This is a genomic window from Kribbella sp. NPDC055110 (genome assembly GCF_053607525.1).
In genome coordinates this window covers 1-52,659 of record NZ_JBSGTS010000036.1, presented here as the reverse complement: position 1 = coordinate 52,659, position 52,659 = coordinate 1, and the positions used below count along the sequence as shown (strand labels likewise).

49 protein-coding genes are annotated in these 52,659 nt (G+C 68.5%); 25 read left to right on the top strand and 24 right to left on the bottom strand.

Annotated elements, in window-relative coordinates; all coding sequences use genetic code 11:
* Window positions 1-198 precede the first annotated feature (198 nt).
* The 7 genes from trpS to ACWF0M_RS34940 form a co-directional block, all read right to left on the bottom strand.
* The gene (gene trpS / locus ACWF0M_RS34970) at window positions 199-1,254 is read right to left on the bottom strand and encodes a tryptophan--tRNA ligase (protein WP_452240037.1); all 1,056 of its coding nucleotides are present in this window, start codon (window positions 1,252-1,254) and stop codon (window positions 199-201) included.
* Between the two features lie 78 nt (window positions 1,255-1,332).
* Window positions 1,333-1,737, bottom strand: a complete 405-nt coding sequence (locus tag ACWF0M_RS34965; protein WP_452240036.1) for a hypothetical protein — start codon at window positions 1,735-1,737, stop codon at window positions 1,333-1,335.
* 121 nt (window positions 1,738-1,858) lie between these two features.
* Window positions 1,859-3,202, bottom strand: coding sequence for an N-acetylglucosamine/diacetylchitobiose ABC transporter substrate-binding protein (ngcE, locus tag ACWF0M_RS34960; RefSeq protein ID WP_452240035.1), 1,344 nt, complete (start codon window positions 3,200-3,202; stop codon window positions 1,859-1,861).
* A gap of 12 nt (window positions 3,203-3,214) precedes the next feature.
* On the bottom strand, window positions 3,215-4,108 hold the full coding sequence (locus tag ACWF0M_RS34955; protein WP_452240034.1) for a carbohydrate ABC transporter permease: 894 nt from the start codon (window positions 4,106-4,108) through the stop codon (window positions 3,215-3,217).
* Window positions 4,105-5,118, bottom strand: coding sequence for a carbohydrate ABC transporter permease (locus ACWF0M_RS34950; protein ID WP_452240033.1), 1,014 nt, complete (start codon window positions 5,116-5,118; stop codon window positions 4,105-4,107). Before ACWF0M_RS34950 ends, ACWF0M_RS34955 begins: the two co-directional genes overlap by 4 nt.
* Window positions 5,115-6,533, bottom strand: coding sequence for an N-acetylglucosamine/diacetylchitobiose ABC transporter substrate-binding protein (ngcE, locus tag ACWF0M_RS34945; RefSeq protein ID WP_452240032.1), 1,419 nt, complete (start codon window positions 6,531-6,533; stop codon window positions 5,115-5,117). Before ngcE (ACWF0M_RS34945) ends, ACWF0M_RS34950 begins: the two co-directional genes overlap by 4 nt.
* Window positions 6,534-6,557: 24 nt before the next feature.
* A complete protein-coding gene (locus ACWF0M_RS34940; RefSeq protein ID WP_452240031.1) occupies window positions 6,558-7,337 on the bottom strand; it encodes a sugar isomerase domain-containing protein in 780 nt (259 codons plus the stop codon).
* A gap of 209 nt (window positions 7,338-7,546) precedes the next feature.
* On the opposite strand from ACWF0M_RS34940, the gene ACWF0M_RS34935 reads away from it, so the two are divergent.
* Window positions 7,547-8,587 (top strand): N-acetylglucosamine kinase, encoded by a 1,041-nt coding sequence (locus ACWF0M_RS34935; RefSeq protein ID WP_452240030.1) that lies wholly within the window; start codon window positions 7,547-7,549, stop codon window positions 8,585-8,587.
* Here the strand turns inward: ACWF0M_RS34935 and ACWF0M_RS34930 are convergent.
* On the bottom strand, window positions 8,573-8,956 hold the full coding sequence (locus ACWF0M_RS34930) for a YciI family protein (RefSeq protein ID WP_452240029.1): 384 nt from the start codon (window positions 8,954-8,956) through the stop codon (window positions 8,573-8,575). The genes ACWF0M_RS34935 and ACWF0M_RS34930 overlap by 15 nt on opposite strands.
* A gap of 94 nt (window positions 8,957-9,050) precedes the next feature.
* On the opposite strand from ACWF0M_RS34930, the gene ACWF0M_RS34925 reads away from it, so the two are divergent.
* The 3 genes from ACWF0M_RS34925 (at window position 9,051) to ACWF0M_RS34915 (ending at window position 11,949) form a co-directional block, all read left to right on the top strand.
* Complete coding sequence (locus ACWF0M_RS34925; protein WP_452240028.1) at window positions 9,051-9,887, top strand: alpha/beta fold hydrolase; 837 nt, start codon at window positions 9,051-9,053, stop codon at window positions 9,885-9,887.
* 169 nt (window positions 9,888-10,056) lie between these two features.
* Window positions 10,057-10,653: an ArsR/SmtB family transcription factor gene (locus ACWF0M_RS34920; RefSeq protein WP_452240027.1), complete on the top strand. Its 597-nt coding sequence runs from the start codon at window positions 10,057-10,059 to the stop codon at window positions 10,651-10,653.
* Between the two features lie 3 nt (window positions 10,654-10,656).
* Window positions 10,657-11,949 carry an MFS transporter gene (locus ACWF0M_RS34915; protein WP_452240026.1) on the top strand — a complete coding sequence of 431 codons (1,293 nt, stop codon included), beginning with the start codon at window positions 10,657-10,659 and terminating at the stop codon, window positions 11,947-11,949.
* On the opposite strand, the gene ACWF0M_RS34910 is transcribed toward ACWF0M_RS34915, so the two are convergent.
* Window positions 11,950-13,272, bottom strand: coding sequence for a hemolysin family protein (locus ACWF0M_RS34910; protein ID WP_452240025.1), 1,323 nt, complete (start codon window positions 13,270-13,272; stop codon window positions 11,950-11,952). It lies immediately after the preceding gene.
* 169 nt (window positions 13,273-13,441) lie between these two features.
* Here ACWF0M_RS34910 and galT point away from each other — a divergent pair, with 169 nt between their 5' ends.
* Window positions 13,442-14,488 (top strand): galactose-1-phosphate uridylyltransferase, encoded by a 1,047-nt coding sequence (gene galT / locus ACWF0M_RS34905; protein ID WP_452240024.1) that lies wholly within the window; start codon window positions 13,442-13,444, stop codon window positions 14,486-14,488.
* A complete protein-coding gene (galK, locus tag ACWF0M_RS34900) occupies window positions 14,485-15,612 on the top strand; it encodes a galactokinase (RefSeq protein ID WP_452240023.1) in 1,128 nt (375 codons plus the stop codon). The genes galT and galK overlap by 4 nt, the downstream gene beginning before the upstream one ends.
* Before the next feature lie 25 nt (window positions 15,613-15,637).
* Here the strand turns inward: galK and ACWF0M_RS34895 are convergent, their stop codons facing one another.
* Window positions 15,638-16,450, bottom strand: a complete 813-nt coding sequence (locus tag ACWF0M_RS34895) for a DeoR/GlpR family DNA-binding transcription regulator (RefSeq protein WP_452240022.1) — start codon at window positions 16,448-16,450, stop codon at window positions 15,638-15,640.
* A gap of 68 nt (window positions 16,451-16,518) precedes the next feature.
* Between ACWF0M_RS34895 and ACWF0M_RS34890 the strand changes: the two genes are divergently transcribed.
* The 7 genes from ACWF0M_RS34890 to ACWF0M_RS34860 all read left to right on the top strand — a co-directional run bounded on the left by ACWF0M_RS34890 (window position 16,519) and on the right by ACWF0M_RS34860 (window position 22,914).
* A complete protein-coding gene (locus ACWF0M_RS34890; protein WP_452240021.1) occupies window positions 16,519-17,649 on the top strand; it encodes a GNAT family N-acetyltransferase in 1,131 nt (376 codons plus the stop codon).
* A 109-nt stretch (window positions 17,650-17,758) separates the two neighbouring features.
* Window positions 17,759-18,421 carry a GNAT family N-acetyltransferase gene (locus ACWF0M_RS34885; protein ID WP_131285961.1) on the top strand — a complete coding sequence of 221 codons (663 nt, stop codon included), beginning with the start codon at window positions 17,759-17,761 and terminating at the stop codon, window positions 18,419-18,421.
* Between the two features lie 89 nt (window positions 18,422-18,510).
* The gene (locus ACWF0M_RS34880) at window positions 18,511-19,317 is read left to right on the top strand and encodes a CAP domain-containing protein (RefSeq protein WP_452240020.1); all 807 of its coding nucleotides are present in this window, start codon (window positions 18,511-18,513) and stop codon (window positions 19,315-19,317) included.
* A 187-nt stretch (window positions 19,318-19,504) separates the two neighbouring features.
* Entirely contained in the window at window positions 19,505-20,476 is a 972-nt protein-coding gene (locus tag ACWF0M_RS34875; RefSeq protein ID WP_452240019.1) for a CAP domain-containing protein, read from the top strand.
* A 1,091-nt stretch (window positions 20,477-21,567) separates the two neighbouring features.
* Window positions 21,568-21,765 (top strand): hypothetical protein, encoded by a 198-nt coding sequence (locus ACWF0M_RS34870; protein WP_452240018.1) that lies wholly within the window; start codon window positions 21,568-21,570, stop codon window positions 21,763-21,765.
* Window positions 21,762-22,526 carry a hypothetical protein gene (locus tag ACWF0M_RS34865; RefSeq protein ID WP_452240017.1) on the top strand — a complete coding sequence of 255 codons (765 nt, stop codon included), beginning with the start codon at window positions 21,762-21,764 and terminating at the stop codon, window positions 22,524-22,526. Before ACWF0M_RS34870 ends, ACWF0M_RS34865 begins: the two co-directional genes overlap by 4 nt.
* A 133-nt stretch (window positions 22,527-22,659) precedes the next feature.
* On the top strand, window positions 22,660-22,914 hold the full coding sequence (locus ACWF0M_RS34860) for a hypothetical protein (protein ID WP_452240016.1): 255 nt from the start codon (window positions 22,660-22,662) through the stop codon (window positions 22,912-22,914).
* Here ACWF0M_RS34860 and ACWF0M_RS34855 read toward each other — a convergent pair.
* A complete protein-coding gene (locus ACWF0M_RS34855; protein ID WP_452240015.1) occupies window positions 22,893-23,843 on the bottom strand; it encodes a GlxA family transcriptional regulator in 951 nt (316 codons plus the stop codon). The genes ACWF0M_RS34860 and ACWF0M_RS34855 overlap by 22 nt on opposite strands.
* Before the next feature lie 82 nt (window positions 23,844-23,925).
* Here ACWF0M_RS34855 and ACWF0M_RS34850 point away from each other — a divergent pair, with 82 nt between their 5' ends.
* Complete coding sequence (locus ACWF0M_RS34850; protein WP_452240014.1) at window positions 23,926-24,687, top strand: MBL fold metallo-hydrolase; 762 nt, start codon at window positions 23,926-23,928, stop codon at window positions 24,685-24,687.
* Window positions 24,688-24,799: 112 nt separating this feature from the next.
* Window positions 24,800-25,270 (top strand): lamin tail domain-containing protein, encoded by a 471-nt coding sequence (locus ACWF0M_RS34845; RefSeq protein ID WP_452240013.1) that lies wholly within the window; start codon window positions 24,800-24,802, stop codon window positions 25,268-25,270.
* A gap of 8 nt (window positions 25,271-25,278) precedes the next feature.
* On the opposite strand, the gene ACWF0M_RS34840 is transcribed toward ACWF0M_RS34845, so the two are convergent.
* The gene (locus tag ACWF0M_RS34840; protein ID WP_452240012.1) at window positions 25,279-26,136 is read right to left on the bottom strand and encodes an MOSC domain-containing protein; all 858 of its coding nucleotides are present in this window, start codon (window positions 26,134-26,136) and stop codon (window positions 25,279-25,281) included.
* Window positions 26,137-26,193: 57 nt separating this feature from the next.
* On the opposite strand from ACWF0M_RS34840, the gene ACWF0M_RS34835 reads away from it, so the two are divergent.
* Complete coding sequence (locus tag ACWF0M_RS34835; RefSeq protein WP_452240011.1) at window positions 26,194-26,712, top strand: helix-turn-helix transcriptional regulator; 519 nt, start codon at window positions 26,194-26,196, stop codon at window positions 26,710-26,712.
* Here the strand turns inward: ACWF0M_RS34835 and ACWF0M_RS34830 are convergent.
* Entirely contained in the window at window positions 26,675-27,481 is an 807-nt protein-coding gene (locus ACWF0M_RS34830) for a spermidine synthase (RefSeq protein WP_452240010.1), read from the bottom strand. The two genes, ACWF0M_RS34835 and ACWF0M_RS34830, sit on opposite strands and share 38 nt — an antisense overlap.
* A gap of 18 nt (window positions 27,482-27,499) precedes the next feature.
* Window positions 27,500-28,630 carry a glycerophosphodiester phosphodiesterase gene (locus ACWF0M_RS34825; RefSeq protein ID WP_452240009.1) on the bottom strand — a complete coding sequence of 377 codons (1,131 nt, stop codon included), beginning with the start codon at window positions 28,628-28,630 and terminating at the stop codon, window positions 27,500-27,502.
* 192 nt (window positions 28,631-28,822) lie between these two features.
* Between ACWF0M_RS34825 and ACWF0M_RS34820 the strand changes: the two genes are divergently transcribed.
* Window positions 28,823-29,815, top strand: coding sequence for a malate dehydrogenase (locus ACWF0M_RS34820; RefSeq protein WP_452240008.1), 993 nt, complete (start codon window positions 28,823-28,825; stop codon window positions 29,813-29,815).
* A gap of 54 nt (window positions 29,816-29,869) precedes the next feature.
* Here ACWF0M_RS34820 and ACWF0M_RS34815 read toward each other — a convergent pair whose 3' ends face one another.
* Together ACWF0M_RS34815 and ACWF0M_RS34810 are read right to left on the bottom strand one after the other, a co-directional pair.
* On the bottom strand, window positions 29,870-33,163 hold the full coding sequence (locus ACWF0M_RS34815) for a S8 family serine peptidase (RefSeq protein ID WP_452240007.1): 3,294 nt from the start codon (window positions 33,161-33,163) through the stop codon (window positions 29,870-29,872).
* A gap of 169 nt (window positions 33,164-33,332) precedes the next feature.
* A complete protein-coding gene (locus ACWF0M_RS34810) occupies window positions 33,333-34,043 on the bottom strand; it encodes a transporter substrate-binding domain-containing protein (protein WP_452240006.1) in 711 nt (236 codons plus the stop codon).
* A gap of 151 nt (window positions 34,044-34,194) precedes the next feature.
* On the opposite strand from ACWF0M_RS34810, the gene ACWF0M_RS34805 reads away from it, so the two are divergent.
* A complete protein-coding gene (locus ACWF0M_RS34805) occupies window positions 34,195-35,457 on the top strand; it encodes a glycoside hydrolase family 18 protein (RefSeq protein WP_452240005.1) in 1,263 nt (420 codons plus the stop codon).
* Window positions 35,458-36,099 (top strand): phosphotransferase, encoded by a 642-nt coding sequence (locus tag ACWF0M_RS34800; RefSeq protein ID WP_452240004.1) that lies wholly within the window; start codon window positions 35,458-35,460, stop codon window positions 36,097-36,099.
* Between the two features lie 19 nt (window positions 36,100-36,118).
* Here ACWF0M_RS34800 and ACWF0M_RS34795 read toward each other — a convergent pair whose 3' ends face one another.
* Window positions 36,119-37,099, bottom strand: coding sequence for a pirin family protein (locus ACWF0M_RS34795; RefSeq protein WP_452240003.1), 981 nt, complete (start codon window positions 37,097-37,099; stop codon window positions 36,119-36,121).
* Window positions 37,100-37,266: 167 nt separating this feature from the next.
* On the opposite strand from ACWF0M_RS34795, the gene ACWF0M_RS34790 reads away from it, so the two are divergent.
* From ACWF0M_RS34790 to ACWF0M_RS34780, 3 genes are all read left to right on the top strand, one after another.
* Entirely contained in the window at window positions 37,267-39,360 is a 2,094-nt protein-coding gene (locus tag ACWF0M_RS34790) for a glycosyltransferase family 39 protein (protein ID WP_452240002.1), read from the top strand.
* A gap of 270 nt (window positions 39,361-39,630) precedes the next feature.
* Window positions 39,631-40,488 (top strand): bifunctional methylenetetrahydrofolate dehydrogenase/methenyltetrahydrofolate cyclohydrolase, encoded by an 858-nt coding sequence (locus ACWF0M_RS34785; RefSeq protein WP_452240001.1) that lies wholly within the window; start codon window positions 39,631-39,633, stop codon window positions 40,486-40,488.
* A gap of 46 nt (window positions 40,489-40,534) precedes the next feature.
* A complete protein-coding gene (locus ACWF0M_RS34780) occupies window positions 40,535-40,804 on the top strand; it encodes a DUF3017 domain-containing protein (protein ID WP_452240000.1) in 270 nt (89 codons plus the stop codon).
* Between the two features lie 261 nt (window positions 40,805-41,065).
* Here the strand turns inward: ACWF0M_RS34780 and purH are convergent, their stop codons facing one another.
* Genes purH through ACWF0M_RS34765 form a run of 3 tightly spaced genes read right to left on the bottom strand, consistent with a single transcriptional unit; the run spans window position 41,066 to window position 44,521 of the window.
* On the bottom strand, window positions 41,066-42,625 hold the full coding sequence (gene purH / locus ACWF0M_RS34775; protein ID WP_452239999.1) for a bifunctional phosphoribosylaminoimidazolecarboxamide formyltransferase/IMP cyclohydrolase: 1,560 nt from the start codon (window positions 42,623-42,625) through the stop codon (window positions 41,066-41,068).
* Window positions 42,622-43,245, bottom strand: a complete 624-nt coding sequence (gene purN, locus ACWF0M_RS34770; RefSeq protein ID WP_452239998.1) for a phosphoribosylglycinamide formyltransferase — start codon at window positions 43,243-43,245, stop codon at window positions 42,622-42,624. The genes purH and purN overlap by 4 nt, the downstream gene beginning before the upstream one ends.
* 10 nt (window positions 43,246-43,255) lie before the next feature.
* Window positions 43,256-44,521 carry a cell division protein PerM gene (locus tag ACWF0M_RS34765; protein ID WP_452239997.1) on the bottom strand — a complete coding sequence of 422 codons (1,266 nt, stop codon included), beginning with the start codon at window positions 44,519-44,521 and terminating at the stop codon, window positions 43,256-43,258.
* A gap of 175 nt (window positions 44,522-44,696) precedes the next feature.
* On the opposite strand from ACWF0M_RS34765, the gene ACWF0M_RS34760 reads away from it, so the two are divergent.
* Window positions 44,697-46,028: a hypothetical protein gene (locus ACWF0M_RS34760; protein ID WP_452239996.1), complete on the top strand. Its 1,332-nt coding sequence runs from the start codon at window positions 44,697-44,699 to the stop codon at window positions 46,026-46,028.
* Window positions 46,029-46,075: 47 nt separating this feature from the next.
* Here ACWF0M_RS34760 and sucD read toward each other — a convergent pair whose 3' ends face one another.
* On the bottom strand, window positions 46,076-46,966 hold the full coding sequence (sucD, locus tag ACWF0M_RS34755; protein WP_452239995.1) for a succinate--CoA ligase subunit alpha: 891 nt from the start codon (window positions 46,964-46,966) through the stop codon (window positions 46,076-46,078).
* A 14-nt stretch (window positions 46,967-46,980) separates the two neighbouring features.
* Entirely contained in the window at window positions 46,981-48,153 is a 1,173-nt protein-coding gene (gene sucC, locus ACWF0M_RS34750) for an ADP-forming succinate--CoA ligase subunit beta (RefSeq protein WP_452239994.1), read from the bottom strand.
* Between the two features lie 129 nt (window positions 48,154-48,282).
* Here sucC and ACWF0M_RS34745 point away from each other — a divergent pair, with 129 nt between their 5' ends.
* Together ACWF0M_RS34745 and ACWF0M_RS34740 are read left to right on the top strand one after the other, a co-directional pair.
* Complete coding sequence (locus tag ACWF0M_RS34745) at window positions 48,283-49,935, top strand: glycoside hydrolase family 13 protein (protein WP_452239993.1); 1,653 nt, start codon at window positions 48,283-48,285, stop codon at window positions 49,933-49,935.
* A 212-nt stretch (window positions 49,936-50,147) separates the two neighbouring features.
* Entirely contained in the window at window positions 50,148-50,372 is a 225-nt protein-coding gene (locus ACWF0M_RS34740) for a hypothetical protein (RefSeq protein ID WP_452239992.1), read from the top strand.
* Window positions 50,373-50,573: 201 nt separating this feature from the next.
* Here ACWF0M_RS34740 and ACWF0M_RS34735 read toward each other — a convergent pair whose 3' ends face one another.
* Window positions 50,574-51,461, bottom strand: a complete 888-nt coding sequence (locus ACWF0M_RS34735) for a carbohydrate ABC transporter permease (protein ID WP_452239991.1) — start codon at window positions 51,459-51,461, stop codon at window positions 50,574-50,576.
* Entirely contained in the window at window positions 51,461-52,516 is a 1,056-nt protein-coding gene (locus ACWF0M_RS34730; RefSeq protein WP_452239990.1) for a carbohydrate ABC transporter permease, read from the bottom strand. Before ACWF0M_RS34730 ends, ACWF0M_RS34735 begins: the two co-directional genes overlap by 1 nt.
* Between the last annotated feature and the right edge of the window lie 143 nt (window positions 52,517-52,659).

Sequence of the window (52,659 nt, the reverse complement as noted above, 5' to 3'; positions counted from 1 at the left end):
CCGCCAACCACCGCGCCGCAACCATCCTCAACCAACACACAACCGCTCAATCTGCGGCGTGAGGTTGACACAGGGAGTGTCATGGGGCCTCCCGGTCTGGACTGAGGAGCGGCGGGAGCGAAGCGACCAGAGCGACGAGGGAAGACCGGGAGCAGCAGCCCCATGACCCGCCGCGACGGAGTCGCGGCATCAGCACAGTCATCGGCCCTGCGCTGGGCCGGGGACGAAGCCGAGGCGGTCGTACACCCGGGCCAGTGTCGGCTCGGTGACCTCTCGGGCCCGCTCGGCGCCCGCTGCCAGGATCGCGTCCAGCTGCGCCGGATCGTCGAGGTACCCGAGCGTCTTCTCCCGGAACGGGGTGACGAACTCGACCACGACGTCGGCGAGGTCCTTCTTGAAGTCGCCGTACCCGCGGCCGGCGTACTCGTCCTCGAGCTCGCTGATCTTGCGGCCGGTGAGCGCCGAGTAGATGGTCAGCAGGTTCGCGACGCCGGGCTTGTTCTCCTGGTCGAAGATCACGTCGCGGCCGGAGTCGGTGACCGCGGACCGGATCTTCTTCGCGCTCGCCTTCGGTTCGTCCAGCAGGTCGATGATCCCGGCCGGCGACGAGCCGGACTTGCTCATCTTCGAGCCCGGGTCCTGCAGGTCGAAGATCTTCGCGGTCTCCTTGACGATGTACGGCTCGGGCACCCGGAACGTCTTGCCGAACCGGTGGTTGAAGCGCTGCGCCAGGTCGCGGGTCAGCTCGACGTGCTGGCGCTGGTCCTCGCCGACCGGGACCCGGTCGGCCTGGTAGACCAGGATGTCCGCGGCCTGCAGGATCGGGTACGTGAACAGGCCGACGGTGGCGCGGTCGGCGCCGCCCTTCGCGGTCTTGTCCTTGAACTGCGTCATCCGGCTGGCCTCGCCCATCCCGGTGATGCAGGACATCACCCAGGCGAGCTGCGCGTGCTCGGGCACGTGCGACTGGACGAACAGGGTGGACCGCTCCGGGTCGATCCCGGCCGCGAGCAACTGCGCCGCGGACCGGCGGGTGCGCGCGCGGAGGGCCTTCGGGTCGTACTCCACGGTGATCGCGTGCAGGTCGACGACGCAGTAGAACGCCTCGTGGTCGTCCTGCAGAGCCACCCACTGCCGCAACGCGCCGAGGTAGTTGCCGAAGTGGAAGGAGTCTGCCGTCGGCTGGATCCCGGAGAGCACGCGGGGGCGTCGCTGGGAACCGGCTGCGGAGGGGTCAGACGCAGCTTGGGACATGCACCCGATTCTGCCAGCGGCTTCAGTCCAACCCACACCCGGGCGGGTTATCAGTCATATCTCAAAGACTATGAGGGCTCACCAGGACCAGCCGCGGGCGGCCAGTTCCTGCTCTTCCCGCCAGCGTTTCTCCTCGGAGCGTTTCTGCTCGGCCTGCCCCGGGCAGCCGGCCAGTCGGCAGGCCTCGTCGAGGAGGTCGTCGTACGCCGCTTCGAGGGCCATCAGGCGGTGCGCGCGGGCGTAGACGTGCGGCGTGGACTCGACCCGCCGGATCTTGGTGGACAGGTGCCCCAGGCGGGTCTGCAGCCGGAGCGTGTCGAACGGGTCGGGGGCCGGGACCGGATGCCGGTGCAGTCGGGCCGCGACCTTCGCCGTACGCCGCTCGAGGCCGCGCCGCCACCGCGAAGGCGGCGGATTCGGCAGCAGGAGGCTCAGCAGGACGCACAGCACCAAGAACAGGACTCCAGCTGCCAGCCACGCCATCGCACTCACTCTCCACTCAGAGCGTACGGCGAACCAGCCGCCTCAGGCGACGGTGATTTACCCGTTCGTAGCCGGATTGCCGTCCACCGCGGCCGCCGGCTTCGGGGGGCGCACGGAGACCTCAGTCCCGGTGGTACTTCGTGATCGCGTTGTCCTGTTTGACCTTGTCGGCCGCGGCCTGGATCCGAGCGGTCCATTCGGACTGCTGCAGACCGCCCGCCATGAACTGCCCGGTGGCGGCGGCGGCCGCGTTCGCGAACTCTGGGTACCAGTCGTCGAAGTACCAGGTGATGAGCTGATCGCCGGCCGACGCGAGCAGGTCGCGGGCCGAGCTGAGCGCCGTACTCATCTCCAGCCCGTCGGCCGCCCCGCGGACGATGGTGAGCTGACTCGACTCCGAGGTGACCTGTGCCGCGACGTCCGCCGACAGCAACGCCCGCAGGTACTCGAGCCCGCCGGCCTTGTTCTTCGCCTTGTCCGGCACCAGGACCGGCGCGGTCGCCGCGACGTGCAGCCCACTCGCCAGCGCGGGCGACGAGTCGAGCGGCGGTACGGCGAACATGGTCAGCGCGAACTCCTGCGGGACCAGGCCCTTCATCTCGTTCTCGAGCCAGTTGCCGCACGGCAGCATCCCCGCCTTACCGGCGAGGAAGCGTTTCTGCGAGCCGATGTGGTCGTAGCCCGCAGTCCCCGCGGCGAGCAGCCCGCGCTTGGTCAGCTCACCGACCGCGTTGATCGCCTTGGTGACGCTCTCGTCCTTCCAGGCGCTGTCGTCGAGGTTGTCGATCCGCTTCAGGACGTCCGGCCCGCCGGTCTTGGCGGCCAGTGTGAGCACCAGTTCCAGCAGGTAGTACGGATGCGTGCCGGCGTACATGAACGGGCCGAGACCGGCGGCCTTCATATCGGTGCCTAGGGCAAGCAGATCGGGCCAGGTGCGCGGCACGTCCCAGCCCTTGCGCTGGAACAGGCTGGCCGAGTACCAGATCCCGTACACGCTCGCGATGTAGTTGACGGTGCGCTGCGCCCCGTCGTACCGGCCGAAGTTCAGCATGTCGGGCAGGAGCTGATCCTTGACCGTCGCGGACTGGTTGTCCCAGGACGGTGCGTCCAGCAACTGCTGCAGGTCGGTCAGCTGATGTTCCTTGACCAGCCGGCCGAGTTTCAGCGCGTCGTCGCCGGTGCTGAGCACCAGGTCAGGCGGGTTGCCCGCGGCGAACCGGGGCAGCAGTTGGTCGGCCAGTTGCGGTGTCACCTTCGGCGTGACGGCGGCGGCCGCGTACTTCTTCCGGTACGCCGCCGCCGCGAATCCGCCGTACTCCTCACTGACGACCACGTCGACCGGCGCGTTCCCGTCAACGGTGAACGGGTTCTCCTTCGACACCGGCCGGGCGACCGGGCTGCTGGTGCAGCCGCTCAGGACCGCACCGGCCAGCGCCCCCTGCAACAAAGTTCGCCGTCTCAGCATCACCGCAGGCTATTACTTCACGCCTCCGGCGGTGACGGAGACCTGCAGTTGACGCTGGAAGATGATGTAGACGACCAGAACCGGCGCGACAGTGATCACCACGGCCGCGAACAGGGCGCCGAAGTCGACCGCATAACCGGCCTGCGATGCGAACGAGGCCATGCCCTGCGAGAGCACGTAGTTCTTGGAGTCGGTGTTCAGGGCGACCGGGAGCAGGAACTGGTTCCACAATCCCAGGAAGTTGAAGATGGCAACCGACGCCATCCCCGGCCGCGCCATCGGCAACATCACCGAGAAGAACGTGCGCCACTCACCGGCACCGTCGATCTGCGCCGCCTCGTAGATCTCGCCCGGCAGCGCCTTGAAGAAGCTGTGCAGGAAGAAGACGGTGAACGGCAGCGCGAACGCGACGTACGTGATGATCAACCCTGGCAGCGTGTTCAGCAGCGAAAGGTTCTTCAGCACGAAGAACAGCGGCACGATCGCCAGGAACACCGGGAAGGTCAGCCCGGCCAGCATCGAGTAGTAGATCAGCCGGTTACCCGGGAACGTGAACCTCGCCAGCACGTACGCGCACATCGCGCCGAGGACCATCACCAGCACCAGCGCGCAGCCGACGACGACCACCGTGTTCACGAAGTAGCGACCGATGCCGGCCGTCGTCCAGGCGTTGGCGTAGTTCTCGAACCGCAGCTTGCCCGGTAGCGACAGCGGGTTGCCCAGGACCTCCTGCGTCGACTTGAACGAGGACAGCAGCGTCCAGACCAGCGGCAGGATCACCAGCAGCGACCAGAGGATCAGCGCGACGTGGGCGGTCGTGGCCACGCCCCTGCCCTCCGGGGCCCGATGGCCGGGAGCGCGGGATCCCGCAACGACGTCGGCGCGATCGGCGGCGGTGGTTGTCATCGGCGTACCTTCACTTTCCGCTCACGTCCGCCGGTCAGGGCGTTCACCGTGAACACCAGCAGCGCGAACAGCATCGTCACCGCGGCCAGGACCACACCCATGGCCGTCGAGTAACCGAACTGGCCCTTGGTGAAGGCCGTGGTGAACAGCTGCTGGGGCATGACCAGGGTCGAGTTCTGCGGCCCGCCGCCGGGGTTCAGCGCCTGCATGTAGACGAAGGCGTCGAGGGCGGCGATGCCGAGATAGATGTACGCCGTCTGCACGTTGTCCCGAATGAGCGGCACCGTGATGGACACCGCGCTCCGGAACCGGCCGGCGCCGTCGATCCGGGCCGCCTCGAACACCTCGGGCTCGATGCCCCGGATGGCCGCGATGAACAGCACCATGTAGAAGCCGACGAAGCCCCAGATCATCACGAACATCGAGGCAGGCATCGCGGTCCGCGCGTCACCGAGCCATGCGTAGTTCTCGAACTGGTGCAGCCCGATCTTCGACAGCACCGCGTCCAGGATGCCCGAGCCCGGGGTGAACACCTGGGCCCAGATCAGGCCGATGACGATCGCCGGGATCACGTACGGGAAGAACGAGACGATCCGGTAGAAGCCTGCGTTGCGCAGTCCGCGGACGGTCCCGGTGCCCGAGCCGCCGATCGTCACCAGCGTGGCCAGGGTCAGCGCCAGCACGATCGTCACGATCGGTACGACGATCGCGAGCAGGACGTTGTTGCGCACGGCCTTCAGGAAGATGTCGTCGTGGAACAGCTTGACGTAGTTGTCGAAGCCGACGAAGTTCATCCCCGAGGTGAAACCGGACCAGTCGGTCAGCGAGTACCACAGCGCCTGCACGAACGGCGAGACCACGAAGATGATGAAGACCGCCAGCGGCAGGCCGAGGAACACCACCATGAAGCTGGCCCGGTCGAAGGTCAGCGGCCGGCGCCGCCGGGTGACGGACCGCTTGGGTCCGCCTCCCGGCACAGCCTCTTGCTCCGCGGTTTGCTGCACGGTCACTTCGTGACCGGGATCTTCTTGACGGAGCTGTCGTTCCGCACCTTGTCCGTGATCTGCTGCAGGCCCTTCGTCAGGCCCGCCGCGTCGAGCTGGCCGGACAGGAACGAGTTCCAGACCACGAGGTTGTCGGTGTTCATGCCGTACAGGCCGACGAACTGGTAGTCGAAGATGTTCGTGCCGGCGGCGTCCAGCATCGCGGTCTGCGACTGCAGCGCGGTCGAACCGAAGCCGTCAGCGGGCACGAGACCCTTGACGATCGTCGGCGCCAGCCGCGTCTTGGCGAAGTTGGTCGCCGCCTCCTTGGACAGCATGGCCCGCAGGAGCTCCTTGCCGCCCGCAGCGTTCTTGCCCTTCGACGGGACGATGAACGGCTCGCCGGCCGCGCTGCGCAGCGCCTCGTACGGCAGCTTCGGGCTGTCGGTGACCGTCGGCTCCGGGATGCCCTTCATCTGGAACCCGCTCTTGGTGGCCTTCTTCATCTCGTTCTCGATCCACGAGCCCGAGGGGTACAGGACGGCCTGCTGGTCGTTGCTCCACTTCGCCTGCGCGGCGGTGAACTGGGTGCCGGCGCCGCCGGGGACGAAGTAGCCGTTCTTGACCATGGTCTCCATGGCCTTGAAGACACTCTGGATCTGCGGCAGCGACCAGCAGTTCTCCTTGAGGTTCTCCAGCGCCAGCCGGACCTCGTCGCCACCCTCCTTGATCGCGGAGTCGACAGCCAGGGTGTGGTAGTACGTCGCGGCTTCCTTGCCCCAGACGAACAGGTACTTGCCCTTCGCCTTGGCCTTGGCGCCGAGGTCGAGCAGCGCGTCGTACGTCTTCGGCGGCTCCCAGCCGTTCTCCTTGAACAGGCTGTCGGAGTACCACAGGCCGTAAAGGGTGAGCACGTAGTTCATCGCGACGAACTTGCCGTCGAAGGTGCCGGGGAGCTTGGCGCCGGGGTACAGCGTGTCGGCGATCTTCGTGCCCTCGTAGTTGTTCGCCTCGAAGACGTCGTCCAGCGTCGCCAGCGAGTCCAGGATCGTGTTGAAGCCGATCTGGTTCGCGCCGGAGTTGTCGATCAGGTCCGGCGGGTTGCCGCCGACGAAGCGCGGCTGCAGCTGCTGGGCGATCTGGGTGGACGGAGCGACCTTGAACGTCGAGCCCGCCTGCTTCTTCTGCGCGATGTCAGCCGCGAACGTCACGTAGTCGTAGCCGTACCCGCCGTTGAAGATCACCGCGTCAACAGTCGACTTCGCCGCCATGCCGAACGGGTTGTCCGAGGTCTTGTCGGCGCCGCCACTGCCGGAGCCGCTGTCGTTGCTGCCGCTGCCGGCACACGCGGCCAGCAGCGTGCTGCCGCCGGTCGCCAGCAAGGTGCCGACCGCTGCGCGCTGCAGGAACAGGCGCCGCGACAGGTTGTTGGGAGTGGTCATTGGTCCCGCCTTCCAAGGAGTGTTTCACGCAGTACGCCGGATACGACCGGCGTACTTTGCTTCAAGGGCGTGGTTGTGTTCGTCGCCGCCCGGAATGTTCGCGGACAAGTAGACCGGCGGCGTCTCGCCGGCCTCCGTCAGCCGGCGCAGTACCTCGGCCACCAGCATCTGCGCGATCAGGGCCGCGGTGATGGAGGACACGGCGCAGACCTTGCCGCCGTCGGGCAGGTCGAGCACGGAGTCGCCGTACGGCGCCTGGTTGTCGAGCACCACGTCCGCGAAGTCGATCAGCTTCTTGCCGGACGGGTGCCGCGAGTCCATGCCGCCGGTGTGCTGCAGCGAGGTGATCGCGATCAGCGGGTGACCGTGCTCCTTGACCACACTCGCGAGTTCGACGATCGAGCCGTTCACACCGGAGTTCGAGGCGATCACGAACAGGTCGCCCTCGCGGGCCGCGGACAGCTCGTAGAGCTTGCGGGAGTACGCCGGGTCGCGCTCGAGCTCCGCACTGCGCAGCAGTTCCGGCGGCTCGCCACCGAGCAGCACCAGGTCGCGCAGCGCGATCCGGTTGGACGCGATCAGTCCGCCGGCCCTTCCGGCGATCTCCATCGCGAGGGCCTCGGAGTGCCCGGAGCCGAAGGCCTGGATGACGCCGTTCGCGCGCAGCGAGGTGGCCATCAGGTCCGCGGCCTGCTGGATCGGCCCGTCGATCTGGGTGGTGACGGCGGCCAGGATCGGCATCAGCGTTTGAACATACGCCTGCGCGCTCACGCCAGTGGATTCCCCCGTGTTACTGCTGGCCATCAACGGCCCACCCCTCGACTAATCTGCTCGCCAGCGACACTCCAAGTGCCGACAAATGCGCAAGTTTGCGGTTTGCTGGACAGAACTTTTCTCAACTCGTAGCTAAAGTCAAGGCTCATCCGTGTGATCTCCCCAGATCGGGACCGTTGCGTAACCTTGTTTCCTTGTGCTTACTTAAAGGCTCTTTCGAGCAGTTTGGAGCATTGCGTATGTCGGTCGAACGCCCACTTCCGAACGTTGACGCCGCACCTGTCGACTCGGTGGTCCTGATACCTGCCGGACCACTGGTCCTCGGCGGCGACCTCGGCGGCACGTCCACCCGGATCGTGATCGCGGACTCTGAGGGCAACGTAGTCGGTCGCGGCGCCGCAGCGGGAGGGAATCCGACCAGTCATCCCGCAAGCGCGGCGGCCAACTTCGGGCAGGCCCTTCACGCCGCGCTGTCCGAGCTCGACCCGACGGCCGTCAAGGCCGGAGTGGTCGGGATGGCCGGCGGCGTGGCGCTCGCGCGGCCCGACGTGGCTGCGCAGTTCGAGGCCGCCTGGACCGGCGCCGGCCTCATCGTTGCCCCCGACTACATCGGCGATCTCGAGGTCGCTTTCGCCTCAGGTACGCCGGAACCGGACGGAACCGTGCTGATCGCCGGCACCGGCAGCAACGCCGGCCTGGTGCGCAATCATCAACTGCTGCGCACCGCGGGCGGACACGGCTGGCTGCTCGGCGACGACGGCTCCGGCTTCTGGCTCGGCCGGGAGGCAGTGCGCAGTGTGCTGCAGGCGCTCGATCTCCGCGAGCCACTCGGGCTGCTCGGGCAGGCCGTCGTACAAACAATCCTGCCCGATCGGGACGAGCATGCAGTTGCACACCGTGAAGGATACGACGCATTGCGTGATGATCTGGTAAGGACCGTCAACAGCCGGCCACCGGTGTTGCTCGCGGAACTGGCGCCGGCGGTCATGGCGGCGTACGCACAGGACGACGAGACCGCGCGGGCCCTGGTGAAACGCGCAGCCGAATTGCTCACAGAAACCGCCGCCCGCCTGAAGACAACGTCGGACAAAGGCCCAATGGTGCTCGCCGGCAGCGTCGCCGGTGAATCCTCACCCGTCGGCCGGCTGATCCGTCAATACTTTGCCGGCGACGTCCTCACCGCCCGAGACGGAGTCGGAGGCGCCACCTGGCTGGCCCTAGGCACCCTCGACCCCGCCTTGGCCACCACCCAAAACCACCAACGCCTAGTCGAACACTGAGACTGGGCGGACTTCTACTGCGTAGAAGCCTGCTTCTGGGATGGTGGCGGCTACTTCTTCGGCTCGTTCCTGGCTGGCTACGTCGATGAGGAAGACGCCGGCCAGTTGCTCCTTGGCCTCGGAGTACGGGCCGTCGGTGGTTGCTCGGACGCCTTCGCGGACCCGGACGACGCGGGTCTTCGCCGGTGGGTCGAGGGGGACGGCGGTGATCAGTTCACCGCTGGCGTCGAGGTCGGTCAGCAGGTTGTCGAGCTGCGCGGCGAGCGCGTCCCGAGCCTTCTTCGGCAGGGCCTTGCCCTCCTCGGTGTGCAGGAACGACGGGTGACCCCAGGTGATCGGGTTGCTGTGAATCATCAGCAGGTACTTCATGTCCGGTGTCCTTTCGGGCAGGTACTGGATCTTCGCAGCAGAGGTCGGAGGCATCCGGCAGCACTCGACATTTCGCCGTTTTATGGTGAACGGCATGGACGAGATCGACATCCGGACAGCCGACGGGCGAGTCCTGCACGCGTACGACAGCGCGCCTGGCGACGACGGGCGGCTGACGGTCGTCTGGCACCACGGCACGCCGAACCTGGGGACGCCGCCGGCGCCGCTGTTCGAGGCGGGTGAGTGGCTCGGCATCCGGTGGGTCTCGTTCGACCGGCCCGGGTACGGCGGTTCGACCGCGGCACCGGGCCGCACGATGGCGTCGGTCGCGGCCGACCTGACCGCGCTCCTGGACCAACTCGGGATCGACACCTGCGCGCTGATGGGCTACTCGGGCGGCGGCTCGTACGCACTCGGCTCCGCCGCAGTCCTCGGCGAGCGAGTCGAGGCAGTCGCCACCTTCGCCGCAATCGCGCCGTACGGCGTTGAAGGCCTCGACTGGTACGACGACATGATCGCGTCCGGCCGCGCCTCACTGGAGGCTGCCGCGACGGGTCGGGCGGCTCGACTGCGCAACGAGGCAGTCGAGTACGACCCGGAGTTCACCGAGTCCGACGTCGCGATGTTCGACGGCGAATGGGGCTGGCTCGGCTCGGTCGCCGGCGACAAGGCCATGCCCAACGGCCCCGACGGCGCCGTCGACGACGACTGCTCGTACGTCGTCCCGTGGGGCTGCGACCCGGCCACGATCACCGCCCCCACCCTCCTGCTCCACGGCACCGCCGACCGCATTATCCCCAGCTCTCACGCGGACTGGCTCGCCGCCCACGTCCCCACCGCCGAGCTCGCCCTGCGCCCCGGCCTCAGCCACATCTCGATCCTCGCCCACGCCGAGCCCGCCCTCGAATGGATCCGCGACCGAACCGGCTGAACAGATGCGCGCTCTCGACAGGTAGAGCACCCCGAGACACCGTACGCACCAACCACCGCCACGCTCAGGTGCACTACCCATCCGCCTGATACCTCCTGTCCAGCTGCACATCGCCCAACATTCCAAGCAATGGCTTGACATCGAATTCAGGCTGCTGCATATTCCAAGCATGTCTTTGGAGAAGGATTCGCGGCGGGCTCGATTGCTCGATGATCCGCTGGCTATCCGGGCGATGGCGCACCCGGTGCGGCTGGATCTGCAGTCGCTGCTGGGGCGAGAGGGGCCGCTGACGGCGGCCGATGCGGCGCGGCGGTTGGGGATCAGCCAGGCGTTGGCGTCGCATCACCTGCGGCAGTTGGCGAAGTACGACTTCGTGGAGCCGGCGCCGGGCAAGGACAACCGGGAGCGGCCGTGGCGTCTGGTGTCCACGTCGCAGTCATGGCGAGATGCGGCCGCGACCCCGGAAGGTGCGGCCGCGGCCGACGTACTCGAGCAGTTGCTGGCCGAGCGAGCGCTCGACTCCCTCAGCCGATGGCAGCAGCAGCGAACCAGCGAGGACCCGGTCTGGCGGGACAACTCCGGCATCGGGCAGAGCGGGTTCTACCTCACCGCCGACGAGCTCGCCGAGCTGGTCACCCAGGTTGACGCGCTGTTGCAGCGCTGGATCGACGAGCGGCCCATCGACGACAAGTCCACGCGCCCGTCGGGGAGCCGGCATGTCTCGTTCACCCAGATCGTCACCATCACGCCGGAGCCGGAGGAGTAGCAAATGAAGGACTTGTGGGGCGTCCTCGCGCGGCAGCGTGACTATCGGCTGATGCTCAGCGCCGGCCTGATCTCGCTGACCGGCGACTGGTTGCTGCGCACCGGGCTCGCGTTCCAGGTGTACGTACTGACCGGCTCGACCCTGGCCTCCGGCGGGCTGCTACTCGCCTCGTTCCTCCCGGCCGTACTGCTCGGCTCGCTGGCCGGCGTCTTCGTTGACCGGTGGAACCAGCGCACCACGATGATCGTGACGAACGTGCTGAACGCCGTCGTACTCATCCCACTGATCGCCGTCCACGACGCCAGCACAATCTGGATCGTGTACGCCGTCGTACTGGCACAGAGCTGTCTGCAGCAGTTCTTCACGCCGGCCGAGCAATCGCTGGTCCCGCTCCTCGTGAACTCCGAGCAACTGGTGACCGCGAACGCACTGAACAGCCAGATCCGCGACCTCGCCCGCCTCGTCGGCGCCGCGCTCGGCGGTGTGCTCGCGGCCGTCGGCGGACTCACCCTGCTCGCCGTCGGCGATGCCGCGACCTTCCTGATCGCAGTCGTCCTGGTCGCCGCGATGCGGCACCGTCAGGAACGACCCGAAACCAAGGAAGAGACCGCGGGCGGTGCGATCAAGCGGCTGAAGGAGGAGTGGACCGATGGGCTGCGGCTGTGCGTCTTGGGTCCTGCGATGCGGCTGTTCTTCGTGTTCTGCCTGGTCACCGGGGTCGGTGAAGGGATCATGAGCACGCTGTTCGCGCCGTTCGTGAGCGCCGAGATCGGCGGCGACGGGAAGGTGTACGGCCTGATCGTGTCCTCGCAGGCGATCGGCGGGATCGTCGGCGGCCTGGTCGCCGCCGCGATCGGCTCCCGCTGGCCGGCCGCGACGCTGTGGGGCATCGGCGCGTTCGCGTTCGGCCTGATCGACATCGCCCTGTTCCTCTACCCGTTGGCGTCGACCAGCGTGATCCCGGCGTTCGTCTGCATGATCGTCGTCGGCCTGCCCGGCGCGCTCACCATCGCCGGGATGATGACGGTGTTCCAGAACCTCACGGTCGACGGCACCCGCGGCCGCATCTACGGCGCGGTCGGCGCTGCCGAAAGCGTCGCGGTCCTGCTCGGCATCGCCGCGGGCGGCCTGCTCGGCGACGCCGTCGGCATCATCCCGATCCTCGTCTTCCAGGGCCTCGGGTACGTCGTCGGCGGGCTGGTCGTCCTCGCCCACCGTCACGTCATGCCAGAACCCGTTACGTCCGAAGAACCGAGGGCCATAGGCCACACTTCTTCGGACGTAAGCGTTGGATGATCAGTCGGCGGCGGGTTCGGGTTCCTCGGCCGGAGCCTGCTCCGACGGGTTGACCAGGTGCAGGCGGACGCGGGCGACGCGGCGGCCGTCCATCTCGGTGACGGTCAGGGTGTGGGCGTCGATCGGGACCTCGTCACCGGTCGACGGAACCTTCCCGAGCCGGGCGGCGAGGAACCCGCCGACGGTTTCGTAGGGTCCGTCGGGGAGCTCGATCGTGGTCGCGTCGGCGAAGTCGTCCAGGTTCAGCAGCCCGTCGACCTCGATGTCGCCGCTGCGTAGCCGGGTCGTCTCGGCCGCCTCCTCGTCGTACTCGTCCTTGATGTCGCCGATCAGTTCCTCGACCAGGTCCTCGAGCGTGACGATGCCGGCGGTGCCGCCGTACTCGTCGAGGACGATCGCGAGGTGCGTGCTGCGGCGGCGCATCTCGGTCAGCGTCGGCAGCAGTTTCGCGGTGTCCGGCAGCATCAGGACCTCGCGCGCCAGGTCGCCGACCCGCACCGAGCGGGTCGCGACCGCCGGGTCGAACAGGTCGCGGACGTGCACGAAGCCGACGATGTCGTCGGCCGAGCCGTTCATCACCGGGTACCGCGAGTGCGGCCGCTCGGCGGCGAACTTGACCGCCTTGTACGCCGGCATTTCCGCGTCGACGAAATCCACCTCGGTGCGCGGCAGCATCAGCTCGCGCAGCTGGCGACTGCCGGCCTCGAAGACGTCGTCGACGATCTTGCGCTCTTCCTCACCGAGCGACTCGTGCGCGGAGATGACGTCGCGCAGCTCCTCGTCACTCATCACCTCGCGGTTCGCGTTCGGGTCGCCGCCGAGCGCGCGCACCACCAGGTCGGTGGACCTCGACAACAGCCAGATCACCGGCCGCGCGCCGGACGCGATCCGGTCGACCAGGGGCGCCAGTCCGAGCGCGAACGTCTCGGCCCGCTGCAGCGCGAGCCGCTTGGCCGCGAGCTCGCCGAACACGATCGAGACGTACGAGATCAGGATCGTGATCAGCACCAGCGCAACGGTGCCGGCGACACCCTCGGGCAGCCCGAGCTTCTGCAGGTGCGGGGAGAGGCCGTCGGCGAGTGTCGCGCCACCGAACGCGGCGGACAGGAAGCCCATCAGGGTCACGCCGATCTGCACGGCGGACAGGAACCGGTTCGGGTTGGCGGCCACCTTGGCGACGATCTCGCCGCGCCGGCCGCGGTGCGAGAGCGCCTTGAGCTGACTCTCCCGGAGCGAGACCAGGGCCATCTCGGCCGCGGCGAAGACCCCGCCGATCAGCACGAAGACCAGAATCAGGACGATATTGAGCAGGGTGTCGTTCATGGGTCGGGTTTCCTAGCGCCCTCTCGTCGACGACCGAGAGGGCGGGCGTTGGGCGTAGTCGTCCATCGACCAAGCCTAGGGCATGTCCGTGGCCCGTCGTGCGTGTTCGAGTTTGTCGGTTTATGATGATTCGTGGCCGGACGCGTCGTACGGCCGGGAGGGTCACACGATGAACACACCGCGCGGTGTACGCCGTACCGACACCAGACTGTCGGACGGCCGCGAGCTGATCTACTACGACCCGGCCGACGCGCCGGCCCGGGTGCCGCTCGCGGACACCCGCGGCCTGCCCGCGCCGCAGCCGCAGGTCGAGCTGCGCACCGATCCGCTCACCGGCGACGTGATCACCTACGCCACCCACCGCAACACCCGGACGTACCTGCCGCCGGCCGACCAGTGCCCGCTGTGCGCGAGCAAGCCGGGCAACCCGACCGAGATCCCGGACCACGACTACAACGTCGCCGTCTTCGAGAACCGGTTCCCGTCCTTCGCCGGCCCGGGCCGGACCGAGGTGGTGTGCTTCACCAGCGACCACAACCGGTCCTTCACCGATCTGTCCCAGGGCCAGGCCCGGCTGGTCGTCGACACCTGGGCCGACCGGACCGCCGAGCTCGGCGGCCGCGACGACGTCGAACTGGTCTTCCCGTTCGAGAACCGCGGCCGCGAGATCGGCGTCACGCTCAGCCACCCGCACGGCCAGATCTACGCCTACCCGTTCATCCCGCCGCGGATGCAGAACCTGCTGCGGCAGGCCCGCAAGCACCAGGAAGTTGCCGGTAGCAACTTGTTCGCCGATGTCCTGGCCGCGGAACGCAAGGAGGGCACGCGGGTCGTCGCCGAGAACGGCAACTGGACCGCGTTCGTCCCGGAGGCCGCGCGCTGGCCGGTCGAGGTGCACCTGTACCCGCACCGGCAGGTCGGCGGCATCGACGAGCTGTCGGTCGGCGAGCGCGACGACTTCGCCGAGCTGTACCTCGACGTCCTCAGCCGCCTCGACGGCCTGTACGGCGAGCCACTGCCGTACATCGCCGCCTGGCACCAGGCCCCGGTCCGGATCGACCGCGAGCTCGGTTACCTGCACCTGGAGTTGTTGTCGATCCGGCGGGCCAAGGACAAGATCAAGTACCTGGCCGGCTCGGAGTCCGGTATGGGCGCGTTCATCAGCGACACCCGGCCCGAGGACGTGGCCGAGACCCTGCGGAAGGTGGGCTCGTGAGCTTTCAGGACGTTTTCGGTACGTCGCCCGACGGCAGTTGGCGCGCTCCGGGCCGGGTCAACCTGATCGGCGAGCACACCGACTACAACGACGGCCTCGTACTCCCGATCGCGCTGCCGAACCGCATCCTGGTCACCGCCTCGAAGCGGGACGACGGCCGGATCGCCGTCGCGTCGAGCGGGCAGCGCGGCGTCATCGAGTTCGCGATCGACGAGCTGGCTCCGGGCTCGGTCGGCGACTGGGCGGCGTACCCGGCCGGTGCGGCCTGGATCCTGCGGGAGTCCGGCTACCCGATCGGCGGCGCGAACCTGCTGGTCGAGTCGGACCTCCCGTCCGGTGCCGGCCTGTCGTCGTCGGCCGCGCTGCTGTGCGCGACCTCCGTGGCCCTGCTGGGTCTGCGCGGCCTCGAGGCCGACCCGGCCGAGATCGCGCGGCTCGCGCAGAAGGCCGAGAACCAGTACGTCGGTGCGCCGGTCGGACTCATGGACCAGATGGCCTCGATGTGCTGCACCGAGGGTCATGCGCTGTTCTTCGACATCCGCGCGATGTCCACCGACCAGATCCCGTTCGACCCGCCGGCCGATGAGCTCGCGTTGCTGGTCGTCGACGTGAAGGCACCGCACCGGCACGTCGACGGCGAGTACGCCGCGCGCCGGAAGAGCTGCGAGCAGGCAGCAGCCGAGCTCGGCGTACCGGCTCTGCGTTCGATCGCCTTCGAGGACCTCGACGACGCGCTCGCGCGGTTGTCGGACGACGTCGTACGGCGGCGTGTGCGGCACGTGGTGACCGAGATCCGCCGGGTCGAGGACGCGGTCGCCTTGATGCGCGCCGGCAAGCTCCGCGAGGTGGGTCCGCTGTTCACCGCGTCGCATGCCTCGCTGCGCGACGACTTCGAGATCACCGTGCCGGAGCTCGACGTCGCCGTCGACACCGCGCTGGAGGCGGGCGCGCTCGGTGCCCGGATGACCGGCGGCGGCTTCGGCGGTTGCATCATCGCGCTGGTGGAGGGATCGGCTGCCGACGCCGTGCTGTCCGCGATCGAGAAAGCGTTTGCGGAACGCGGTTTCTCGGCACCGAGCTCACTCGCCGCAACACCGTCAGCCGGCGCGTCGCGCGTCAGCTGAGCCCACGCCGCGGATCAGCGGGGTTTCAGGAAGCGATGACGAGTTCGCAGCCGGTGTCGCGCATGGCCTTGCGGGCGGCGGTGGTCAGGCCGTTGTCGGTGACGATCACGTCCAGGTCGGACCAGGTCGCGAACGTGCTCAGGCCGACGGTCCCCCACTTGGTGTGGTCCGCGACCACGACCACCTCACGACTCGCGGCGATGAACGACCGGTTGGTCTCGGCCTCCATCAGGTTCGGCGTGCTCAACCCGTGCTCGGCGTCGACGCCATGCGCACCCAGGAACAGCAGGTCCAGGTGCAGCGACGCCAGCGCAGCCGTCGCGATCGGGCCGACCAGCGCGTCCGACGGCGTCCGGATGCCGCCGATCAGTACGACGGTGCGGTCCGAGCGCCCGTTGCCGTGGAACACGTCGGCGATCCGCGCCGAGTTCGTGACAACCGTCAAGTTCTCGACACGCAACAGCTGACGAGCCAGCGCGTACGTCGTCGTACCCGCGCCGATGCCGATCGCGCTGTCCGGTTGCACCCGGGTGGCGGCCTCGGCCGCGATCGCCTGCTTGGCGGCGGACTCCTGGGTCAGCTTGGCGTCGAAGCCCGGCTCGTGGGCGCTGCGCAGGCCGACCGAGGTCGCGCCGCCGTGCACCTTGTGCAGCAGACCGCTGGAGTCCAGGGCGTCCAGGTCGCGCCGGATCGTCATGTCCGAGACCCCGAACCGGTCGACCAGTTCGGCCACCGTGATCGCGCCCCGGCTGTTGACCTCGGCAACGATCGTGGCCTGCCGCTGGGCGGCGAGCTGGCCGCCGCGGCCGCGGGGCGCTTCTGCTCCGGCTGCGTTCACGTCCACAGAATAGTCTCCGTAGCACGGAAATGTGTTGCCCGGCCGGTGGCAGCGCGTCACCCTGAAGCATGCGATTTCCCGAGGACGTCCCGGTGCTGACCGACGGCGTGGTGACCCTGCGTGCGCACACGGCCGACGACGTCGATACGGCGTACCGGATGTGCCAGGACCCGGTGATGCAGGAATGGACCACGATCCCGGTCCCGTACCTGCACGAGCACGCGGTGAACTTCCTCACCGAGGTGGTCCCGGCCGGCTGGCGCGCGAACACTGCATGGGCCTGGGCGATCGAGTACGACGGGAAGTACGTCGGCACCGTCGACCTCCACGACGGCGAGGGCGGTGTCGGCGAGGTCGGGTTCGCGGTGTCGGCCGACGTCCGCGGCAACGGGGTGATGACACGCGCGCTGAAGCTGGCGGTGCGGTACGCGTTCGACGTCCTCGACTGGAAGCGCGTGATCTGGCGCGCGTTCGTCGGCAACTACGCGAGTCGCCGCGTCGCGTGGAAGACGGGATTCCGTGGCCTGGTGACGATTCCGGGCGGTGGGCGGTCGCGCCGCGTACGGAAGGACGAGTGGGTCGCGTCGATCGGACGCGACGACGAGCTCGAGCCGAAGGGCAACTGGTGGCGGGTTCCCGTGCTCGAAGGGGGCTCGATCCGGCTGCGGGAGCTGCGTGCGTCGGACGCGCAACGGGTGATGGAGTCATGCGCCGACGAGCGGACGCAGCAGTGGCTGACGGGCATGCCGTCGCCGTACGGAATCGACGACGCCAAGGGGTTCATCGCGAGTCGGCCGGGCGCCTCGGCGAGCGGTGACGCGGTCACCTGGGCGGTCGCCGACGCGGTCACCGACGAGCTGCTCGGCAACGTCAGCATCTTCGGCCTGAACCACCGGATCGACAACACGATCGGCGAGATCGGGTACTGGATGCACCCCGACGCGCGCGGCCGCAAGGTGATGTCGACCGCGGTCCAGCTGGTGATCGGGCACGCGTTCCGGCCGGTCGAGGACGGCGGTCTGGGCCGGCGCCGGCTGGTGCTCAAGTGCGCCGACGTGAACGCGGCGTCCGCGCACGTTGCCGAGGCCAACGGCTTCACGCGGGTCGCCAATGAGCGCCTCGCCGACCCCCGCCGCGACGGCACGTACGACAACCTCCTCACCTACGATCTGCTCGCCACCGAACACCTCGCCGACTGACTTCTCAGCGGCCCTGGTGACCGGCTGCAGGCAGTGGTTTACGGCGAGTTGGTGACAGACGACACCGGTTCCCCTCGCCGTCGCGCTGCCGGGCTGCTTGAATCGACGGGTGAGAGATCGTGAGGAACTCGTCCGCCGTTGGCAGGCCGGGTGGTCCGTCTCGCGGGGCTGGACCACGGTTGAGGACGACAACGACGGCATCCTGATCGTCCGGGCAGGTGAGGAGAGCCGGCCGACGGAGTACGTCGTACTGGATGCCGACGACAAACCGGAACGGGTGGAACGCGCCGCCCAGCTGGCCCTCGCCGACGGCGGCGGGCGCGGCTCGGGGTGGATCACGCTGGCCACCGACGACAAGGAAGCCAGGATCGAGCAACTGGAGGAGCTCGGCCTCGAGGTCCAGCAGGACCAGGACTGGCTGATGACCATCCAGCTCTCGGAGCAGCCGGCACTGAAGCTGCACGAGCGATATACGTTGCACACCGAACTCGAGGACGACCTGATCATCACCCGCGCCACGATGCACGGCGGAGTGGTGTCGAGCGGCCGGATGGCGGTCGTCGGCGAGGACGCGGTCGCGGACCGGATCGAGACCGACCCGGCCCACCGCCGGCGCGGACTCGGCAGTGCCGTGATGGCCTCGCTGGTCGAGGCGGCCGCGGCGAAGGGTGCGAAACGCGGCATCCTGATCGCGTCGATCGACGGCCTGCGGCTGTACCGGAGCCTGGGCTGGAAGGTGATCGCGGACATCGTCATCGCTCGTTCACGCTGACGTTTGAAACGCCCGTGATAGTCAAAGGTTCGTGAAGGGCTGCCGGCTGCACGCGTGGGCAAGCGCTGCCCTGGGCAAGGCTGCACATCATGACGAACCACAGACGGTCCGCCGGCAACGGTGTGGCCGGTCCCCTCATCGCTTCTCTGTCGGCTCTCGTACTGGTGGCCGGCATCGGGTGGTTCGTACTGCGTCAGTCGGACAGCGGCAAGGTGACGAGCCAGTCGGGGCCGATCACGTCGCTGGCCACCGCGAGCGACGACGCGTCGGCGACCACACCGGTCCATCCGGCAAGTCCGTCGTACACGCCTGGCCGCACGGCGACGAGTGTGACGCCGAAGCCCACGCGGACGACGTCGGCGCCGAGCCGGGGCAGCACGCGGACTCCCAAGCCCAGCACGTCGACGTCCTCGCCGAAGCCGAGCCACTCCGCGACCCCGACGCCAACACCGACGCCGACCAAGACGCCGACCAAGACGACGAAGACCTCGAGGCCGACCAGTGGACCGGCTGAGGCGCAGGTCCTCGACCTGACCAACCAGGAGCGAGCGAAGGCCGGCTGCGGACCGTTGCGGACCAACAAGTCGCTGGTGCAGGCAGCCGAGGCGCATGCCGCCGACATGGTCGCGCAGCACTACTTCGCGCACGACAGCCTGGACGGCCGCAGCCCGTTCGACCGGATGAAGGCGGCCGGGTTCCGGGGCGGCGCGATGGCTGAGAACATTGCCGTCGGCTACACGAGCGCGGCCTCGGTCGTGAAGGGCTGGATGAACAGCCCGGGGCACCGCGCGAACATCCTCAACTGCAGCTACACGATGATCGGCATCGGGTACGACAGCGGCCAGGTGAAGCCCGACTGGGGCAACGGCAGCTGGGTGCAGGACTTCGGCGGCTGACCGGGTTACCGCGGCGTTCAGTCAATCGTTTTCTTCAGGATTCGTTAAGAGGGCAGTCGCCTCCGTAACGATGACCTTGCACGTCGGTTAAGGTCGCTGTTCGGTGAGACCAGGGGGGACCTGGCTGGACCACGGGGAACGACGCGCATTCGGTACGACGAAAAAACGAAGAGGATTCGCCCATCCCATGACGGATTCGCCCTCCCCCCGGCGGCACCGCGGCAGTAGACGAGCTCCCCGGCGGAGCCGTGGCCTCGTCGCGCCGCTCGTCAGCGCGCTCTCGGTCCTGGTCGCGATCGGACCGGTGGTCTGGTTGATGTCTCGCGACACCACGAAGGTCGACGCCACCGACGTGCAGTACGTCAACCAGAACACTCGCGTCGACGGCGGATCGGCGGTCGAAGGTACGACAGCCGGCACCCCGCTGATCACCATCACGAAGACCTTGCCGAACGGCCGCACGACCACGGCGGTCCTCGGTACGCCGGCATTCGGCGCGGCCGCATCCACTTCCGCGACGCCGGCCAGCCCGGGTGCGTCGAGCGATACGCCAAGCAACGTGCTCACCACACCGACGGTCGGCGTGACCACCGTGACGGTGCCGCCGACAGCGCCACGCCGTACGCCGACGCAGACCGGCAAGCCGACGAAGACCGCGAGTACGACGCCGACGCGGACACCGACCCGTACGCCGACCAAGACCCGGTCGACCGACCCGACGCCGAGCGAGACCACGCAGCCACCGACCGGTGGCGGCGGGACGAACACGCAGGAGCGGCAGGTCCTCGAGTACACCAACCAGATCCGTGAACAGCAGGGCTGCGGCCCGCTCCGGCTGGACAGTGCACTCGTCGAGGCCGCCGGCAAGCACGCGTCCGACATGGTCCGCCGGCACTACATGGACCACACGAATCCCGACGGACAGGACCCAGGCGACCGGATGGCGGCCGCCGGGTACCGCGGGTCGAGCTGGGGCGAAAACATCGCGGCCGGCTACGACAGCGCGCAGAAGGTGGTCGCCGCCTGGATGCAGAGCGACGGGCACCGCAAGAACATCCTGAACTGCCGGTTCACCACGATCGGCATCGGGTACGACCCCGGCCAGGTGCGGTCGGACTGGGGACCGGGCAGCTGGGTCCAGGACTTCGGCAGAAGCTGAGCCGGGTAGCCATCGTGGTTGTCATCGTCTCCAGAACACCGAGAGTGGCCAGAACGTTGTTCCAGGGCCACAATGTCCGGCCGATTCACGGCCGGTCGCGGCGGGTAGATCCGTCCTTGTCAAGTTGCCGGACGTTCCTGGGGGGCTCCGGTGAGACGACGTGTGAGGCGTCTCGATCTGGCGAGGCACGTCTTGGGGGCGCGACTTTGAAGGGAACAACGAAATAATGTCCGAGTCCGGCAACGGCCGGTACAAACCACGCAGGAAAGCGACCCGAGCGGCCTCCCGTTCGTCGCGTTCCGGCAACCGGCCCACTCCGCCGCCCGCGGAAACCACCCCGCCCGCACCACCCGAACCGCCGCGCTACGCGCCGCGGACCAGCGACGAGTCACCGTTCTGGGCCAGCGCGCCGAAGGGCGCGACGTCCAGCGAGTCCCCGTTCTGGGCCGGTGGCAACCAGTCGCGTCCCGCCACACCCCAGTACGCTCCGCGCGGCGCCCTGCCCAGCTACACCGCACCCGACACCGAATCCGGCCTGCCCATTCGACCCGCCGAGGAGCCGGCCGCGGGTCTCGGGAACCGGCGGCCTGCTGGTGGTACGCCGTCGTGGGTCGACCAGTCGATCGCGGGCACAGACCCCGAACCCCCGACCCGGGCCCGCCGAGCCGCCCGCACGGAAACCCCTGCGGAAACCCCGGCCCCCCTCGGTGAAACCGCCGGCACCTGGTCCTCCCGCCGAGCCGCCGACGACTGGGCCTCCCTAGGCAGCGCCCCCACGAGTGCCACGGAGACACCTGCCTCGGGCCTCGCGGCACGCGCGAGCACCACCCGCTCAGCCGCAGAAGACCTAGCCACAACCACCGCCCGCCGTTCAACTGCACGGCCCGAAGCAGCAACCACAGGAGCCGACGCACCCGCGTTCGGCATCGGAGCAGCCGACGCACCCGCGTTCGGCGCCGGAGCAGCCGCAACCGCGTTCAGCCTCAGTGGATCCAGCGCAGACGCATCCAGCGCAAGCACCTCCGCTGGGGGCACGTCCGGCGCAAGCACGTCTGCTGCCGGTGCTGGGTCTGAGGTTGGTGGGGCCGAGCATGTTGCTGCTGCTGCTGGTGCCGGTGGGCGTGGGGCTTCTGGGCCAGGTCGGCCCGGGTCCGGCGGTTCTGGGTCCGGCGGTTCTGGGGGTGGCGGTAACGGGCCGGGGCGGCGTACTGCGGCTCGGTCGGCGGCGGCGGGGCGGTCTGCTCGCGGTCGTCGTACGGCGATTGCTATTGCTTCTGTCCTGCTGGTGATCACGCCGATCTCGTGGATCCTGCTGCACCAGCCGCAGAACGACGAGGCCGACGCATCCATCCCGATCGTCACCCGCACCGACGACACCTACATCACGCCGACCACCAAGGCAGCCGTCGCGACCCCGTCGGCCCGAGTCACCGTCCCGCCAACGGCGACCCCCACGGCCACCCCGACCAACACCCCGTCGGCAACCCCCTCGAACACTCCGACGAACACACCGACCGACACACCGACGGACACCCCCACCAAGTCCTCCACAAAGATCCCGACAAGCGCGCCGACCTCGGCCCCGACGACACAGCCCACCACGGCACCAACCACGCCGGGCCGCACAGTCCCCACCCCCACACCGACCGAGACCACGACAACCCCGCCACCCCCGGTCGACGGCGGCATGGACTCGAACGAGCAGCAACTGTTCGACCTGATCGACAACGCCCGGGTGAACAACGGTTGCGCCCGCCTGAAGGAAGACCCGAGCCTCACCAACAGCGCCGAGGCGACAGCAGACGGCCGCGCCAAGTCCGGTGACAGCTTGAACAGCGGCTCGGGCTCGCAGGTCGGTGCCGGTGGTGACGGCATGACCGCGCAGCAGGCCTACAACCAGCTGATGAACAGGTACAAGAGCACGGTCCTCGACTGTGGTCGCACAACGCTGGGGGTAGGCATGAAGTCGGCCGACCACAGCACCGGCATTCTGTGCCCGCTGATCTGCGGTTCGGCCAAGCGGTACGCGTGGGTGGCTAACTTCTCGTAGGTGCGGAGCTGGACGCAGGCATAACCCCCTCGGGCGGGCCCTTGGGCCGCTCGAAATGGGGTTTATGCCTGCGTGGCGGTTCGGGCAGTGCGACCATGGGAGTGAGGACCTGGTCCACCCTGCGGGAGGTTGGATGTTTGAGCGTGATGAGGTGGATCGGGAGGAGCCGGCGCATTTCGGGATTCATCCGGATGCGCTGGCCGAGGAGCGGCCGGATCCGCGGCCCGAGGAGGCCAGGCGGATGGGGTTGAGCCGGCACACCGAGGAAGGCGCGGTGCTCTACTTCGCGTCGTCGCTCGATCGCGGTAAGCCTGCGCACCGGATGATGGCCTGGATCCTGCTCGTCACGTTCGCCGCGCCGGTGATCTACATCCTGCTCGTGCTGTAGAACTCCTGCCGGTGCCGCTGCGGCGTCGTACCGAGCAACCCGTGGAAGTGGTGCCGGAGCGCGTCGCTGCTCCCGAACCCGCTCTCCGTCGCCACCCTCTCAACCGACAGGTCCGTTGTCTCCAGCAACAACCGCGCCCGGTCCAGCCGCTGCCGCAACAACCAGGCCTGTCCCGAGCTCCCGGTCCGCGCCCGGAACTGCCGGGTGAACGTACGTCGTGACATCGCCACCGCTCCCGCCCATTCGTCGAGCGACACCGGCTGGTCGAGCCGTGCCCGCGCCCACACCATCGCCTTCTCGATCACGTCGTCGGCAGGGTCGGGCGGCACCGGCACCGGGATGTACTGCGCCTGCGATCCGCTCCGATGCGGCGCCACCACGATGTCCCGAGCGACCTGTTCCGCCATCTCGACCCCGTGATGCGTGCGGACGAGATGCAGGCAGCAGTCCAGCGAGGCCGCCGTACCGGCCGACGTGACGAGGTCCCCCTGATCCGACCACAGGACGTCCGCCCGCACGTTCAACGATGGGTACCGCGACCGCAGCTCGTCGGCGAACCGCCAGTGCGTCACCACCTCACGTCCCTCGGCGATCCCGCTCTCCGCGACCAGGAACGCCCCGACGCACAACCCGACCACGGTCGCGCCCCGCGCATGCGCCCGCCGGATCGCGTCCAGCAGTACGTCGGACGCGACCAAACCGGGCTCCCAGCTCGGCAGCACCACGACATCGGCCCGCTCCATCGCCTCGAGCCCGTGGTCAACCGTGATCCCGAAGCCGGCGCTGGTGGCGAACGATCCCGGCTCCTCTGCACAGACGAGTACGTCGTACCGGTCCGGCAGCCCGCGGCGTTCGCCGAGCACCAGGCACGGCACGGACAGGTGGAACGGGCTCATCCCGGGATACGCGAAGACCGCGACAGTACGCATGGACACAGTATGGCCCGATCTTCAGGAACTGTGACTCGCGGGCCAATGGTGAGACGGTCCGCGAGGCCGGAGGATCGTCCTCATGAAGATCACGCACATCGGCGGCCCGACCGCCGTCCTGGACCTCGGCGGCCTCACGTTCCTGATCGACCCGGCGTTCGACGAGCCCCGCGACTACCAACTCCCGGGTCGGGTGATGACCAAGCTGACCGGCCCGGCGATCCCGGCCGCGGAGCTCGGCCCGATCGACGTCGCCCTGGTCTCGCACGACGAGCACAAGGACAACCTCGACGACGCGGGCCGCGCGCTGCTGCCGTCCATCCCGACCGTCCTGTCGACCCCCGGCGCGGCCGTCCGCATCCCCGGCGTCCGCGGGCTGAAGAACTGGGAGTCGATCGACCTGCCCCGCCCGGACGGCGGCGTCATCACGGTGACCGGCGTACCCGCACTGCACGGCCCGGAAGGCGCCGAGGCGGTGGTCGGTTTCGTCACCGGATTCATCCTGCAGGGCGAGGGACTCCCGACGGTCTACGTCTCGGGTGACAACGCGTCGCTCGGCCTGGTGAAGGAGATCGCGGACCGGTTCGCGCCGATCGACGTCGCCGTACTCTTCGCCGGAGCGGCACGGACCGGGCTGCTCGACAACGCCAACCTGACCCTTACGTCGGCGGACGCGGTCGAGGCCGCGCGAATCCTGGATCATGCGACGATCGTCCCCGTCCACACCGAGGGCTGGACCCATTTCAGCGAGGGCCCAGAGCAGTTCGTCGCTGCGTTCCGTGACGCCGGACTGGAGGATCGGGTCAGGCTGCTCGAGCACGGCGTCGCGACGAGCCTTGATTGAGGGCTTGACGAGCACGGAGCGTGACGGATAGCGTGCGTGCGCCGGGGGGAACCGGCAGTTCGTATTCATCGGGCCGGGGGGAGTTCGGCCCACTGCCTAGGGGGTCATTCCTTTGTTCGCACGACGCTTTCGCGCGCTCTTTTCCGCTGCCACGGCCGCCGTGGTGCTGGCCGGTACGGCGGCCCTCGCACCACTGCCGGCCGATGCGGCGATCACCGTCGTCCTGGGCGGTATCCAGTACGACCCGCCGGGTGCGGATGTCCGCACCAACGCCCAGCTGAACAACGAGTTCTTCACGGTGCGCAACCTCAGCTCGCGGCCGATCAACCTGTCCGGGTTCCGGGTTCTGGACGTGGCCAACCACCTGTTCGTGTTCCCGCGCGGCTACGTCCTGCCGGGCCGGTCGACCGTGATCGTCCGGACCGGCAAGAACCGCAACCGCGCACTCACGCTGTACTGGAACCAGAGCTGGTACATCTGGAACAACACCGGCGACACCGCCCGCTTCCAGACCCCGGCCGGCAAGACGTTCGACACCTGCACCTACAAGGCCGTCACCGGCCGCTACCGGGTCGCCTGCTAGCGCACCTGCTACCGTCCGTCGGGCCCGGGGTCGGTGCCGTCTGGGATCCATTCGGAGACGGTGATTTCGTCGCCGACCCGAATGTTGCCAGGGGCAAGCACTGCGCCCTTGACGCCGAAGCTGACCCCGCCGCCGTAGGCGGGTTCACGCCGGTACGTCGCCAGCGTCCGGGTCGGTTCCGGCCCGGACTTGGCGCCGGTCGCCTGATCCACGGTCGGCACCGCGCACCGGATCCCGCGCGCGGAGTACCCGATCTCGACCGCGCCTGCGGTCATCCGGAGCACCTTGTCCTCGGTGTGCGGCTCGTCCCACCCGGAGACGACCAGGTTCGGGCGGAAGCGGTTCATCGGGATCGCGCTGCCGCCGTGCTCGAGGATGCGTGCGTTCAGCCCGTCGAGTGACGACTGCGACGTGATCATCAACGCGTGCGCGTCGCCGTACCCGGTCAGCCCGCGATGCGCGCCCCACCCGGGCCGCTCGTGCTCGGGCGTCACCCGAACCAGGGCCGCCGGCGCACCGAGGCGCGCGGTGAACCACTCGTCCGCGGCCGGATCCTGCACCACGCCCTGCCCGAACCACTTCTCGAAAAGGCTGACGTCACGCCGCTTCCCGTCGTACCGGATCTCGATCTCGAGGTCCGGGGCGCCGGGCGCGGACAGCTGAAGCGCGTCACCCGCCAACGAAGCACGCAGCGTAGCCATGGCGGGCAGCTTGCGTTGGCTGAGGAACGTCCCGTCGGGCTGGACGAGCATGAACAGGCGGTCGTTCAGCAGACCGGTCGGTCCGACGTCGGCGCACTCGACGGGGATCCCGGCGAGGCCTTTCACCGGGTAGTAGGCCAGGGCGGCAACCTTTGCGACAGACACAGGCACCAGCCTAACCGGCCTTGCTCTGTTGAAACATGTTGAGTTATGTTTGAACACGTGGAGAACGTCGCAGCTTTCGCCGTCGCCTTGGAATGGGTACGTCGTCAGGCGGGTCTGAGCTACCGTCAATTGGCGGATCGCGCGCACTACTCGCACGCACATCTGATCCGCGCGACCAGCGGCGAGCATGTCCCGACCTGGGATGTGGCGGCCGCGTATCTGACCGGGTGCGGAGTGCCGACGGATCTGCTCCCGGTCTGGCACCGGCGATGGCAGCACGCGAGTCGCGACCCGCGCGACATCGTCGGCCTCTTGGAGAACGCGTCGAACCTCGAAGACCTCGGAGTCGCGCTAGCGGCGCTAGCGCGGCCGCGATCCTTGCGAGCGCTGGCGCACGAGACCGGGATCCCGCGAGCGACGATCCAGGCATGGCTCCAAGGCACCAGGCTCCCCGGCCAGGACCGACTCGATCACCTCGTCCGCACGATCGGCGCCACACCGGCCGAGCGCGCTGCGGTCGCCGAAGCCGTAGAACGTCTCAGCTCCGGAAGACTGAGGCCGGCGCCCGCGGCGTGACGAAGCCTTCCGCGTCGGTCAGGGGCACCGCTTTCCCGGCGAGCTCCTGCAACGGCATCACGTCGTACGGCGGTTGCGCCCGCCTGCCCGCATCCGTCAGGTCGGGCAAAGGCTGCGGTGACGCCACCATGATGACGTTCCCGAACCCCTTGCCCCGCAGGATCTTCCGCTCCGCGAGGACGACACCCGCGCCGATCACGTCGCCCACGGTCGCCGCCGTACGCCGGATGAACGGCAGGCCGGCCTTCCCGTCGATCAGGTTCGCGATCAGTACGCCGGTGGGTCGCAGCACGCGAGCACACTCCGCGAAGAACTCGGCCGTCACCAGATTCGCCGGCACCGCCTCGTGCTCGAACGCGTCCAGGATCACCAGGTCCATCGAGTCGTCGTACAACTCGGTGATGCCCGCCCGCCCGGTGACCGGACGGACCTTGATCCCGGACCGCTTCGGCAACGGCAGCGCCTCGCGGACGAACTCGGTCAGGTCCTCGTCCGGTTCGAGCACGATCTGCCGGGACCGCGGCCGCGTCACGGCGACGTACCGCGGCAGGCTCAGCGCGGCGCCGCCGACATGCGCCACCGCGACCGGCTGACGCCGTGGCGCGATCGCGTCCACGACGTCACCGATCCGGCGCATGTACTCGAACGACAGGTTCCCCGGGTCGGCCAGATCGACCTGCGACTGCGGCGAGCCGTCGACCCGCAGCACGAACGTCCCGTCCGCCTGCGCCTCGACACTCGCCATCCCCGACCCGGTCCGCCGCTCCACGGCACCATCTTTTCAGCTCTAGCGAGCTTCCTTCTCCTCGGCCACCGCCACGTCGGTGTTGTCGGTGAACAGCCCGTCGATCCCGGCCTTGCGGTACGCCGCGATCTCGCCGAACAGGTTGCCCGAGTCCGACGGCACCGCGTCGCTGTCGAAGTCGGCCGGGAGGAAGTTGTTCTCGACCCGGAACGTGTACGGATGCACGACCAGGCCGGCCCGGTGCGCGTCGGCGACCAGTGCGGTCGGCTGGCCGAGCTTGCCGGCCGCGTCGAGCGGGATCACCTGGTCCTTGCTCGGCCCGACGCCATCGGCGTACGTCGCGACCTCGCGAAGGCCCTGGGCGCTGACGATGTCGGCGTACGTGCGCTTGTCACCGGAGACCACGAAGTCGTACGGCGCACCGGCCGAGCTGGTCAGCTGCACCAGCGGGACGCGAAGCTCCTGGTGCAGCGCCTTCAGGTTGGCGACCTCGAAGGACTGCACGAACACCTTCGCGCCCGGACGGTTGAGGTCGTTGCGGTTCAGGGTCCGCACCAGCTCCGGCTCGAGCGCGAGACCCTGCTGGCGGAAGTACGTCGGGTGCTTGGTCTCCGGGTAGATGCCGATCGGCCGGCCGAGCTCCTTGGAGAGCCGCTTGCTGAGGTCGATCACTTCCTGGAAGGTCGGGATCTGGTAGTGCCCGTTGAACACCGTGTTGTGCTGCCGGATCGCCGGGATCCGCTCGACCGCGCGCAGCGTCTTCAGCTCGGCCAGCGTGAAGTCCTCGGTGAACCAGCCGGTGGTGGCGACACCGTCGAGCATCTTGGTCTTCTTGCGGTCCGCGAACTCCGGGTGGTTCGCGACGTCCGTCGTACCGCTGATCTCCGGCTCGTGCCGGGTGACCAGCACCCGGTCCTTCGTGGTGACCAGGTCCGGCTCGATGAAGTCGGCGCCCATCCGGGCGGCCAGCTCGTACGACGCCAGCGTGTGCTCGGGCCGGTACCCGGACGCGCCGCGGTGCCCGACGATCACGAAGTCGTCGTGCTTGTCCGCCTGCACCGTTTGCTCTGATTGCGCTGATTGCACTGACGGCACGGTCTGCGGGACGAGCACCGCGGCGGTCACGGCGAGCGCCGAGACGGCGACCGGGACGAGCTGACGAGGCAGCTTCATGAGGTTCTCCTAACAATCCAGGGGATTGAGCGCCACCCTCGGGCACGGCGGCAGCCCTTCGTCGTACGGCGGATGACGGCCCGGTGAACGATCCGCCGGGATGTGAGCAAATCGGTGGTGCCCCAGCGTTGGGCTGAGACACCTGGCTTGCTAGCGTCCCAAACACACAATCGGATGAGCTAGGAGCTAGTCGTGAGCACTACACCGGTGAAGGTGGCCGTTACCGGGGCCGCAGGGAATATCGGGTACAGCCTGCTGTTCCGGATCGCGAGCGGGGCGCTGCTCGGGCCGGACACGCCGGTGGAGCTGCGGCTGCTGGAGATCACACCGGCCCTGAAGGCGCTCGAGGGCGTCGTGATGGAGCTCGACGACAGCGCGTTCCCGACGCTCGCCGGGATCGAGATCGGCGACGACCCGAACGTTGTCTTCGACGGGGTCAACGTCGCGCTGCTGGTGGGCGCGCGGCCGCGGACCAAGGGGATGGAGCGGGGCGACCTGCTGGAGGCGAACGGCGCGATCTTCACCGTCCAGGGCAAGGCGCTGAACGACCACGCCGCCGACGACATCCGGATCACCGTGACCGGCAACCCGGCGAACACCAACGCACTGATCGCGAAGAGCAACGCGCCGGACATCCCGGCCGAGCGGTTCTCGGCGCTGACCCGCCTGGACCACAACCGGGCGCTGGCGCAGCTGGCGAAGAAGACCGGCACGCACGTCACCGACCTGAAGAAGCTGACGATCTGGGGCAACCACTCCGCGACCCAGTACCCGGACATCTTCCACGCCGAGGTGGCCGGCAAGAACGCGGCCGAGGTCGTCAACGACCAGGCCTGGCTGGAGAACGACTTCCTGCCGACCGTGCAGAAGCGCGGCGCCGCGATCATCGAGGCCCGTGGCGCGTCGTCGGCGGCCTCCGCGGCGGCGGCCACCATCGACCACACCCGCGACTGGCTGAAGGGCACGGCCGAGGGTGACTGGGCCTCGATGGCGGTCGTCTCCGACGGCTCGTACGACGTCCCGGAGGGCCTGATCTCGTCGTTCCCGGTGACCACCAAGGACGGCAACTGGGAGATCGTCCAGGGCCTGGACATCAACGAGTTCTCCCGCGGCAAGATCGACGCCTCGACCGCCGAGCTCGGCGAGGAGCGCGCCGCCGTCAAGGACCTCGGCCTGATCGGCTGACAACACCCCGCCAGAACGGCCCCCGGGATGCGCCCGGGGGCCGTTCTGCTGTTCTCACCGCATCGCGTACGACCCGATGACGGTCAGGTCCGTGATGTTGCCGGCGCCGTCGACCAGGTGCGATCGCAGCGAGACGGACTTTCCGGCCGGTGTCTGGAAGATTGTCTTGTACCGGCCGTGACCGATCGGCGCGACCGCGGCGTTCTTCCAGGTCTTACCGCCGTCGCCGGACACCTGGACCGTCAGCTTCCGGATGACCGGGAGCTGCTGCCCGGCCTGCGGGTCCACGACGACAGGCAGCACGGTGACCGGCCTGCGCACAGCTACGTTGTGATCGTCCACCGTGGGCTGATAGCGGATGCCCAGCAACGGCAGCCTAGTCTCCTCAGACGTGGCCGCCGAGCTGAACGTCCACCGGAGATCGGTCCGGGTGGCGAACGGGCTCTTCGACTGCGTCTGCGTCGACTCCAGCGTGTACGTCGTCTTCGCCGCCGGCAGATCGGACGCCTCGACGTACCCGAAGTACGGCGACTCGGCGACGACCTTCCCGTCCTGGATCAGCTTGCTGGACTCGGAATCGGTGGCGATGAACCCGCCGTTCCCGTCCGCGTCGCCGAGACCGTAGGCGGACAGGAGCACGCTGTTCTCGAGCCGGACCGCCAGATCCGGCCTGATCGTGAAGGCCGCCGCGTTGAACCGCTCGTGGTACGACTTGCCGGCCCGGTACGCCTTCGACGGCGAGATGAGCCGGCTGATCGTCTGCGGGAACGGATCCTCCGGATCGGTGCTCGGGATGATCTCGTCGACCTCGCTCTGCCAGCTGGCCGGCTTGCCGTCGACGTACGCCGTCGTGGTCAGCGGAGCCTTTCCGTACGTCAACGCGATCGCCCAGCCGCCGCTCATCCCCGGCGCGTTGCCGAACACGGCCCGTTCGTGGGCGCGGTCGCTGGTGGCGTTGACGGTCTGCTGGAGCGTGGCCTGCTCCTTCGGCTTGACGTCCCGCACGAACCCGGTCGGGAACACGCCCGGGAACGTGTCGAGCTGACCGACGATGTACGGCGAGTTGTTGAACGTCCCGTCCGCGTCCGGCTTCGCCCACTGCGACGCGACATGGCTGGTCAACTGCTCCGGCGGCAGCACGGACGATCCCACCTGCGCCGAGTACATCGCTCCGAATCCGAACGACAGACTGGAGTAGCCCAGTCCGAACCGACCGTCCGCGGACGTCCGGTCGAACCCGACGTCGGCGAGCGCCGCCTCGGCGCCGGGCTGCGGCACAGTCACCTTGACCTGCTTCGTCGTACGCGCATCGAACACCACCGTGGTGTCCTTGGTGAGCTTCACCGACGGCTGCAGCAGCCCGTAGCTGGCGAAGTCGCCGTTCGGCAGCTCGACGAACTGGCTGTTCTGCACCAGGTACTCGCCCTTCAGCAACCGGAACTTGAGCGTGTCGCTGCCGTCACCCAGGAACTGGAACAGGTTCCGGTCCAGCGCGCTCAGGACACCGTCGAACGGAGCCGGCTTGCCGTCCGCGCCGATCGCCTTCAGGGTGAGGTTGTAGCTCTCCTTCTCCTTGTCCACACCGATCGCCGACGTGACACTGACGTCGCCGGCGGTCGCGGTGAGGCGGCCGGAGTACAGGCCGTCCGGGCCGTCGTGCTTGGTGTTCGAGGTCGCCTGCACCGTGGCGGTACCGCCCGCGGGAACGGTGACCGTGCTTGCGCTCAGCTTGAGCGCGTCCGCCGGAGCGGGGCTGCCATCCGGGCCGTTCAACGACGCGGCCAGGTTGAGCGTGACAGGCTGGTCGCCGAGGTTGCGGTACGTCACGGTCTTGGTGACCGGGGCGTCGTCGCCGTGCGGCCAGACCGCCGTACCGAACGAGACGTTGCCCGGCTCGGCGATCACGGTCTGTTTGATGCCCTTGGCAACATCCACCCGGCCGGCGCCCTGCTCGAACGCGGTCTGGTCCGCGGCCGGCTTGGCCGAACCCATCAGCGCGCCCTTGAGCTCGGCGGCCTTCCAGTTCGGGTGTTCCTGCGCGAGGATCGCGGCCGAACCCACCACGTGCGGCGTCGCCATCGACGTACCGTCGAGCCGCAGGTAGTCGTCGCCGACCGGCTCGCCGATGATCGAGTCCTTCGCCTTCGCGGCGACGATCGACACACCCGGCGCGCTGATGTCCGGCTTCACGGCGCCGTCGCCGACGCGCGGCCCACGGCTGGAGAAGTCGGCCAGCTGGTTCTGCTTGTCGACCGCGCCGACGGTGAGCGCGGCGTCCGCGCTCCCCGGCGAGCCGATGGTTTGCTCCCCCGGACCTTCGTTGCCGGCGGCAATCACGAACAGCGTGCCGGTCTGCGCGGTCAGCCGGTTCACGGCCTCCTCGAGCGGGTCGATCCCTGGCGTGTCGGTGCCGCCGAGGCTCAGGTTCACGACCTTCGCCTTGACCTCGGTCGCGGCCCACTCCATGCCGGCCAGGATCGCGGAGTCCGGGCAGCTGCCGAAGTCGTCACAGACCTTGCCGTCGTACAACCGGGCGTCCGGCGCGACCCCCTTGTACTTGCCGCTCGACGCGGCCGCCGTACCGGCGATCGTCGAGGCGACGTGCGTGCCGTGACCGAAATGGTCGCCGTCCGGGGCGTCGGTGAAGTTCTTGCCGCCGACCACCTGGGTGGCGAGGTCCGGATGCGTCTTGTCGATCCCGGTGTCCAGGACCGCCACCGGGATGCCCTTGCCGGTGTAGCCCGCCTGCCAGGCGGTCGGCGCGCCGATCTGCGGGACCGATTGGTCCAGCGTGACCTTGCGCTTGCCGTCGAGCCAGATCTTGTCGATACCGGCCCCGTCCAGGACCTTCGAGTCCTTGGTTGCCTTCAGCGCGGCGCCGTTGATCACCGGAAGCCGACGCGTGACGGTCGCTCCCGGTATGGGGCTGCGTTTCTGGGCCTTGCCGCTGTACGTGACGATCAGCGGCAGCGTCTCGTCGTACCCGTCCTTGATGAGGGCGGTCACGTCGAACAGGCGGCTGTCGAGCTTCCCGCCGGCCAGGCGCGCGCTGACGTCGGACGGTACGACATACAGGTGGTCCTTCAGCCGGTACGAGCTGAACGCGACGCCGGTCCGGTCCTTGCCGGGCCGGATCGTCGCGCGGGCGGGGTCGCCGCCGCGCAGGGTGACCCGGTCACCGGTGATCAGCGTGACGCTCTGGTCCTTGGCTGGGTGGGTTTGTTTCGCTTGCGGGCCGGCTGTTGCTTGCGGGCCGGCTACTGCCTGGCCCGGGGTGGCGAGCCCGAAGGCGGCGATCAAGGCGACGGCGGCAACGCCGATGCGCCTCGATCGTGGTGTGGATACCACGATGAGTCCCTCCCGATCGGTTGTCCTCACAGCGGGCCGTACTAGACCACTCACAGAGCGGAGCCGTACGGCCACTCACCGATAGATGTCCGGACCCTATCGAATGGTTGCCAGAACCTCCTGCCACGGCAGGTTGCTGCCGCCTCACTGCCCGTAAGGGCATCCGCCCTCAGGCAGGCGGAGCAACCGTCGCGTCCGCCTGGCCGGAGGCAGTCAGGGACGCGGCGATGAAGCCCGAGGACTTCAGATCCTCGATCAGGTCGTGCAAGTAGGCGACCGTGTCCGGGTGCTTCGACTTCGCGGTGCCGACGGCCTGCTGGATCTGCATGAACCGCTCGTCGATCAGGCGGAGCTCCGGGTGCTCGGCGACGTACCGGGTGATCGGCTGACGGATGCCGGCCGCCACCTCGAGCCCCTCCTCGCGGAACACGTCGACGCCCTCCGCCCCGCGGACAACCGTTGCCTGCTGCAACGTCCTGGTCAGGTAGAGGTCGTACGCCGACCCCTGCTTCACCCCGATCCGCACACCCGGCGCATCCACCTCTGCGACTGTTTTCAGGTTGGAGGGCTGCGGTACGGCGAACACCCCCTCGATCACAACGTACGGCGCCGTGAACGCCACCTCGGCCGCCCGCGCCGGATCGATCGCCAGAAAACAGAGATCCGCCTGCCCGGTCGTCATCGCCTCGAACGACTTCCGCGCCGCATCGAAACAGACCAGCTCCAGCGACACCCCCAACCGCCGCGCCAACTCCCGCGCAATATCGACAGTCACCCCACCCGGCGCGTCCGCTGTCCCCTGCGCCAGCACCGGATTCCCCACATTGATCGAGGCCCGCAAAACCCCACCCGGCGCCAGCTCCTCAGCAACACTCGTCATACCGCCGACCCTATCCATGCCCTCCGGCACGACCAGCGAACGATTGACGAATCCCGTCAAGGGCGCGGCCGAGATCCAGTTTTTGCAGAGACATTGTGTAAGTCGGTCGGCGGTCCTAGTGTGTGCGCAGGATCCTTCCGATGGGGGTGTTATGAGGCGTCGGAGTGTGGGGCTGCTGATGGCGGCTGCGATGGTCGTGCCAACGACTGCCGCCGTACCGGCCGAAGCGCACGGCAGCGACAAGCGAGTGGTGGGGTACTACACCAACTGGAGTGGGTACGGCCGGAACTTTCTGGTCAGCGATCTGGTGAAGAACGGGTCCGCGGCCCGGCTGACCCAGATCAACTACGCGTTCGGCTTCGTCGACGCCCAGGGGAACTGCCTCAGCAGCGACCCGTGGGCCGACTACCAACGACCGTTCACCGCCGAGCAGAGCGTCAACGGCCAAGCCGACGAGCCCGGACAGGTGCTCAACGGCAACCTCAATCAGCTCAAGCAACTCAAGCAGAAGTACCCGAAGCTCCGGATCAGCATCTCGCTCGGCGGCTGGACCGGCTCGGCGCACTTCTCCGACGCGGCACTCACGCCGGCCTCGCGGGCCGCACACGTGAAGTCGTGCCTGGACCTGTGGCTCAAGGGCAACCTGCCGGGCCTTCCGGCCGGCGCCGCGAAAGGCATCTTCACCGGCGTCGACCTGGACTGGGAATGGCCGGCCAGCGAAGGAAACCCGGGCAACGTGATCCGTCCGGAGGACAAGCAGAACTTCACCGAGCTGGTGCACGAGTACCGCAAGCAGCTCGACCAGTTGCCGGGCAGGCACGACCTGACCGCGTTCCTGCCTGCGAACCCGGCGATGATCGACCGCGGCTTCGAGGTCCGCCAGCTGTTCAAGGACCTGACATTCGGTACGACGCAGGGGTACGACTACCACGGTCCGTGGGAGACGCTCACCAACCAGCAGTCGGCGATCGACGGACCGGCGGGCGATCCGACGACCCCGGAGTTCAGCTCACAGGTGACGATCGACGCCTATCTGGCCCGCGGGGCGCCGCGGAGCAAACTGGTGATGGGTGTGCCGTTCTACTCGCACGGCTGGACCGGCGTGACCGATGAGAACCACGGCCTCTTCCAGCCGTCGACCGGTCCGGCGCCGTCGACGTTCGACGCCGGCACCGAGGACTACCGCTACCTGAAGGCACAGTTGGCGAACTACACGGTCTACCGCGACAACCGCGCCGGTTTCGCGTGGCTGTTCGACGGTACGACGTTCTGGACCTGGGACGACCCGGTCGAGATGAAACGCAAAGCGCAGTACATCTCGCACCGCGATCTGGGCGGCGCGATGATCTGGTCGCTCGACGGTGACACCGCAAATGGGGAGCTGATCTCGGCGTTGCACCGTAACCTTCGCTGAGTGGATCTGACTCTTCTCCAGGACCGGTTCGGCGCGGACAATGCCGAACCGGTCCACGTGGGTTGTTCCGGGGCGACGGTCGTCAGGCTCGACCGCGGCCCGGAACGCCTGTATTACAAAGCGGGTGACGGCGTCGATACCGAGGCGGAACGTCTGGCCTGGCTTTCCGGAACCGGATTTCCGTGCCCAGGCATCGTTGACCGCGGCAACAACTGGCTGCTGACCACGGAGCTGCCCGGCCGCGACGCCTCCCAACCGTGGCCGGCGCGCGACCGTCCCGCCGTACTCGCGGCGATCGCCTCCGGTCTGCGGGCGCTGGACGAGCTCACGGACTGCCCGTTCGCCTCGCCCTTCCCGGGCGCCGGCACCGCCGTGACACACGGGGACTACGCGGCGCCGAACGTCTTCATCGACCCGGCGACACTGCGCTTCACCGGCGTCCTGGACCTCAGCCGACTCGGCACGGGCGACCGGTACGTCGACCTCTCGCTGATGTTCAAGAGCCTGCGCGGCACCCTCAACCCGCAGTACGGCGGACCACCCGCGGCGCGACGCTTCGTCGAGCTGTACGGCGGAGACCCGGACGACCCGCGCATCGAGCACTACATCACGCTCGACGACACCGGCGTGGCTGCACGCTGAACTTGTTCTACCCCGAGGGTTAGTCGGTGCTCCGCAGTTCGGTGGGGGCACCGTGGACTGCGGGGATGCTGCCGAGCTTGCCGGCCTGGAAGTCCTCGAAGGCCTGGATGACCTCGGCGCGGGTGTTCATCACGAACGGGCCGGCCATCGCGATCGGTTCACGGATCGGGCGACCGCCGATCACCAGGACGTCGAGGTTCGGCTCCGCCTGCGGCTGCGTCGTGCTCGCCGCCGTACGGATCGTGTCGCCGGGACCGAAGACAGCCAGCTGACCCTTGCGGATCGGACGACGCTCGGAACCGACAGTGCCCTGACCGGCCAGTACGTAGACGAGTGCGTTGTAATCCGGCTGCCACGGGATCACCATCTCCGCGCCGGGGCTCACCGTTGCGTGCACCAGCGTGATCGGGGTGTGGGTCGAACCGGGGCCGTTGTGACCGTCGACCGAGCCGGCGATCACGCGGATCAGCGAACCGCCGTCCGGCGTGGAGAGCAGCGCGGAGTCACCGCCGCGGATGTCCTGATAACGCGGCGGGGCCCACTTGAGCGCCTTCGGCAGGTTCACCCAGAGCTGGATGCCGTGGAACAGGCCACCGCTCATCACCAGGTGCTCCGGCGGAGTCTCGATGTGGAGCAAGCCACTGCCCGCAGTCATCCACTGCGTGTCGCCGTTGGAGATCACGCCACCGCCGCCGTTGGAGTCCTGGTGCTCCATGATTCCGTCGAGCATGTACGTGACCGTCTCGAACCCGCGGTGCGGGTGCCACGGCGTACCCTTCGGCTCGCCCGGCGCGTACTCGACCTCACCCATCTGGTCCATGTGGATGAACGGGTCCAGGTCACGAAGATCGACCCCCGCGAAGGCCCGCCGTACCGGGAACCCCTCGCCCTCGTACCCGCTCGGCGCCGACGTCACCGACTTCACCGAACGCTCGTTCACCGAATCCTGCGGACTGATCCGCGGCAGGACGGTGATGTCACTGACAGTCACGGCGGGCATGGCATGCTCCTCGCTGGTCGATAGTTCAACAATAAACTACCTCCCCGAACCACGGCAAGAGCCACCGCATTCCCGGCTCACAGGAAGCTTCCAGACAACGTCCAGGGTCACCGGAGGGCCAGTTGGCACCGTCGTCAGTGGAACCCATCCGTGAACTGGAGACGATCATGACGACGCTGCTCGACCGACCTGTTGCGCAGGAACCACCTGCCGAACCACCGGTCCGACCACCAGGGAGACTCCGCCGGTTCGCCCGCGGTCCCGCCGAGCAGGCGGCGTACGTCCGGCCGGCCGCGCTGGCGATGCTCGTGGGTACGGCGATCCTGTACCTGTGGAATCTGACCGCCTCCGGGTACGGGAACAGCTTCTACGCCGCCGCCGAACTGGCCGGGACGCAGAGCTGGAAGGCGTGGCTGTTCGGGTCGCTCGACGCGGGGAACGCGATCACGGTGGACAAGCCGCCGGGCGCGCTTTGGGTGGCGACCGCGTTCGCGCGATTGTTCGGGTTCAACAGCTTCACGGTGCTGGCACCGCAGGCGTTCATGGGGATCGCGGCGGTCGGGCTGCTGTACCTGACCGTGAAGCGCGTCGCCGGTCCGGTCGCGGGGCTGATCGCGGGTAGCGCGCTGGCGTTGACGCCGGTCGCCGTACTGATGTTCCGGTTCAACAACCCGGATGCGTTGCTCGTGCTGCTGATGGTGGCCGCGGCCTACTTCGTCGTACGGTCGCTGTCGCACGCTTCGGCGAGGTGGTTGATGCTGGCCGGTGTGGCGATCGGGTTCGCGTTCCTGACCAAGATGGGGCAGGCTTTGTTGGTGCTGCCGGCGTTCACGCTGGTGTACCTGATCGCGGCGCCGACCTCGTTCCGCCGGCGGTTGCTGCATCTGGTCGGCGCGCTCGGTGCGCTGATCGTGAGTGCTGGTTGGTACGTCGCGCTCGTCGAACTGTGGCCCGCGTCGAGCCGTCCCTATATCGGTGGGTCGACCAACAATTCGTTGCTCGAGCTTGCCCTCGGCTACAACGGGCTCGGGCGGTTGCTGGGTGGTTCGGGCAACCGCGGCGGTGGCGGTGGTGGCAGCACGAACACCGGCTTCGGTGGAAGCACCGGGATCACTCGGATGTTCGGTTCTGCCTTTGGTACAGAGATCTCGTGGTTGTTGCCTGCGGCATTGATCGCGTTGGTCGGTGGGTTGTGGCTGACGCGGCGCGCGCCGCGGACCGACCGGGTCCGGGCCGGGCTGGTGCTGTGGGGCGGTTGGCTGCTCGTGACCGCGGGCGTCTTCAGCTTCATGAGCGGGACGATCCACCCGTACTACGCGGTCGCGCTCGCCCCGGCCATCGGCGGGCTGGTGGGGATGGGCATCTCCATCGCCTGGAAGCAGCGGGACGTGCTGGCGGCGCGGATCACGCTGGCCGCGATGGTGCTGGCGACGGGCGTGTGGGACTACGTGCTGCTCGGTCGTACGTCGGACTTCGCGCCGTGGGCGAAGTACGTCGTACTCGCGGCTGGTGCGATCGCTGCTCTCCTGGTGCTCGTCGGTCGTCGGGTTCGGCGAGTACTGCCTGCGGTTGTGCTGGCGGTTGTGGTGTCGCTTGGGCTCGGGAGCACGGCGTACGCGGTGGCCACGGCGTCGCAGACGCACAACGGCTCGATCCCGACGTCAGGCCCGAGCAGCAGCGCGATGGGCGGAGGCGGAGGCGGAGGCACCCGCGGAGCCGGCGGCCCCGGCGGCACCGGCGCTCCCACCGGCACTCCCCCCACCGGGTCCACCGGGTCTACCGGGTCCACCGGGTCAGGTTCGAGCAGCTCGACCGGTACCGGATCCACCGGCACGGGTTCGAGCAGCGCGACGGGGACGGGGTCGGCTGGGGCTTCGGAGTCGGGTCGGGGTTCAGGGGGTGGGATGGGCGGCGACGCCTCCGCGAGCAGTGACCTGACGGCCTTGTTGTCGAAGACCACCACGACCTGGGCCGCCGCAACCAGCGGCTCCCAGTCGGCGGCCTCGCTCGAGCTCGCCACCGGCAAGTCGGTCATCGCCATCGGCGGCTTCAGCGGCACCGACGACGCACCTACCCTCGCCCAGTTCAAGCAGTGGGTAGCCGAAGGCAAGATCTCGTACTACATCGCCGGCGGCCAAGGCGGCGGAGGCGGAGGCGGAGGCCAGAGCACCTCCGCGGCCAGCGAGATCCAGTCCTGGGTCGAGTCCAACTACACGGCGACCACCGTCGGCAGCACCACCGTCTACAACCTGACGAGCTGACCGGACGCCCAGCCCATCACAATCGCCCCTTCGGCCGGGCGGCCCGCGTGGCCGCCCGGCCGACCTTCACTTGTGATGGCCTGGCGGACCCCCACCACTCACTAACCCACCCCAACCCGACCCGTCCAGCCGACTCCCCGCCTGGGAGCGCCGACGCCCACGCCGTTGGTGAGTGGCGGCGGTCCGGGCAAGCGTCGGAGGTGGCGGCTGCCGGGAGTCGCGGCGGTCCGGGTACGGGTCCGGGGTCGGTGCGTGGCAGACTCTGGGGTCGTGACGGCGCAGATTCTGGATGGCAAGGCGACGGCGGCCGCGATCAAGGACGAGTTGAAGGTCCGGGTCGCGAAACTCGCCGAGCAGGGCGTGGTGCCTGGGCTGGGCACGATCCTGGTGGGTGACGACCCGGGCAGCCGGGCGTACGTGGCGGGCAAGCACCGCGACTGCGCGGCGGTCGGGATCTCCTCGATCCAGGTCGAGCTGCCGGACACCGCGACCCAGGACGAGGTCGCCGCGAAGGTGCAGGAGCTCAACGACAACCCGGAGTGCACCGGGTTCATCGTCCAACTCCCGCTCCCCAAGCACGTCGACACGAACACGATCCTCGGCCTGATCGACCCCGCCAAGGACGCCGACGGCCTGCACCCGGTCAGCCTCGGCAAGCTCGTCCTCGGCCAGGACGGTCCGCTGCCGTGCACCCCGAAGGGCTGCGTGGAGATCCTCCGGCGGTACGACGTACCGATCGCCGGCGCCCACGTGGTCGTCGTCGGCCGCGGCGTGACCGCGGGTCGGCCGATGGGGCTGCTGTTCACCCGGCGCAGCGAGAACGCGACCGTGACGCAGTGCCACACCGGCACGAAGGACCTCGCGGCCGTCGTACGTACCGGCGACATCGTGATCGCCGCCGCGGGTTCGGCCGGCCTGATCACCTCGGACATGGTGAAGCCCGGCGCGGTCCTGCTCGACGTCGGCACCAGCCGGAACGCCGAGGGCAAGATCGTCGGCGACATCGAGACCGCGGCTCGCGAGCAGGCCGCCTGGATCGCGCCGATGCCCGGCGGTATCGGCCCGATGACCCGCGCGATGCTCCTCACCAACGTCGTGGAAGCCGCCGAATCGAGCCTCCCCCAGTGACCTCCGGCGGTACGGCGTACGCGGCCGAGCTGGGTGTGGCGTGCTGATGGCGGGTGAGGCCCAGCGCCGGAGCCAATGGCCGCTGGCGTTGACGCTCCTGGTCGCACTCGCCGGCATGGTCGTGCTCTGGTTCTACAACTGGCGCAACGGCGTCTTCGTCTTCGCCGGCGCGGTAGGCCTCGCCGGCCTGCTCCGAGCCACCCTCTCCGACACAGCCGCCGGCCTCCTCCACGTCCGCAGCCGCATGTTCGACACCACCTTCCTCCTCCTCACCGCAACAGCCATCGCAGTACTCGCCATCATCATCCCCAACTAGCGCTCTGCTTCCGAAGTCCGTCGCGCCGCCAGGGCCCCGCCATCGGATCTGGGGAGCAAAACCCACCCGAATCAGCCTGTAACACTCCCCAATCGGAACGAATCGACCCGCGGAGACGCTTGCTGGTGGCAACTGGTGGGTTGCTGACGTCGACGGCAACGGCCACCAAGTCGCGTACCGGCGTACGTTCAGATCGTCCAGTTCCACGTGGCGTAGAAGCTGACCTGCAAGGCGCCGAGGTTGGCTCGATCGCCTGAGGGGTCAGTGGAAGAAGTGGCGGGTTCCGGTGAAGTACATGGTGATGCCGGCTTTGGTGGCGGTTTCGATGGCGGCTTCGTCTCGGATGGAGCCGCCGGGCTGGACTACTGCTTTGACGCCGCCTTCGATGAGGACCTCGAGGCCGTCGGGGAAGGGGAAGAAGGCGTCGGAGGCGGCGACGGAGCCGGTGGCGCGGTCGCCGGCGCGGGAGACTGCGAGGCGGCAGGAGTCGACCCGGTTGACCTGGCCCATGCCGACGCCGACCGAGGCGCCGTCGGCGGCGAGCAGGATGGCGTTGGACTTGACCGCGCGGCACGCCTTCCACGCGAACGCGAGATCGGCCAGCACCTCGTCGGAGGCAGGTGCGCCGGCAGCGAGCGTCCAGGCAGCAGGGTCGTCACCTGCGGCCTGGAAGCGGTCGCGGTGCTGCAGCAGCAGCCCGCCGCTGATCGCCCGCATCTCGACCGTCTCGTCCGCGGACACGGCCGGCGCCACGAGGAGCCGGATGTTCTTCTTCGCCTGCAGGATCTCGACGGCGCCGTCCTCGAAGGCGGGCGCCACCAGCACCTCGGTGAAGATGTCCGCGACCTGCTTCGCCAGGTCCACCGTGACCGGGCGGTTCGTCGCGATCACACCGCCGTACGCCGATACCGGGTCGCACTCGTGTGCGCGCCGGTGGGCCTCGGCGATGTCCTTGCCGACGGCGATCCCGCACGGGTTCGCGTGCTTGATGATCGCGACCGCCGGCTCGTCGAAATCATAGGCGGTACGCCGGGCCGCGTCGGCGTCGACGTAGTTGTTGTAGGACATCTCCTTGCCGTGCAGCTGCTCCGCCGCGGCCAGCCCGCCCCGCCCGTTCAGGTACAGCGCGGCGGGCTGGTGCGGGTTCTCGCCGTACCGCAGGACGGCTGACTTGTCCCACGAGGCACCCACCCACGCCGGGAAACCTGAGCCCTCCGAGGAGTCGGTAAGTACGTTGCCCATCCAGGACGCGACCGCGATGTCGTACTCGGCGGTGTGTACGAAGGCCGCCGCCGCCAGCCGCTTCCGGTCCTCGAGCGAGAAGCCGCCGTCGCCCAATGCGGCGAGCAACGAGGGGTACTGCGACGCAGACGTCACAACGGCGACGTTCGCGTGGTTCTTCGCAGCGCCGCGCACCATCGACGGCCCGCCGATGTCGATTTGCTCGATGCACTCGTCCACGGATGCACCGGACGCGACCGTCTCGGTGAACGGGTACAGGTTGCTGACCAGCAGGTCGAACGGCTCGACCCGCATCTCCTGCAACTGCTCGACATGATCGGGCTTCCGCAGGTCGGCGAGCAGCCCGGCGTGCACGAGAGGGTGCAGCGTCTTGACCCGCCCGTCGAGGCACTCCGGGAACCCGGTCAGCTCCTCGACCTTGGTCACGGGCACGCCGGCCGCCGCGATCCGCGCCGCGGTGGAACCGGTCGACACCAGCCGGACACCGGCGGCGTGCAGCGCGGAAGCGAGCTCCTCCAGACCGGTCTTGTCGTACACGCTGATCAGCGCGCGGCGGATCGGCCTGCGGTCGGTGCTCACTTCAGTCGAACCTTTCGTCCAGTGATAGTCCAGCCGTCCCGGACCAGGCGGCCGACCCACTCCACCAGCTGGCGGCGTTCGACCTCCTTGATCCGTTCGGTCAGGTCTTCTTCGGTGTCGTCATCGAGAACGGGTACGACGACCTGCGCGATGATCGGCCCGGTGTCGACGCCGCCGTCCACGAAGAACAGCGTCGCCCCGGCGACCTTCACGCCGTACTCCAGCGCGTCCCGGGGCCCGTGGATCCCGGGGAAGGCCGGCAGCAGCGCGTTGTGGGTGTTGATGTAGCGATCGCCGAACGACTCCAGGAAGTCGTCGCCGACCAGCTTCAGGAAGCCCGCCGACACGACCAGATCAGGCTTGTACTCCGCGACCGATGAGGTCAGCGCCCGATCCCAGTCCGCCCGGTCCGCGTAGGCCTTCACCTTGTGCACGAAGGTCGGCACTCCGGCAGCCGCGGCCCGGTCCAGGCCGGCGATCCCGTCGCGGTCGGCGCCGACGGCGACGACCTGGGCGCCGTACTCCGGGTCGGCGCAGGCGTCCAGCAAGGCCTGCAGGTTCGACCCCGAGCCCGACACGAGCACGACAAGGCGCGCAGAACCCGGGTCAGAAGCAGTCACGGCGGGAAGCCTATCGCCCGCTGTCGGCGTCTCCGTCAGCCGGTCGCCGCGCGGAGACCACCGCGGCCGTGATCGCGGCCCCGATCGCCATGCCTGCCGCCAGTACGCCGGCCGCCGGCAACGCCCCCGGGACTCCAACCGCGGCCATCCGCCCAGGCCCCGCCGATCCGCCCGACAGGGCCAGCAGCGCGAACACGATGACGCCCGCGACGAGCGCCGCGATCGCACCGCGCAGCGCGAACGCATCCCACCCCAGCGCGTCAGCGTCCCGCTCCGCGAGCCCTCGCCGTACGACGACCAGTCCCGCGACCGCACCGGCGACCAGGGGCACCACGGCCGTCAGGACCAGCAGGTACGACGGGGTCGCGCCGTCGGCAGGTACCGCGGCCAGGAGCGGAAGCGCCGGCAGGTTCCCCACGTCGACGCCGGTCGGGGCGATCGTCGTACCGACCCCCAGCTGGAACCCGGGCCCGGCGAGGAACGCGACGACGTACAGGATCATGTTCGGCAGCAGCATCAGGCAGATCGCGAACAGTACGACCGACCCGATCACGCCGGCGTCCAGCAGCTCGAGCATCCCGGTGATCCGGGAGAAGTGGATCGCGAGCAGTACGCCGTACAGCAGCGAGGCCATCGCGATCACGGTGAGGACCGCGGCCATTGCGGCGGGTACGGCGTCCCGCAAACCCGATGGTGTGGCGTCGGCGAGGTCCTCTGCCGCACCGGACTCGACCGCGATGCCTGCGAGCCCGGCCACCAACGCCAGCGAGAACGCGCCCAGGAACGCGGACAGCGGTGAGACCTTGAGCGGGCCCTCCGCCGTGAGCAACGCCACGACGAGCCCACCGAGGCCGTAGACGAGCGCGAACGCTCCGGCCAGCGCGAGCAGGTCCCTGGTCCGGTCGGCCGCGCTGGACCGGGCGGCCGACTTGCCGCCGCGATACAGGCACCAGGCGAAGAACAGCGTCAGGCCGAGCGGCGCGATGCTGATCCGGCCGGTGCCGATCGTGCTGCTGCCGATGGTGACGGCGGCCTTGTGCGCGACCAGCCAGGCCGACGCGCCGGCCCGGACTGCGCCGGACGCACCGCCGAAGGTCGCGCCCAGCCAACCGATCACCGCGACCGCGGCACAGGTGAGCAGACCGGTCAGCAGACACGCTCCGGCTGAGATCACGGCCGACACGAGCAAAGGCTTGGTCTGGGCGGCGATCTCCGACGCGGGCGCGGCGCTCGTCTCACCGTCCCGGGCTCCGGGGCGGCTCAGCATGTCGGTCATCTGACTCCCATCGTCTCCCCGGGCACGGATGCCGCTCGTCCTGACACGCCGGATGTGGGAGACTTCAGCCCGCCTGCTCACGCTCAGTTGGCACGTGTTCGCCTGTTGGTAGCTGAGTGGGAGCGGCGTGGGTTCACCCGGTACTGTCGGGTGGAATCAGTCAGGAGGACGAGCTTTGGCCGGTTCCCACCGTGCATCACGCGGCGGCGGTCGCGCCGCTGCCCGGGAGGCGCGGCGTCAGCAGGCGCGCAAGCGGAACCAGACGATCGCAGCCGGGGCCGCGGTCGTGCTGCTGGTCGGCGGCGGTGGAGTCGCCGCGCTGAACGCGTTCGGCGGCGACAAGGAGCCCGGCGCGAAGGCCGGCAGCGGCCCGTCGGACGACAAGCCGACCAATTCCGACGTACTCGCCGACGACAAGGCGCTGCTGGACGCCGCGGGCGCGAAGACGCTCGGCGCGACCGGCACCTGGGCAGTCACGAAGACCGCGGACGGCGAGTCGGCTCCGGAGAGCGCGTTCGCCTGCCAGTCGCAGCGGTTCGCCGACCCGTCCGGCCTGCGGACCTGGGTCCGCACCCTGCAGAACTCGGCCACCAAGGACACCGCCGTCCAGTACGTCGACGTGTCGAACGACAAGGCCACCGCTGCGAAGACCTACAACACGGTCGTCCACTGGATCAGCCAGTGCACGACGCCGCAGACCCGGCTGTCGGCCGGCTACGTGACCACCGGCGTCGGCGAGCGCGGTGTGATCGCCGTCTTCGGGCAGGTCCCCGGCGCGAAGACGAAGTACAAGACCATCGCCGTCACGCTCGCCGGACAGGCGACCATGGTCATCGAGCACGACACGATGGCCGCCACGCCGCCGCGGCCCGACACCGTGCTGGCCACCGCGAGCGCGGCCGCGAAGAAGATCTGCGCCCAGACCGGCGGCTGCGCGACCGGCGCACCGATCGCGCAACCGGCCCTGCTGCCGAACGTCGACAACCCGGGCTTCATGGCCTCGGTCGACCTGCCGCTGCTGGATCAGATCGACAAGCCCTGGGTGAGCGCCGTCGCGACCAGCAGCGACGGCACCGGCTGCGAGAAACTCGGCCTGAAGAAGTCGAAGGCGACCAAGTACGGCACGATCACGTACGTGACGCCGGAGGCGAAGGTGCCGACCGAGTTCGGGTTCGACGACACGGTCATCAAGTTCGCCACCCCGACCGTGGCGGCGGGTTTCGTCAGCCAGGTCAAGAAGAACGTCGACGCCTGCGAGAAGAACCTCTCGAACGCGAAGGTCGACTCGACCGGCACGATCAAGACCAGCACCATCACGGGCAAGAGCTGGAAGGCGACGTACGACACCGGCGACGGGAAGAAGGTCGTCTACCGGATCGGCATCGCCGGGTCCGGGGACCGGGCGGTCTACGTACTGTTCCCGGTGCTCAAGGAGCTGGATCTCACCGACGCGGCGTTCAACGAGACGCTGGCCCGCGCGGTCGACCGCTCCGCCGCCTACAAGTAGAAACGGGACCCACCCCGTCAGGGGCAGGTCCCGCTCACGCCTGGCAGTTACTTGCTCAGGCCCTGCATGATCTCGCGCATCAGGTTGGCGGTCTCGGACGGCGTCTTGCCGACCTTCACGCCGACGGCCTCGAGGGCCTCCTGCTTCGCGGCCGCCGTACCGGACGAGCCGGAGACGATCGCGCCGGCGTGGCCCATCGTCTTGCCCTCCGGCGCGGTGAAGCCCGCGACGTACCCGACGACCGGCTTGGTCACGTTCTCCTTGATGAACGCGGCCGCCCGCTCCTCGGCATCACCACCGATCTCACCGATCATCACGATCGCGTCGGTGTCCGGGTCGTCCTGGAACGCCTGCAGCGCATCGATGTGCGTGGTCCCGATGATCGGGTCGCCGCCGATCCCGATCGCGGTCGAGAACCCGAAGTCCTGCAGCTCGTACATCATCTGGTACGTCAGCGTGCCCGACTTCGACACCAGACCGATCCGGCCCTGGCCGGCGATGCTGGCCGGGATGATGCCGGCGTTCGACTCGCCCGGGGTGATGATGCCGGGGCAGTTCGGGCCGATGATCCGGGTCTTGCCGGACGCCTGCGCGGCGGCGAAGAACGCGGCGGTGTCGTGCACCGGCACGCCCTCGGTGATCACCACGACCAGCGGCACCTCGGCCTCGACGGCCTCCAGTACGGCGTCCTTGGTGAACTTCGGCGGCACGAAGATGACCGACACGTTCGCGCCGGTCTCCTTGACCGCGTCGGCGACGGTGCCGAACACGGCGACCGACTTGCCGTCGAAGTCCTGGCTCTGACCCGCCTTGCGCGGGTTCACGCCGCCGACGATGTTGGTGCCCGAGGCAAGCATCCGGGTGGTGTGCTTGGTGCCCTCGGAGCCGGTCATGCCCTGGACGATGACCTTGCTGTCCTTGGTCAGGAAGATAGACATTGTTCGGCGATCCCTTACTTCGCAGCCAGCTCGGCGGCGCGCTTGGCGGCGCCGTCCATCGTGTCGACCCGCTCCAGACCGGCCAGGCCGGCCTCGTCGAGGATCCGGCGGCCCTCCTCGGCGTTGTTGCCGTCCAGCCGGACGACCAGCGGCTTCGTGACGTGCTCACCGCGGCTCGCCAGCAGCTCGAACGCCTGCACGATGCCGTTCGCAACCGCGTCACAGGCGGTGATGCCGCCGAAGACGTTCACGAACACGCTCTCCACCTGCGGGTCGGAGATGATGATCTCCAGACCGTTCGCCATCACCTCGGCCGAAGCGCCGCCGCCGATGTCGAGGAAGTTGGCCGGCTTCACGCCACCGAACTCCTCGCCGGCGTACGCGACGACGTCGAGGGTCGACATGACCAGACCCGCGCCGTTGCCGATGATGCCGACCGAGCCGTCCAGCTTCACGTAGTTCAGGCCCTTGGCCTTGGCCGCCGCCTCCAGCGGGTCGGCCGCCGAGACGTCCTCGAACTCGGCGTGCTCCGGGTGCCGGAAGTCCGCGTTCTCGTCGAGCGTGACCTTGCCGTCCAGCGCCTCGACGTTACCGTCCTCGAGCTTGACCAGCGGGTTCACCTCGACCAGCGAGGCGTCCTCGGCGATGAACACGTCGTACAGCTTGACGATCTCCGGTACGACGGCGTCGATCACGTCGGCCGGGTACTTCGCGGCGACCGCGATCTCGCGCGCCTTCGCCTCGTCCACACCGGTCGCCGGGTCGATCGAGATCTGCGCGATCGCGGTCGGGTCGGTGTGCGCGATCTCCTCGATCTCCATACCGCCGGCGGCGGAGGCGATGCAGAGGTAGTTGCGGTTCGCACGGTCGACCAGGAAGGAGAAGTAGTACTCCTCCGCGATCGCCGCGGCCGGGACGATGTTCAGGATCTTGACGACGTGACCCTTGATGTCCAGCCCGAGGATCTCGCGGGCCTTCTCCTCGGCCTCGTCCGGGCTGCTCGCCAGCTTCACGCCGCCGGCCTTGCCGCGCCCACCGGTCTTGACCTGGGCCTTCACGACCACCCGGCCGCCGATCTTCTCGGCCGCCGCGCGGGCTTCCTCCGGAGTCGTGACGACCGCACCCACGGTCGTCCGCACTCCGTGCTTGGCGAAGACCGTCTTCGCCTGGAATTCCATCAGATCCACGAGTGTGGTCCCTCTCTCGCCTGTACGGGGCTTCTGACAGTAGCCACCCTCGTGCCGGGAGCAACAGGCGGGGTCCCGGCTGAGACGACCGTCACAGATCGGCGGGCGTCTCATGTCAGGCTAGGTCACATGACTGATGCCGCGCTCGATTCCGGAACCAGACCAGCTGACGACTGGTGGCGTAGCGCCGTCGTCTACCAGGTGTACCCGCGCTCGTTCGCCGACGCCGACGGTGACGGGACCGGCGACGTGAACGGGATCCGCGCCCGGCTGCCGTACCTCGCCGAACTCGGCGTCGACGCGATCTGGATCAGCCCGTGGTACCCGTCCCCGCTCCTCGACGGCGGGTACGACGTCTCGGACTACCGCGACATCAACCCCGAGTTCGGGACCCTCGCGGACGCGGACGCGCTGATCGCCGAGGCGCACGCGCTGGGTCTGCGGATCCTGATCGACCTGGTGCCGAACCACTGCTCCTGGGAGCACCCGTGGTTCAAGGCCGCGCTGGTGGCGGGCAAGGGTTCTCCGGAGCGGGACCTGTTCTGGTTCCGGGACTCCAAGGACGGCGGCCCGCCGACCAACTGGCCGGCCGCGTTCGGCGGCGGCGCCTGGCAGCAGATCGAGGACGGGCAGTGGTACCTGCATCTCTTCGACATCTCCCAGCCGGACTGGAACTGGGACAACCCGAAGGTGATCGAGGAGTTCGACGCGATCTTGCGGTTCTGGTTCGACCGCGGTGTCGACGGGTTCCGGATCGACGTCGCCGACTCGATGGCCAAGGACACCTCGATGCCGGACGTGGTCCCGGACGAGAACGGTGACTACACCGGCCAGAAGTACGTCGGGCATCCGACGTACGACCAACCGGGAGTGCACGACATCCACCGCCGCTGGCGGACGGTCGCCGACGAGTACGCCGATACGCCGCAGGGTCCCCGGGTGTTCGTTGCCGAGGCCTGGCTGTCCCCCGCCGAGCGGCTGGCGAAGTACGTCCGCCCGGACGAGCTGCACTCGGCCTTCAACTTCGACGCCCTGCGCGCGGCATGGGACGCGGACGAACTGCGTGAGGTGATCGACCACACCACCGAGAACCTGTGGGCGGTCAGGGCGCCGGCCACGTGGGTGCTGAGCAACCACGACACGATCCGGCACCGCACGCGGTTCGGCCGCGACCGGAAGGATGCCCTGGAAGGCGCAGGCGTCGTACCGACCGATCTGGAGCTCGGGCTGCGTCGGGCGCGGGCGGCCGCGCTGCTGGAGCTGGCGCTTCCCGGTGGCGCGTACATCTACCAAGGTGACGAGCTCGGGCTGCCAGAGGTCGAGGACCTGCCCGAGGACGTGCTCGACGACCCCACCTGGGAGCGCTCCGGCCACACCGTCCGCGGCCGCGACGGCTGCCGGGTCCCGATCCCGTGGTCCGGCACCGAGCCGCCGTACGGCTTTGGCCCGGGCACCGCGCAGCCGTGGCTCCCACAGCCCGCCGACTGGGCGCCGCTGACCGCCGAAGCTCAAGCCGACGCCCCCGACAGCCACCTCAACCTCTACAAGGCGGCCCTCAAGATCCGCCGCGCCCACCCGGCCCTCGGCGAAGGCCGCCTCACCTGGGACCCCAACACCCCCGAAGGCATCCTCTCCTTCACCCGCGACCCCGGCTTCCGCTGCGTCGTGAACCTCAGCGACCGCCCAATCCCCCTGCCCACCCACCAGAAACTCCTACTGACCAGCAACCCCGTACCCAACGGCGAACTCCCAGTCGACACCACCGTCTGGCTCGAGGTCTGAGCATCAGAGGAGTCACCATCCGTAGCTGACCCTTTGGCGATCGCCAAAATCTGTAGATATACTGATTGTGCCGAGGCGGTAGCCGAGGAAGTGGACCCGGGAGCCAGCCGGACGACTGGTCGCCCGGGTTTCGCGCATTCGGGGACGAGAGCACGCAGACAATCATCCCGCCCGTCACGGACCGCCCGTCCGGCTACCGAGGCGCGGTACAGGTGTACCTCGACACCAAGACCGGTCAGGGTGCTCAGGATCTCGCGGCGACGACTGTTGTTCTCGTCCTTCATGTGCAGGCGGCGCTGGCCGGGCTTGCAGAGTTCGCGGAGTTTGCCGCGAGCTGTGGACACGTCGCCGGTCGAGATCACGGCGGCGGACAGCAGGTAGCCGTTGCGGATCGACTCGTCGACGAAGGCGTGGGCGGGCACGGAGAGTTACTTTAGATGTGCGGTCAGGTAGCCGCCAAACCAGCAGGACAAAGAGAAACGGCCGGAGCGTTTGGCTCCGGCCGTCTCTGGTTCAGCGGTTTCGTAGGCGGTCGCGGTCTTCGCGATCCCTTCGGTCCCGGTCTTCGCGGTCGCGGCGGTCGCGGCGGTCGCGGTCTTCCCGGTCCCGGCGGTCTCGTTCCTGCCGGTCCCGCCAGCTCACTTCACGCCACCTGCCGTGAGGCCGGCGACGATGCGGCGCTGGAACAGCAGTACGGCGATCACGAGCGGGATCGTGACCACCACACCGGCGGCCATCTGGCTGCCGAACGGTTGGTCGCGGCCCGTCGTACCGGTGAACTGCGAGACGATCACGTTCGCCGTCTGGATCGACTTCTTGTTGGTCATGCTCAGCGCGATCAGGAACTCGTTCCAGGCCGCGATGAACGTGATGATGGCGGTGGTGAACACACCGGGTGCCGCCAACGGGATGATGACCTTGCGGAACGCCTGGGCCGGCGTACAGCCGTCCACCATCGCGGCCTGCTCGAGTTCCTGCGGCATCTGCCGGAAGAACGCCGTCAGGTTCCACACCGCCAGCGGCAGTGCGAACGACAGGCTCGGCACGATCATCGCCTGGTAGGTGTTGATCCACTTGATGTCCACGAACAGCTTCAGCAGCGGCACCACCAGCGAGATGCCCGGGAACATCGACGTGGTGATGATGATCGCCAGTACGACGTTCTTGAACTTGAAGTCCAGCCGCGCCAGCGTGTACGCCGCGATCATGCCGATGATCAGCGTCAGGATCGTCACCGTCCCGGCCACGATCAGGCTGTTCAGCAGACCCCGGCCGAAGCCGTTCGCACCGGCGAACACGTCCTTGAAGTTCTGGATCGAGAACGGCGCCGGGATGATGCCGTTCGAGAACTGGTCGGACGGCCGGCGGAACGCCGAGACGACCATCCAGTAGAACGGCGCCAGGCAGTACACGACGATGATCGCGACGCCGAGCAGCGGCGCGTACCGGCGTACCGCGCTGGTCTCGGCCGTCTTGAGCGTGCCGCCACCGGCAGTGGACGGTGCAGTTGCAGTTGCCGTTGCCATCAGAATCCACCTCCACCGGATGCCACAGCACCGACCGAGGCGTTGGTCGTGTCCTGGACCGCGTTCTTCTTCTGCCACCGCTTGCCGTTACCGCCGCCCGGCTTCTTGACCCGGGCCTCACCGATCACGTCCGCGCCGAGGATCTTCACGAACAGGTAGGCGACCACGGCGACGTACACGAACAGCACCGTCGCATAAGCGGCCGCCGGCCCGAACCGGGTGTTGGAGGCCTCGTCGAACGCCAGCATCGACAGCGTCTCGACCGAGTCCTTGTGCTGGCCGACCAGGACGAACGGCAGGTCGAAGATCCGCAGCGTGTCGAGGATCCGGAACAGCACTGCCACCAGCAGTGCCGGCTTCACCAACGGCAGCGTGATCCGGGTGAAGGTCTTCCAGGCGTTGGCTCCGTCGACCTTCGCGGCCTCGTAGACCTCGGCCGGGATGGTCTGCAGCCCGGCCAGGACCAGGAGGCCGATGAACGGTGCGGTCTTCCAGGTGTCCGCGATCACCACCGAGAGCTTCGACTGCCAGCCCTCCGTCGACCACAGGACCTGGGAACCGATCAGGGTGTTGGCGATGCCGTCGGCCTGGAAGATCCACTTCCAGAGCAGCGCCGAGATCACGGTCGGGATCGCCCACGGGACCAGGATGCTGGCCCGGACGATGCCCCGGCCCTTGAAGGCCTTGTGCATGATCAGCGCCATCGCGACGCCGAGGACCGTCTCCAGGACGACACAGACCACGGTGAAGAACGTCGTGTTGTAGAACGCGTTCCAGAACCGGTGCCCGGTGTCACCCTTGAAGATTGCGGTGTAGTTGTCGAGCCCGACGAAGGTCGAGCCCTTGACGATGAACCCGTTCGCGTCGAGATGCTGGCCGCTCTGGAACAGCGACTCCCGCAGTGCCGAGATGATCGGGAACAGCACCACCACGGCGAGGACGAGCAGCGTCGGGGAGAGCAGCGTCGCGGCCAGCCGGCCGGTGCCCTCGTCGAACCGTTGCTCCCGCTTCGGTTTCTTGGCCGGTCGTTCCGTGACCGGCGCGGTTGCAGTCACCTGTGCCTCCTTTGTGTCCCGGGCAGAGCCCGGGCAGGGACTGGCCGGGGCCGGCGCGTGGTCAGACCTCCCCACACAACCGCCCCCGCACCACCGTACATTCGTGATTAGCGAAATCAGCATGGTAAGACAGTCGGCAAAAC

What these genes read in the sequence shown, in the direction of transcription:
- trpS (WP_452240037.1), bottom strand. Translation starts at nt 1,254, where the DNA reads ATGTCCCAAGCTGCGTCTGACCCCTCCGCAGCCGGTTCCCAGCGACGC.
- ACWF0M_RS34965 (WP_452240036.1), bottom strand. Translation starts at nt 1,737, where the DNA reads ATGGCGTGGCTGGCAGCTGGAGTCCTGTTCTTGGTGCTGTGCGTCCTG.
- ngcE (WP_452240035.1), bottom strand. Translation starts at nt 3,202, where the DNA reads ATGCTGAGACGGCGAACTTTGTTGCAGGGGGCGCTGGCCGGTGCGGTC.
- ACWF0M_RS34955 (WP_452240034.1), bottom strand. Translation starts at nt 4,108, where the DNA reads ATGACAACCACCGCCGCCGATCGCGCCGACGTCGTTGCGGGATCCCGC.
- ngcE (WP_452240032.1), bottom strand. Translation starts at nt 6,533, where the DNA reads ATGACCACTCCCAACAACCTGTCGCGGCGCCTGTTCCTGCAGCGCGCA.
- ACWF0M_RS34940 (WP_452240031.1), bottom strand. Translation starts at nt 7,337, where the DNA reads ATGGCCAGCAGTAACACGGGGGAATCCACTGGCGTGAGCGCGCAGGCG.
- ACWF0M_RS34935 (WP_452240030.1), top strand. Translation starts at nt 7,547, where the DNA reads ATGTCGGTCGAACGCCCACTTCCGAACGTTGACGCCGCACCTGTCGAC.
- ACWF0M_RS34930 (WP_452240029.1), bottom strand. Translation starts at nt 8,956, where the DNA reads ATGAAGTACCTGCTGATGATTCACAGCAACCCGATCACCTGGGGTCAC.
- ACWF0M_RS34925 (WP_452240028.1), top strand. Translation starts at nt 9,051, where the DNA reads ATGGACGAGATCGACATCCGGACAGCCGACGGGCGAGTCCTGCACGCG.
- ACWF0M_RS34920 (WP_452240027.1), top strand. Translation starts at nt 10,057, where the DNA reads ATGTCTTTGGAGAAGGATTCGCGGCGGGCTCGATTGCTCGATGATCCG.
- ACWF0M_RS34915 (WP_452240026.1), top strand. Translation starts at nt 10,657, where the DNA reads ATGAAGGACTTGTGGGGCGTCCTCGCGCGGCAGCGTGACTATCGGCTG.
- ACWF0M_RS34910 (WP_452240025.1), bottom strand. Translation starts at nt 13,272, where the DNA reads ATGAACGACACCCTGCTCAATATCGTCCTGATTCTGGTCTTCGTGCTG.
- galT (WP_452240024.1), top strand. Translation starts at nt 13,442, where the DNA reads ATGAACACACCGCGCGGTGTACGCCGTACCGACACCAGACTGTCGGAC.
- ACWF0M_RS34890 (WP_452240021.1), top strand. Translation starts at nt 16,519, where the DNA reads ATGCGATTTCCCGAGGACGTCCCGGTGCTGACCGACGGCGTGGTGACC.
- ACWF0M_RS34880 (WP_452240020.1), top strand. Translation starts at nt 18,511, where the DNA reads ATGACGAACCACAGACGGTCCGCCGGCAACGGTGTGGCCGGTCCCCTC.
- ACWF0M_RS34875 (WP_452240019.1), top strand. Translation starts at nt 19,505, where the DNA reads ATGACGGATTCGCCCTCCCCCCGGCGGCACCGCGGCAGTAGACGAGCT.
- ACWF0M_RS34870 (WP_452240018.1), top strand. Translation starts at nt 21,568, where the DNA reads ATGTTGCTGCTGCTGCTGGTGCCGGTGGGCGTGGGGCTTCTGGGCCAG.
- ACWF0M_RS34860 (WP_452240016.1), top strand. Translation starts at nt 22,660, where the DNA reads ATGTTTGAGCGTGATGAGGTGGATCGGGAGGAGCCGGCGCATTTCGGG.
- ACWF0M_RS34855 (WP_452240015.1), bottom strand. Translation starts at nt 23,843, where the DNA reads ATGCGTACTGTCGCGGTCTTCGCGTATCCCGGGATGAGCCCGTTCCAC.
- ACWF0M_RS34850 (WP_452240014.1), top strand. Translation starts at nt 23,926, where the DNA reads ATGAAGATCACGCACATCGGCGGCCCGACCGCCGTCCTGGACCTCGGC.
- ACWF0M_RS34825 (WP_452240009.1), bottom strand. Translation starts at nt 28,630, where the DNA reads ATGAAGCTGCCTCGTCAGCTCGTCCCGGTCGCCGTCTCGGCGCTCGCC.
- ACWF0M_RS34810 (WP_452240006.1), bottom strand. Translation starts at nt 34,043, where the DNA reads ATGACGAGTGTTGCTGAGGAGCTGGCGCCGGGTGGGGTTTTGCGGGCC.
- ACWF0M_RS34805 (WP_452240005.1), top strand. Translation starts at nt 34,195, where the DNA reads ATGAGGCGTCGGAGTGTGGGGCTGCTGATGGCGGCTGCGATGGTCGTG.
- ACWF0M_RS34795 (WP_452240003.1), bottom strand. Translation starts at nt 37,099, where the DNA reads ATGCCCGCCGTGACTGTCAGTGACATCACCGTCCTGCCGCGGATCAGT.
- ACWF0M_RS34790 (WP_452240002.1), top strand. Translation starts at nt 37,267, where the DNA reads ATGACGACGCTGCTCGACCGACCTGTTGCGCAGGAACCACCTGCCGAA.
- ACWF0M_RS34780 (WP_452240000.1), top strand. Translation starts at nt 40,535, where the DNA reads ATGGCGGGTGAGGCCCAGCGCCGGAGCCAATGGCCGCTGGCGTTGACG.
- ACWF0M_RS34765 (WP_452239997.1), bottom strand. Translation starts at nt 44,521, where the DNA reads ATGACCGACATGCTGAGCCGCCCCGGAGCCCGGGACGGTGAGACGAGC.
- sucD (WP_452239995.1), bottom strand. Translation starts at nt 46,966, where the DNA reads ATGTCTATCTTCCTGACCAAGGACAGCAAGGTCATCGTCCAGGGCATG.
- ACWF0M_RS34745 (WP_452239993.1), top strand. Translation starts at nt 48,283, where the DNA reads ATGACTGATGCCGCGCTCGATTCCGGAACCAGACCAGCTGACGACTGG.
- ACWF0M_RS34735 (WP_452239991.1), bottom strand. Translation starts at nt 51,461, where the DNA reads ATGGCAACGGCAACTGCAACTGCACCGTCCACTGCCGGTGGCGGCACG.